Here is a 55,785-nt window from a genome sequence, read left to right on the forward strand (position 1 = left end):
CACCAGCAGGTTGCGGTTGAAGGCGGCGGTGACACCGGCTTCATCGTCATAGGCGGCGATCAGCCGATCGCGGTCCTTGATCCGGTCCATGCCGATCAGCAGCATCGCTTCGTCGCCTAGCAGTCGGCGCATCGCGCGCAGCAGGTCGACGGCGGTGTCCGGCTCGCTGTTGCCGATGGTGGAGCCGGGGAAGAAGCCGAGCCGTGGCAGGCCGTCGATCGCATCGGGCAGGGCCAAAGCGCCGGTGAAGTCGCCGACCAGCGGCAGCACCGGCAGGCCGGGAAAGGCGCTGGCCAGTTCGGCGCTGCTCGCGCGCAGGAAATCGCCGCTGATGTCGATCGGCACATAGGCGGCGGGGGCGATCGCGCGCAGCAGATGCGGCGTCTTGCGCGCGCTGCCGGCGCCGAATTCCACCACTGCCCGGCCGGAGCCGATGGCGGCGGCGAAATCACTGCCATGGCCGGCCAGCAGCGCGGTTTCGGTGCGGGTCGGATAATATTCGGGCAGGTCGGTAATATCCTCGAACAATTCCGATCCGCGCCGGTCGTAGAACCAGATGGGCGGGGTCGCCTTGGGCGATCGGGCAAGGCCGGCCAATATGTCGCGGCGGAATGCCGGGTCGATGGTGCGGGCGGCGGGCATGTCGTGCGTCAGCAGCATGGGGCTTACAGATCCTTGGCCAGCCGCAGTCCCGTGAACTGCCAGCGTTGATGGGGGTGGAAGAAATTGCGGTAACTGGCGCGGACATGGCCGCGCGGGGTGGCGCAGCTGCCGCCCTTCAGCACGAACTGCCCGGACATGAACTTGCCATTATATTCGCCGACTGCGCCGGGGGCGGTGCGAAAGCCGGGATAGGGGCGATAGGCGCTGCCGGTCCATTCCCATACATCGCCGAACATCTGGGTCAGGCTGGTGCCGTCTTCGGCGGCGCGGGGGCGGGGGCAGGCGGTGCCGTCCAGTTGCTCGCCACTGGTCGGCGCGATGTTGAGCGCCGCGCTTTCCCATTCCGCCTCGGTCGGCAGGCGCGCGCCCGCCCAACTGGCATAGGCGTCTGCCTCATACAGGCTGATATGGCAGGCCGGGGCGGCCGGATTGACCGGCTGGCGTCCGTCCAGGCCGAAACGGGTCCAGCCCTTCTCGCCGCGCTGCCAGTAGAGCGGCGCCTCGATCCCTTCCGCCTGGACCCAGGCCCAGCCATCCGACAGCCAGAGCGCCGGGTCACGATAGCCGCCATCCTCGATGAAGCTGACCCATTCGCCATTGGTGATCGGCCGGTGGGCCAGGGCGTGGGGGCGCAGGAAGACCTTGTGGCGCGGCCCCTCGCAATCGAAGGCGAAGCCGGCCTTGCCGTCGTCGCCGATCTCGACCAGCCCCTCGCGTCCCTCGATCCAGTGCAGCGGTCCGGGCACCGGCGCGGGCATCGCCCTGGGCGCATCGAACAGGGCAGGGGCGATGGGATTGAGCGAAAAAAGATGCTGCAGGTCGGTCAGCAGCAATTCCTGATGCTGTTGCTCATGCTGGAGTCCCAGCGTCACCAGCGTGCAGGCGGCCTCCGGCAGATGCGGCATGGCGGCCAGCAGCGCTGCATCGACATGGGCGCGATAGGCGCGCACCTCGTTCAGGCTCGGCCGGGTCAGCATGCCCCGCATCGGCCGGGCATGGCGGGGGCCTTCCGCCTCATAATAGCTGTTGAACAGATAGGCGAAGCTGTCGTCGAAGGGGCGATAGCCCTCGACATGATCGCGCAGGACGAAGGTCTCGAAGAACCAGCTGACATGAGCCAGATGCCATTTGGCGGGCGACGCGTCGGGCATCGACTGCACCGTGGCATCCGCGTCGGACAGGGGCGCCGCCAGCGCCTGCGTCAGGGCGCGGACGGCGCGATAGCGTTCCGCCAGCGCGTCCTGTCCGGGCTGGATCCAGATTTTGGCCATGCACGCCCCTTTCGATACGGTTGCACCGCTCTCGCAAGGGGTAAGCGCATGACCGGGCAGGTCGGTTCCTTGCCGCCCTGGCGCGGCGCAGAATCAGGCGGCGGTGCGCTCCGGCCGGGCACGGCGCAGCTGGTTGCGGCCATTGGCCTTGGCTTCGTACAGCGCCTGGTCGGCCAGGCGCAGCACCTCGTCCATCTCCTCGCCCTTCCAGCGACAGATGCCGGCGGAAAAGGTGATCGGGCGGCCATCGACATCGCCCAGCGGATGCTCGCGAATCTGCTCGGCCAGGCGCGCCAGTGACCAGCTCGCCTCATCCTCGATGCAATGCTGGAAGAAGACGGCAAATTCCTCGCCGCCCCAGCGCGCGACCATGTCGATGCGCCGGATCTGGGCCGACAGGCGGGTGGCGAAATCGCGCAGCACCCGGTCGCCCTCGTCATGGCCCAGCCGGTCATTGACCTGCTTGAAATGATCGATGTCGATGATCGCGATGCAGCCCTGGCGCTTTTCGACCGGCAGCTCGTCGATCTGCGCCAGCAGGCCGCGCCGGTTGGCGATGCCGGTCAGCGGATCTTCATGCGCCGCCACCTGCAATTCGTCCATCTGCGCGCGGGTCGATGTCGCGGCGCGGTGGACGCCGGCATAGAGGGTGCGGATCACGTCGCCGACTTCAGGCAGGACCGGCGCCTCCGGGCTATCGGGGCGCAGCGTATCGGCCAGCGCATGGATCGGACTCAGCAGCGCGCCGATCCCCATCAGCGCCATGATCGTGCCGACCAGCGTGGCGCCAAGCAGCAGCAGGAACTCGGCCAGTGCGATCCGGCCGGTTGCCATGCCCCAGCTGATATAGCCGATCAGCGGCAGATGGGTGGCGACGAAACAGAGTGCGAACAGGCGCAGGCGCAGGCTGCGCGGAAAGATGAAGGATGTTGCCAGATAGAATTGCATCTTGGCCCTCTCACTAATTGCGAATAACCCGCAAATTTGGAGAATTGGCTAAACGCGCTCTGAATGAATAGGGTTAATGTTGCGCTGCAAGGCAAAGCGTGGCCGATGGTAGCCAGGCCGTTGAAATCATACCTGTCTTGACGCGCCCGGCACCCATTTAACATCGCGCGCGCCATTGTCGTTCAGCCGGCGGGCAAGCACGAACAGCAGGTCGGACAGGCGGTTGAGATAGGCCAGCGCCTGCGGATTGAGCGCGACATCGGTGGCGGCGGCCGTGGCGCTGCGCTCGGCCCGGCGCGTGATCGCACGGGCGAGATGGACGGCGGCTGCGGCCGGACTGCCGCCCGGCAGGATGAAGCTGTCGAGCGGAGTGAGATCGGCGTTCATGTCGTCGATCTGCTGCTCCAGTCGCGCGACCTGGCCGGCAATGATGCGCAGCGCCCAGGGCTCGTCCGCGCCATCCGGGATCGGCGTGGCGATGTCGGCACCCAGATCGAACAGGTCGTTCTGGATGGTGGTCAGCCAGGCCGCTTCGGGCCTGTCGCCGATCGCCAGGATGGCGAGGCCGATCGCGCTGTTGGCCTCGTCCACGTCACCCACCGCCTGCATGCGCGGCGCATATTTGGGCAGGCGCGACCCATCGACCAGACCGGTCGTGCCCGCGTCCCCGGTGCGGGTGTAGATCTTGTTGAGCTTGACCATTAGCCCTCAGCCATTGCCCTTCATCATCAGCAACAGGGCGATGATGATGACGGCGCCGGCCTGGAACAGGATGCGGTTCATCATCATCCGGTTCTGCTTCAGGCTGGACGGGCGCGGCGCCCCTTCCGGCAGGTTCAGTTCCTCCTTCGTCGCCTGGAGGAAGGCGATGATGCCGCGGACCAGCGCGAACAGGGTCGCGGCCATGGCAAGGATCAGGGCGATGACGAGCACGGTAGTCATAGGGGGATGCTAGGCCGCTCCGGCGGTGATGCCAACCGGAAAGCGCCCGGCGCGCAGATCATCGGCCAGGCGCTGTGGGGCCATGCGGGCGCTACGCAGTTCGGCGAGCGCGATCGCCCCGTCCCGCTTCGCCAGCCTCTTGCCATCGGCGCCCAGCAGGAGCGGATGGTGGATATAGGCGGGGCTTGGCAAGTCGAGCAGCGCCTGCAGCAGGCGATGGATGTCGGTCGCGGCGCGCAGGTCATTGCCGCGCAGCACATGGGTGACGCCCATCGCCGCATCGTCCAGCGTGCAGGATAGATGATAGCTGGCCGGCGCATCCTTGCGCGCCAGCACGACATCGCCCGCCGCCGCCGGATCGGTTGCTATTTCGGAGGGCGCCGCGTGGGGATCGGGCGGATAGGGCAGGGCGGCCCAGCGAAGTGGCCCCGCCAGTGCGACTGCCGCCTGCATGTCGATCCGCCAGGCATGGGGCGTGCCCGCCGCGATGCGTTGTGTGCGCTCGGCGTTCGGCAGGGCGCGACAGGTGCCGGGATAGACCGGGCCTTCCGGGCCATGCGGCGCGGTCAGGCTCGCCTGGATATCGGCGCGCGTGCAGAAGCAGGGGTAGAGCAGGTCCATCGCGCGCAGTCGGTCGAGCGCCGCGTCATAGTCGACCAGGCGCTGCGACTGGAAGATGATCTCCCCATCCCATGCCACGCCCAGCCAGCGCAGGTCTTCGACAATCCCGTCGACATGTTCGGGCCGGCTGCGGGTGCCGTCGATATCCTCGATCCGCAGGCGAAAGGCGCCACCCGCAGCCCGTGCCAGGTCCATCGCCATCAGCGCCGACCAGCCATGGCCGACATGCAATCGACCGGTGGGGCTTGGCGCGAAACGACTCACAAGATGCTGTGGTGCGGTGGATTGAGTCATACAGGCTCTTGACGGCGGATATTCGTTAATGCTGTCATGCTCTTGTCACGTTGTTGGTCGATCAGCGGCGTCGGCAAGGGGGTAGAGGCGACTATGTACCATCCCGACCTGATACGGCATCCGGAAAACTGCCCGGCGCTGGTTTTGAATGCGGACTATACCCCGCTCAGCTATTATCCCCTGAGCCTGTGGCCCTGGCAGACCGCCATCAAGGCGATTTTTCTGAAGCGGGTGGATATCGTCTCTTCCTATGAGCGGGAAGTCCACAGCCCCAGCCTGCAGATGCGCATCCCCTCGGTCATCGCGCTCAAGCAATATGTGCGGCCCTCGGAGCATCCGGCCTTCACCCGGTTCAACCTGTTCCTGCGCGATCGTTTCAGCTGCCAATATTGTGGCACGACGCAGGATCTGACCTTCGACCATGTCGTGCCGCGGCGCGCGGGTGGCCGCACCACCTGGGAAAATGTCGCGACCGCCTGTTCGCCCTGCAATCTCAAGAAGGGTGGGCGCACCCCGCGCGAAGCGGGCATGCAATTGCATGTCCAGCCGATCCGGCCGACCAGTTGGCAGTTGCAGGAACATGGCCGCGCCTTCCCGCCCGGCTATCTCCACGAAAGCTGGCATGACTGGCTCTATTGGGATGTCGAACTGCTGGCCTGACGCGCGGCGCGTCAGCTCATCGCGGGCAGCCAGTCCAGGTCCATATGCTTGTGCCGGTTGGTATAATGGCCGATCTCTTCCAGCCGGGCCATGTCGACCAGCGTGATCCGGCCATTGGCGCGGCTGATCAGCTTTTCCTGCTCCATCTGCCGGATCATCCGGTTCACATGGACGGATGTCAGGCCGATCGCGTCGCCAATCTCCTCCTGCGTCAGCTTCAGGTCGAAACTGTCGGTGATGCTGTCGTCGGTCACGCGCAGCCGGTCGAACATGTCGAGCAGGAAGGAGGCGACCCGCGCCCTGGCCGATGTGCGGCCGAGCGAGGCAAGCCGGTCGGTCATCGCCACCCGCTCCGCATTGGACAGCAGGAACAGAAGGGCAGCGACGCGGGGATATTCCTCCAGCAGCCGGCGCAGCGCATGCTTGTCGAACGGGCAGACGATGGCGTCCGACAGGGCGACCAGTGATTCCGGTGCCTTGCTGTAGATGGTGCTGGCCGAACCGATGAAATCGCCGGGGAAGTAGACGCGCAATATCTGGCGGCTGCCATCGGGCAGGATGACATAGCTCATGACCCGACCTTCGCGCAGCACGAACAACTCAGTGATCGTCTCGTTGACGCGCTGGATCATGGCCCCGCGCTTGATCTTGCGGGGATTTTCTTCCAGCCGAGCCAATGCTGCTTTTTCTGCGTCGGACAGGGGAACCGTCTTGGCCAGTCTTTCCGCGAAACAGCTCGTCGCCACCAATACACCTTCTTCTTGAAATTGTTGTTACGATGGCAGAACGCCCCAACCTCCTTTTGGCTGCATTTCGGCAAGGCGCACTAAACTCGATCAAGGTTGCGGCGATCCGCGAAAATAGTCTTCCGCTACGCCCGGCTCCGCCCGTTTTTCACGCCGAACGACCGCGCGCGCGCCTTGCACGGCGCGCAATAGACGCTATGAAACCTAACCAATGGACCGCATTCACATTCGCGGCGGCAAGCAACTCAATGGCCGCCTTCCCATCTCCGGCGCTAAGAACGCTGCCCTGACGCTGCTGCCGTGCGCGTTGCTGACCGACGAGCCCGTCGCGCTGCGCAATCTGCCGCGCCTGGCCGACGTCGACAGCTTCGGCCATCTGCTCAACCAGCTTGGCGTGTCGACCATGATCGAGGGCGCTCGTCCGGAGGATTTCGGCCGCGTCATGACGATGCGCGCCGGTCGCGTGACTTCGACCGAGGCGCCCTATGACATCGTGCGCAAGATGCGCGCGTCGATCTTGGTGCTCGGCCCGCTGCTCGCCCGCGCCGGCGAGGCACGGGTGTCGCTGCCCGGCGGCTGCGCGATCGGCAACCGGCCGATCGACCTGCACCTCAAGGCACTGGAAGCCTTTGGCGCGATCATCGAGATCGCGGCCGGCTATGTCCGCGCCAGCCTGCCCGATGGCGGCCTGCCCGGCGGCATCTATACCTTCCCGGTGGTGTCGGTCGGCGCGACCGAAAATGCGCTGATGGCGGCCTCGCTCGCCAAGGGCACCTGCATCCTGGAAAATGCCGCGCGCGAGCCGGAAATCGTCGATCTCTGCAAGTTGCTGATCGCGATGGGCGCCGATATCGAGGGCGTGGGCACCGATAAGCTGGTGATCCACGGCCGCGATCGTCTCCACGGCGCGACCTACAGTGTCATGCCCGACCGTATCGAGGCGGGCAGCTATGCCTGCGCTGCGGCGATCACCGGCGGTTCGCTCGACCTGATCGGCGCCAATGCCGACGATATGCACGCCATCCTGGCTGCGCTGCGCGACGCTGGCGTGCAGGTCGACGAGCATCGCGACGGCATCCGCGTTTCGTCCGACGGCAAGCTCAAGCCGCTGACCCTGTCGACCGCGCCTTTCCCGGCCTTCCCGACCGACATGCAGGCGCAGTTCATGGCGATGCTGACCAAGGCGGAGGGCGCGTCGGTCCTGACCGAGACGATCTTCGAGAATCGCTACATGCATGTGCCTGAACTGGCGCGCATGGGTGCCGACATCAGCGTCAACGGCCGCACCGCCGTGGTGCGTGGCGTCGACAAACTGGTCGGTGCGCCGGTGATGGCGACCGATCTGCGCGCCTCGATGAGCCTGATCCTCGCCGGTCTTGCTGCCGAAGGCGAGACCATCGTCAGCCGCGTCTATCATCTCGATCGCGGTTATGAGCGGCTGGAGGAAAAGCTCTCGGCCGTCGGCGCCGACATCGAGCGGGTCAGCGATGGCTGACGGACGCGGCCTGGCAACGGATCGGGCGGCGCTGCTGGCGCTTTATGATCTCGACGCCGGCGGTTTCCGTACCCTTGACGATATCACCAGCTTCGCCGCGCAACTATGCGGGGCGCCGATCGCGCTCGTCAGCATTGTCGAGGATGTAAGGCAGCGCTTTCTGGCGCGGGTCGGGCTGGATGCGGAGGAGACGCCGCGTGACGTCTCCTTCTGCGCCCTTGCCATGCTGGGCGACAAGATCTTCGTCGTGCCGGATGCGACGCAGGATGCGCGCTTCATCGATAATGCACTGGTCACTGGTGCGCCGCATATCCGTTTCTATGCCGGGGCGCCGCTGGTCGGCGGCGATGGCGAGCCGCTGGGTGCGCTCTGCGTCATCGATACGGTGCCGCGCGATGATCTGACCCCGCTGCAGCGCCAGGGGCTGTCGCTGCTGGCGCGGCAGGTGATGGTGGAACTGGAAGGGCGCCGCCGCGATCGCGACGTGATCGCCCAGCAGCGGCTCGACGCGGCAGCGGTGGCGGACAGCGATCGCATGTTCCGCACCCTGGCCGACACCATGCCGCAAATGGTCTGGTCGACCCTGCCCGACGGCTATCATGATTATTATAATGCGCGCTGGTATGAATATACCGGCGTGCCGGCCGGATCGACCGATGGCGATGCCTGGAACGGCATGTTCCATGTCGATGACCAGCCCAAGGCCTGGGAGAAATGGCGCCATTCGCTGGCGAGCGGTGATCCCTATGAAATCGAATATCGGCTGCGGCATCGCGACGGCCTCTATCGCTGGACGCTGGGCCGCGCCCTGCCGATCCGCGATGCGCAGGGGCAGATCATCCGCTGGATCGGCACCTGCACCGAGATTCACGAACAGAAGCTGATGCTCGAAGAGCGCGAGATGATCGCGCATGAACTCTCGCACCGGATCAAGAATATCTTTTCCGTCATCGCCGGCCTCATCGGCCTGTCGGCGCGCGAGCGTCCGGGCATGCAGGAAGGGGCGGATGACCTGCGCGACCGTATCCTGGCGCTGGGGCGGGCGCATGACTTCGTCCGCACCCATGGCGGCGGCGTCAGCATGGCGGAGGAGCAGGCATCGCTTCATGGCGTGCTGGAGGAGATTTTTGCGCCCTATGGCGGCCGGGAACGACTGCAATTGTCGGGCGACAATCCGCCGATCGATGATCGCTCGGCGACGCCGCTGGCGCTGCTGTTTCATGAACTGGCGACCAATGCCGCCAAATATGGCGCGCTATCGACGCCCGATGGCTTTATCGCGCTGCATGTGGTGACGCAGGATGAGGATATCCGGCTCGACTGGCGCGAAGAGGGCGGACCGAGTGTGGCGCCGATCGCCAGCGAAGGCTTTGGCAGTCGCCTGATCGCGCTCAGCGTCGAGCGTCAGCTGGGTGGTCAGCTCGAACGGCAATGGTGCCCCGAAGGGCTTCGGCTCAGCCTGCGGATACCGCGACGCTCGATGCACCGCGCTGCGGCGGGAAGGGCGTAAAGCCGGCAATTTCCGCCGTGGCGAGGTCGGCTGCTTCGGTGGCCGCCAGGCGCACGGTCTGGGCAATGCTCTGCGCGCGGAAGGGCTTGGTGACGACGCCCAGCGCCGCAACGGACGCCGTGCCGATCTGCGCCGGATTGGCGGTCACATAGATGACCTTGATGCCGAAGCGGCTGGCCAATTCCATGCCGATGGCAGGACCAGTGGGGCCATCACGCAGATTGAGGTCGACCAGGGCGATGTCGCAGGATTCGGCGGCGGCCATCGCCGCCTCGCGGTCGGCCGCGATGCCGCCGACATCGAAGCCGGCATCCTGCACAATCTGTTCGATTTCCAACGCGACGAAAATCTCGTCCTCGACGATCAGAATCTTCTTGCTCATCCCTGCGCCCGCTTATGCTGGTGTCGATAAATGCGGAAAGGGACGAAGAGTTCCCGAAATATGTAAAAATCAGGTGTCGTCGTTTTCGATGCTGGTCCAGGCGGTGTCGAACGCGGTGCCGTTCATCAGCAGGACCGATGCGGGATAGCCGCCTGCCGCTGCCTTCTTCGCCGTTTCGGTGGCGCTGTCGATCGCCGCCTGCTGCGTCGCGAACGGGCCATAATAGCTGTTGTTGAGGTTGATCTTCCACGCGCCGTCATGCGGGACGATGATGTAGCGGGCGTGGGGCAGGTCGGTCATGGTCGCGATGGTCTCCGATGGCAGGTCAGCGCGCGGGCATCCGCCGGGCGCTCGCCAGATGATGGGCATGGGTGATCGCCACCGCAAGGGCATCGGCCGCGTCGGAGCCGACGATCTTGGCGCCGGGCAGCAGCCGCTGGACCATGGCATGGACCTGGTCCTTCGACGCGTTGCCGACGCCGACGACCGATTTCTTGACCAGCCGGGCGGCATATTCGCCCACTTCCATGCCCGAACGCGCGGCATTCAGCAGGATGACGCCGCGCGCCTGACCCAGCTTCAGCGTCGATTGCGGATTGACGTTGACGAACACCTCCTCGACCGCGGCGCCATCGGGCCGATGTTCGAGGATCAGGTCGGTCAGTGCCAGGTCGAGCGCCATCAGCCGCGTCGCCAGCGACATCGCGCTGTCGGTCTTGATCTGGCCGTTGCCGACATGGGTCAGGCGATTGCCGTCGGCGGCAATCAGGCCCCAGCCGGTGGTGCCGAGGCCGGGGTCGAGGCCAAGTATGATCATGGGTGCAGGATCGTCCGCATCGGGCAAGACCGGCGCGCATCGGCGCTGCGCGATCTCGCCCGAAGCGAACGGGAGCCGGGCATCTTAGCCCAGCTTCTCCATCACGGCGTCGGAGACTTCATAATTGCCCCAGACGGTCTGGACGTCGTCATCATCTTCCAGCGTGTCGACCAGCTTCAGCAGCGTTGCGGCATTGGCTTCGTCGACTTCCAGCGTGGTCTGCGGCTTCCAGGCGAGCTTGGCGCCCTCTGCCGGGCCCAGCTTGGCTTCCAGCGCCTTGGCGACTTCGTGCAGCGCGTCCATCGCGGTCCAGATCTCATGCTCGTCTTCGTTCGACGAGACATCGTCCGCACCCGCTTCCAGCGCGGCTTCGAAGACGGCGTCGGCATCGCCGGCGCTGGCGGGATAGGTGATGAGGCCCAGGCGGTCGAAGCCATGGCTCACCGCGCCCGACGCGCCCAGGTTGCCGCCATTCTTGGCAAAGGCGGTGCGGACATTGGTCGCGGTGCGGTTGCGATTGTCGGTCAGTGCCTCGACGATGATGGCGACGCCGCCGGGGCCATAGCCCTCATAGCGGATTTCCTCGTAATTCTCCATGTCGCCGCCGATCGCCTTGTCGATCGCGCGCTGGATATTGTCCTTGGGCATCGACTGGGCCTTGGCGGCGTTGACCGCCAGGCGCAGGCGCGGGTTCATGTCCGGATCGGGCATGCCCATCTTGGCCGCGACGGTGATTTCGCGCGACAGCTTGGAGAACATCGACGAGCGCTTCTTGTCCTGCGCACCCTTGCGATGCATGATGTTCTTGAATTTGGAATGGCCGGCCACGGCCTTCTCCTGACATTTTCTGTGAAACCGAAGCGCGCTCTCTAGCGAGCGCGTCGCCATCCTGCAACGCTAGAGGATGGCGGAGGCGCGGCGATCAGTAGCGGATCGCGGTTCCCGAGGCGGAGACCATTAGCATGGAGCCATTGGCGCCGATCACCTCATAGTCGAGGTCGACGCCGACCACGGCATTGGCGCCGAGCTTGCGGGCATTGCCCTGCATCTCCTCGATCGCTTCGCTGCGGGCGCGTTGCAGCACATCCTCATAGGCGCCCGATCGGCCGCCGACGATGTCGCGCACACTGGCGAACAGGTCGCGGAAGAGGTTGGCGCCGACAATCACTTCGCCGGTGACGATGCCCAGATAATCCTGGGCGGGACGGCCTTCGAGGCGGCTGGTGGTGCTGACGATGATGTCGGTCATAAGGGGCGTCCTCTCATTTTGGTGGCGCCCCTGGCGCGAGGGGGCTGGACCAGATGTAGGTCGACAGCACCCCTCGGCAAGGTCCGGTGGCTTGCACCGGTCGGGAATAAGGCGTGGACCGCCTTATTCCATGCCCAGCGCGGACAGATAGGTCTGCAGGATCGCTTCCATTTCCTGGCGGTCATGCGGCTGCATCTTACGCAGGCGGATGATCTGGCGCATGATCTTGGGGTCGTAACCGGTCGCCTTGGCTTCCAGATAGACGTCCTTGATGTCGTCGCCGATGCCCTTCTTTTCTTCTTCCAGGCGCTCGATGCGCTCGATCAGAAGGCGCAGCTGGTCGGCTGCGATATTGCCCTCGCTCATGGGAATCTCCGTGTCAGTGTGAATCGGTTGGTGGACGCTCCTAGAGCCTGATCGGGCGAGGTGGAAGCGCTTTGCGCGTCCGACGATACCGTGAATCAGGCTCCATTCGGGAAATTCGGACTGCGTTTCGCGCGCCGCGCCGGTCCGGCAGGATCTGCCGAACGCTTAATGGTTGTCCGCGTTCTTCGCCACGCTCTCCTGCATCTTTGCGATCTGCTCGGGCGTCGCCTCGCCCTGATGGTGGGCCTTCCATTCGGCAAAGGGCATGCCGTGGACGATTGCGCGGGCTTCGTCGCGGGTCAGATGGCCGTCCGCCTCTGTAATCCAGTCGGCCAGGCAGTTGCGGCAGAAGCCGGCCGTGCCCATCAGGTCGATATTCTGCACGTCGGTCCGATGCTGCAAATGCGCGATCAGCCGACGGAAGGCGGTTGCAGCGACGGCGTCACTGAGTATGGTAGCGGACACAGGCGGAACCTTTCGCTTAATCTACATCATCCTGTCGTGCAGCACGGATAATCGATAACGACGCCCTGGCAAGCCAGAGGCGATCAATACGGCCAGGAGAAGACATGACACGACTATCGCCCCGCTCGCGCAAGGTTCGCATTCTCGCGACCCTCGGTCCCGCCAGCGAGAGCGCAGAGATGATCCGCGCATTGTTTGTCGCGGGTGCCGACGCCTTTCGAGTCAATATGAGCCATGGCGCGCATGAGGATCATGCCGCCCGCATCGCCACGATCCGCGAGCTGGAAAAGGAATTTTCCCGGCCGACCACGATTCTGGCCGACCTTCAGGGCCCCAAGCTGCGCGTGGGCACGTTCGAGAAGGGGCTGGTGGTGCTGGAAACCGGCGCGTCCTTCGTCCTCGATCGGGACGACACGCCGGGCACCGTCGAGCGCGTGAACCTGCCGCACCCCGAAATCTACGCCGCGCTGGTCCCCGAGACCCGGCTGCTGCTGGATGACGGCAAGCTGGTGCTGCGGGTGAAGGCGGTCACGGACACGCGAATCGACACCATCGTGGAAATCGGCGGCACCCTGTCCAACCGCAAGGGCGTGAATGTGCCCGACGTGGTCGTGCCGGTGCCGGCGCTGACCGACAAGGATCGCCGAGACCTCAGCTTCGCGGTCGATCAGGGCTGCGACTGGATCGCCTTGAGCTTCGTCCAGCGGCCCGAGGATCTGGCCGAAGCGCGCAAGCTGATGGGCGGCCATGGCGCGCTGATGGCCAAGATCGAGAAGCCCTCGGCCGTGCAGCGGCTGGAGGAGATTATCGAGATGGCCGACGGCGTGATGGTCGCGCGTGGCGATCTGGGCGTGGAATTGCCGCCGCAGGCGGTGCCGCCGCTGCAGAAGCAGATCGTTGCCACCGCGCGCCGCATGGGCCGTCCGGTGGTGGTTGCGACCCAGATGCTCGAATCGATGATCAAGGCGCCGACCCCGACCCGCGCCGAAGTGTCGGACGTGGCGACCGCGGTCTATGACGGCGCCGACGCGATCATGTTGTCGGCCGAAACCGCGGCAGGCGACTGGCCGGTCGAGGCAGTGTCGATGATGGACAGCATCGCCCATAGCGTGGAGCGCGATCCGGGCTATTTCGCCCGTCTGCACTTCACTGAGACCCGGCCCGACCCGACCACTGCCGACGCCCTGGCGGAGGCTGCCGCGGGCATCGTGCCGGTCGTCGGCGCCAGCGTCATCACCTGCTTCACCTCGTCGGGCAGCACCGTGCGCCGCGTGGCGCGCGAGCGGCCGTCCGCGCCGATCCTGGCATTGACGCCACGTTCGGACACGGCGCGCAAGCTGGGCCTGACCTGGGGCGTCCATGCGATCCGCACCAAGGATATCGGCAATTTCGAGGAAATGATCGGCAAGGCGCGTCGCATGGCGCTGCGCCACGACATGAGCGCCAAGGGCGGCAAGATCGTGGTGCTGGCCGGCGTGCCCTTCGGGACGCCCGGTTCGACCAATGTGCTGCACGTGGCGACCGTGCGCGGCGACGAGCTGAAGGGGCGCGACGAAACGCCCAGCCTGCCCGCCTGACGGCTTTGGCATGATCGATTCGGCGCGGCCGCCCCATCGGGCGGTCGCGCTTTTTTCATGGCCGCGAATCGATTCGCGTGAAAATGCCGCGCCAACACGTTGAGCGCCCGATCCATGGGATCGGGCGCTCAATAAGACCTTTGGAAGGTCCGGAGGATCGGCGAGCCGATCCGTCCGCGCTTTTAGCCCTGGCGGGCCTTGAAGCGACGGTTGGTCTTGTTGATGACGTAGGTCCGGCCACGACGACGGATCACGCGGTTGTCCCGGTGGCGGCCCTTGAGCGACTTGAGCGAGTTGCGGATCTTCATTGTCAGCCTTCTGGAATCATGTCTGATTGGAAAAATCGAAGCGCAGCCCCTATGGGGGAGGCGGCCGAAAGTCAAGCGCAGGCCACCGCCTTTTGCCACCGTTCATCCTGCATGCAGCCAAGTCATGGCTTCACCCGTTGGAAGGGAATGCTATGTCGGCGGCGTGTTGGACATAGTCCCGTTGGAGTGCAATCGCATGTTGAAACAGATCATCCTCTCCTCCTGCCTTGCCCTGTCGCTCGCCGCCTGCGCGACGGTGCCGTCGGTGGAGGTGACGCGATTCCACAATGGCAGCCCGGCACAGACCGGATCGATCGCGGTACAGGAAATCCCCGGCAATCCGGACGTTGGCCTAGAATTTCGCACCTATGCCGGCGCGGTGAGCCAGGAGCTGCAGCGCGTCGGCTTCACCAATGCGGGCGATGCGGGCAGCGACTATGTCGCGCTGGTCGGCTTCCGCCGCAGCTTCCGCCCGACCGGCACCGCGCGCAATGACAAGCCGGTCAGCGTGGGCGTTGGCGGGGCGCTGGGCAGTGGCGGCTATTCCGGCCTCGGTCTGGGCGTCGGCATCAATCTGTCGGGCAAGCCCAAGGATATCGTCTCCACCGAATTGCAGATCCAGATTCGCCGTCGCAGCGATCAGGCCGCCATCTGGGAAGGCCGCGCCTCGACCGAATCGCGTGAAGGTACGCCCGAGTCGCAGCCGCGCGCCGTCGCGCAAAAGCTCGCCGCCGCCCTCCTCGGGGGCTATCCGGGCGAATCCGGGCGGACTATAACGGTCAAATGACCATCTCCATTTCGAGCGCCTTCGACAGCGGCAACATCCGCGTCCTTTCCATCACCGACAGTCCAGAAGGCGTCCGCGCCGAGCTGGAAATCGTCAAGGACAAGGACAGCGACTTCTATCAATGGTTCCATTTCCGTCTGGCGGGCGCCGCCGGACGCGAAGTGGAACTGGCGATCGTGAACTGCGCGGGCTCGGCCTATCCCGACGGCTGGCCGGGCTACAAGGCGCGGATGAGCGAGGATCGCGAGAATTGGCTTCAGGCCGATACCGACTATGCCGACGGTACGCTGACGATCCGCCTCTCGCCCGACAGCAATGCCGTCTGGCTTGCCTATTTCGCGCCCTATTCGATGGAGCGCCATCATGATCTGGTCGCCTGGGCCGCCTGCCAGCCGGGCGTCGAGCATCGCGAACTGGGCCTGACGCTGGATGGCCAGCCGCTCGACATGCTGAGCGTCGGCGAAGGCCCCAAGAATGTCTGGCTCTATGCCCGCCAGCATCCCGGCGAGAGCATGGCCGAGTGGTGGATGGAAGGCGCGCTGGAGCGGCTGACCGACGACGAGGACGCGGTGGCGCGCTATCTGCGTCAGAAGGCGACTTTCCACATCGTGCCCAACATGAATCCGGACGGCAGCCGGCGCGGTCATCTGCGCACCAATGCGGCGGGCATCAATCTCAACCGCGAATGGCATGAGCCGTCGATGGACAAGAGCCCGGAAGTCTATCTGGTCCGTGCCGCGATGGATGAGACCGGCGTCGATTTCGCCATGGACGTGCATGGCGACGAGGCGATCCCGGCGGTGTTCCTGGCTGGCTTCGAGGGCATCCCCTCGATCACCGACCGGCAACTCTCGCTCTATCATCGCTATCGCGACACGCTGGCGGCCCGCACGCCCGATTTCCAGACGCGCCTCGGCTATCCGGTGGCGGGCGGCGGCAAGGCCAATCTCGCCATGTCGACCAACCAGCTGGCAGAGCGCTTCGGCGCGGTCGCGATGACGCTGGAAATGCCGTTCAAGGATAATGACGATCTGCCCGACGCCGATTTCGGCTGGTCGCCGGCCCGTTCGGCGCAACTGGGCAAGGATTGCCTGGCCGTGCTGGCGGAGATGATCGAGGATATCTGACGAGGCTGGTCGGGGGGGCAATAATGGAGCATGGCGGCGTGACGCGACGGACGATCCTGCACGGCGCCGGTGGCGCCATGGCGCTCGGCACCGTCGGCGCGCCGGCCATCGCCAAATCCCGCCCGTCGCGCGAGCGTCTGGAAGCAGCGCTCGCGCGCATCGCCGACCCGGCGGGGGAGGGCAGGCGCACCTACCTCACCCTCTATGCGGACAGCGCGCGGGCGGCGGCGGATGCGGCCGATGCCCGCGCCGCTTCGCCGCTCTCGCCGATCGACGGCGCGATCGTCAGCATCAAGGATCTGTTCGATGTCGCGGGCGAGCCGACCCGCGCCGGTTCGCTGATCCTGGCCGATGCCCCGCCCGCCACCGTCGATGCGCCGGTCGTTGCCCGGCTGAAGCAGGCCGGCGCGGTGATCGTCGGCAAGACCAACATGGTCGAATTCGCCTTTTCCGGCGTCGGCGTAAATCCCCATTATGGCACGCCGGGCAATCCGGCCGACCGGGGCCGCGTGCCGGGCGGATCGACCAGCGGCGGCGCCGTCGCGGTGGCCGATCAGATGTGCGAGATCGCCATCGGCACCGATACCGGCGGTTCCTGCCGCATTCCCGCCGCGCTGTGCGGCGTCGTCGGCTACAAGCCGACCAAGGCGCGGGTGCCGACCGATGGCGCCTTTCCGCTGTCGCCCACGCTTGATTCGATCGGGCCGATCGCGACCAGCGTCGACGCCTGTTTCCGCACCGATGCGATACTGGCGGGCGAGGCGCCCCGCCGGCTCGACCTCGCGCCGCTCAAGGGGCTGCGCGCCGGGATTCCGCAGGGCCTGCCGCTGGCCGATCTGGACGCGACCGTCGCGGCGCGTTTCGCCGATGCGCTGGCGCGGCTGGGCAAGGCGGGCGTGACACTCAGTGACGAGGTCTTCCCGCAATTCGACGCGATGCAGGCGCTCCAGTCGCCGGTGCCGATCGCCTCGGTCGAGGCCTATGCGATCCACCGCGAGCGAATCGCGAGCCGCGCGCAGGATTTCGATCCGATCGTGCTGGCGCGGATGCAGGCAGGCCGCGACGTGACGCCCGAACGCCATAAGCAGATGCTGGTGGAGCGCGCCGCACTGGTGCGGTCGATGGACGCGCGCCTGGCCGGATTGGACATATTGGTGTTGCCGACCACGCCGATCGTCGCGCCGACTCAGGCCGAGGTGGCGCATGCCGACGACTTCGTCGCCCGCAACCGGCTGCTGCTGCGCAACACCGGCCTCGGCAACAGCTTCGACCTGTGCGCCATTTCCCTGCCGCTGCCGCGCGAGGACGGCCTGCCGGTCGGCCTGATGCTGATGGCGCGGGCAGGGCAGGACCAGCGCCTGTTCGCGATCGCGGCAGCGGTGGAGAAGCTGCTGGCGGTTTAGCCGAACAATTCCTCCAGGAAATTCACCATCGCGCGGAAGCTGCGGCGGTCGGCGTCGGCGCTGTAGGCCAGCCCCTTTTCGGGCATATGGACGCTTTCGTCGGTGAAGGCGTGGCCGGTATGGCCATAGGCATGGATCTGCCAGTCGCAGCCCGCCTCGGTCAGTTCCTTCGCCAGGCCGACGGTCGCCTCGGGCGGCGCGATCGGGTCTTCCCAGCCGTGGCAGACCAGCAGCTTGGCGGTGATCGTGGCGTTGGGGAAGGGCGGTGCCTCATAGACGCCGTGGAAGCTGACGCCGCCGGCAATGTCGGCGCCCGCGCGGGCCAGATCGAGCACGCATTTGCCGCCGAAGCAGAAGCCGATCGCGGCCGTGCGGGCGGCATCGACTGCCGGCATATTCTTGAGCAGCGCGTGGGCGCCCAGCATCCGGTCGCGCAGTAGCACGCGGTCGGCGTTGAGTTCGTTCATGTAGCGTCCGGCATCGGGATCCTCGCGGGTGGTGCGCTTGCCCTGCCCAAAGACGTCGGCGACCAGCACCGCATAGCCCAGCGCCGCGACCTTCTCCGCATAGAGGAAGTCGGCTTCCTTGGTGCCCAGGACATTGGGAACCAGCAGGATGCCCGGCACCGGGCCGGCGGCGGCATCGTCGACCACGGCGACGCTTTCGAACGTGCCGCCCGGACCGTCATGGATGATCGTCTGACGGGTGAGGACCATGAAAGCGTCTCCTGTGGATAAGTCGAAAAGTCAGATGCTGCCGAAGCCGGGGGCTTCGCCACGCGCGGCGGTATTGATGCGGCGGGGGCGCTTCCAGCCGATCTGCGGCCGTTTGCGCAGGCGCAGCGTCGGCCAATGACCGCGATCGCTGCGTTCGGCGAGGCGCATGCCCTGCGCGCGATAGGCGGCGATTACCGCATCGGCCTGTTCATTGAGCAGGCCGGCGAGCACGATCGTGCCACCATCCTCCACCAGCGCGCAGAGCGAAGGCGCCAGTTCGATCAGCGGCCCGGCCAGGATGTTTGCGATCAGCAGGTCATAGGGCGCGCGGCCGACCAGCGCGGGATGATCTACGCCGGCGGCGGTGCAGAGCGCCAACTGGCCGGCCCCCCCGCCCAGGGCAATGCCGTTCGCCACGGCATTTTCCCGGCTGATGTCGACCGCCACCGGATCAATGTCGGAAGCAATCGCATGGGCGCGCGGCCATAATGTCATTGCGGCAAAGGCGAGCAGGCCGGTGCCGGTGCCGATATCGGCGACATTGCGGAACCGCATGCCGACGCTGCGCATCCGGTCGATCATCGCCAGGCAGCCGGCGGTGGTCTCATGCTGGCCGGTGCCAAAGGCGCGACTCGCCTCGATCAGGAAATTGACATGGCCGGGCTGTTCGGGGTCGCTGGCGACATTGCGCACATGGAATCGGCCGGCGGTGACGGGTTCCAGCCCCTGCTGGCTCATCGTCACCCAATCCTCGTCGGGCAGCGCTTCCACCTGCGGCTTGATTCCCGATGCGCTGGGCACCAGGGTCTTGAGCAGCTTGATCGCCGCCGGGCTCGGCTTGCCCTCGAAATAGGCGTCGAGCTGCCACTTATTCTCGTCGTCCGGCTCCGCCTCGCTGGTCATCAGCACCGGCGGATGCTCCATCAGGGCGAAGGCGGCGATGTCCCCGTCCAGCGCCTCCGCTTCGGCGCGGGTGCAGGGCAGGGTGACTTTCCAGCTCTGGGCGGCTGGCGCAGCGACATCATTCATGCCGCCGCCTTTAGACCAGCAGAGGGAAGAGGGGAAGCATCTGGCAATTGTCAGATTGGGCTCAGGCCGGAGCGAAAATAGTGACTTTCGAGAACCTCGGACCGAGTCACGTGCCTCGGTCCGACGGAACGTGCTTGAAGCACGTGAGCACCGGAAGCGCAGAAAGGCGCTATTTGCAGCCCGGCCTCAGCCCAGTCTCAGGCGACCTGGCGGCCGAAGTCGCTAGAGGCATGCCGCAGGCTGGACAGCTTGCCCTCGACGCTCATGAAGCCGCGTTCCAGCTGGTCGATTTCCGATGCGACCACTTCGGTGTCCTGGCGGATCGCCGAAATGGTGGTCGACATCGAGTCGGCCGCCAGCGCGGTCTCGTCGACGGCGGCGGTGATCATCGTCACGGTCTGGGCCTGGGCGTCCATGGCGTGGCGGATGCGCTGGGCACTGGCCTGCACTTCGCCGACGGTGTCGCGGATGCGCTCGTTGGTCTCCACCGACTGGCGGGTCGATGCCTGGATGGCGGCGATCTTGCCGGCAATCTCGTCCGTGGCTCGGGCGGTCTGGTTGGCCAGGCTCTTCACTTCCTGCGCCACCACGGCAAAGCCGCGCCCGGCGTCACCGGCACGGGCGGCCTCGATCGTGGCATTGAGCGCCAGCAGGTTGGTCTGGCCGGCAATGTCGCGGATCAGGCCCAGGATCGATTCGATCGACTTGGCATGGTCCGACAGGGTGGCCGACATGGAAACGGCGTCGCCCGATTGCGACGCGGCGCGCTGTGCCACTTCGGCGGCGCTTTCCACTTCGGTGCGCGCGTCCTCGATCGCGCGGATCAGCCCGGCCGAGGTGCGGGCAGCCTCGCGCATCGCAAGGGCGGATTGTTCGGCGGCGGCGGCGACTTCCGACGCCTTGCCCAGCATGCCGCGGGTCGCGGCGGAGGCATCCTTGGCCTGTTCGCGCAGCGATTCGCCCAGCTGCGACGCGCCGTCGATCTCGCCCATGATGCGCTGTTCGAACAGGACGCCGAACTGCTGGCGCGCATTGCGCTGGCTTTCGGCATCGTCGATCGCGATCACATTGGCCATCAGTCCGGCATCGACCATGCCGACCTGCGCCATGATGTCGACCAGCCGGCGCCGGGTGGCGTCGTCGGCTGCGCGTTCCCAGATGATATCGGTCAGTTTCTCGTTGGCGGCGGCGACGGGCAGCAGCACGCCGCGCACGGAAATGCCGTGCTTGCGGGCGTGGCGGACGCAGGCGGTGGAGGACAGCGCCCAATCGCCGGCGCTGTAATGGCGCAGCTTCTGGCGGACATATTCATGCGCGGCGGTCTCGATCTTCGCCAGCGTCGTGGGCTGCAACCGGTTTCGCAGGCCCGAACTGTCCATATAGGTGGAGAAGAAGGTGCGGGCGGCGACGACCGCATCGTCGGCAACCAGCTGCTCGATTTCGGCCATGCCACGGGCCAGATCACCGCGGGGGTCCACTTCGGCCAGCATCTGGGCGATGGCGTTCCTGGGCGTGGTGGCGGAAGTCATGGATTGCAGAACCCCAAATAGGTGTCAGGACGAACCAGGCGGTGATAGCGCCATTTGGTTAATCACTTCTTATTTGGGCGCGCGCATCGACATGGTCCGCGCGGCTTGCCCTTCGGCGTCTTCGCTCCTAAGGGGAGCGGACTCAAAGGACATAGCAGGGACCTGGGTAGACATGGCGCGAACCACAAGCCGGCCGCTCTCGCCGCATTTGACGATCTGGAAATGGGGGCCGGCAATGGCCGTCTCCATCATTCACCGCGTGACGGGCAATGGCCTGGCCACCGCTGGTGCTCTTGGCCTCATCTGGTGGCTGATGGCCGCCGCGACCGGCCCGGAAGCCTATGCCACCTTCGTCACCTGCGCGACCTCGCCGATCGGCTATCTGGTCATGGCGGGCCTGTCCTGGTTCTTCTTCCAGCATCTCTTCTCGGGTCTGCGTCACTTCGTGCTCGACATGGGTGCGGGCTATGATCTCAAGACCAGCAAGACCTGGTCGATCCTGACCTTCGTGCTGTCGACGATCGCTACCGCCGCCTTCTGGGCCGCGATCTGCCTGGGGAAATTCTGATGGGTACCGGAACCGGAATCGGCCGCGTCCGCGGTCTTGGCTCGGCCAAGCATGGCGCGCACCACTGGCTGGCACAGCGCTACACCGCCATCGGCAATCTGCTGCTGGTGCTGTGGCTGCTCTTCAGCCTGATCGCGCTGCCCGGCCTCGATTATGAGAGCGTGGTCAACTGGATCCACAATCCGCTGGTCGCCGTGCCGCTGATGCTGATGGTCGTCAGCATCTTCATGCATCTGCGCCTGGGCATGCAGGTCATGCTGGAGGACTATGTCCACGACAAGGGCCTGGCCTTCTTCTCGATGCTGCTGCTGAACTTCTATGCCTATGCCGGCGCTGCCGCGGGCGTCTTCGCGATCGCCAAGATCGCCTTCATCGGGGTCGTCAAGTAATGAGCGAAGCCTACAAGATCATCGACCATACCTACGACACCGTCGTCGTGGGTGCCGGCGGCTCGGGCCTGCGCGCCACCATGGGCAGCGCCGAAGCGGGTCTCAAGACCGCCTGCATCACCAAGCTGTTCCCGACCCGCAGCCACACCGTGGCGGCGCAGGGCGGCATTGCCGCCTCGCTCGGCAACAACAGCCCCGACCACTGGACCTGGCACATGTACGACACCGTCAAGGGGTCGGACTGGCTGGGTGACCAGGACGCGATCGAATATATGGTGCGCGAAGCGCCGGCGGCCGTGATCGAGCTGGAACATGCCGGCGTGCCGTTCAGCCGCAACCAGGACGGCACCATCTATCAGCGTCCCTTTGGCGGCCACATGCAGAATATGGGCGCCGGCCCGCCGGTGCAGCGCACCTGCGCCGCCGCCGACCGTACCGGCCACGCCATGCTGCACGCTCTCTATCAGCAGAGCCTGAAGTATGACGCCGACTTCTACATCGAATATTTCGCCATCGACCTGATCATGGAAGATGGCCCGAACGGCAAGGAATGCCGCGGCGTCATCGCCATCTGCATGGAAGATGGCAGCATCCACCGCTTCCGCAGCCATGCCGTCGTGCTGGCGACCGGTGGCTATGGCCGCGCCTATTTCTCGGCCACTTCGGCCCATAGCTGCACCGGCGACGGTGGCGGCATGGTGCTGCGCGCCGGCCTGCCGCTGCAGGATCTGGAGTTCGTCCAGTTCCACCCGACCGGCATCTATGGCGCGGGCGTGCTGATCACCGAAGGCGCGCGCGGCGAAGGCGGCTACCTCACCAATTCCGAAGGCGAGCGTTTCATGGAACGCTATGCCCCGTCGGCGAAGGATCTGGCGTCGCGTGACGTCGTGTCGCGCTCGATGGCGATGGAAATGCGCGAGGGCCGCGGCGTCGGCGAGCACAAGGATCATATCTTCCTGCACCTCGACCATATCGATCCCAAGGTTCTGGCCGAGCGCCTGCCGGGCATCACCGAAAGCGGCAAGATCTTTGCCGGTGTCGACCTGACCCGCCAGCCGCTGCCGGTGACCCCGACGGTCCACTACAATATGGGCGGCATCCCCTGTAATTATCATGGCCAGGTGGTGACCAAGGTCGGCGACGATCCGGAAGTCGTGGTGCCGGGCCTGTTCGCGGTCGGCGAAGCGGCCTGCGTGTCGGTCCATGGCGCGAACCGCCTCGGCTCCAACTCGCTGATCGACCTTGTCGTGTTCGGCCGCGCGACCGGCCTGTTCCTCAAGGACAATCTGAAGCCCAACACCCCGCACAAGCCGCTGCCGGCCAATGCGGCCGATCTGGCGCTGTCGCGCCTCGATCACTATCGCAACGCCAACGGCACCACCTCGACGGCGGACATCCGCATGGACATGCAGCGCACCATGCAGAAGCATGCCGCCGTGTTCCGCGACAGCGAATTGCTGGCCGACGGCGTCGTCAAGATGCAGGCGGTCAACAAGCGCCTGCAGGACGTCAAGATCGCCGACCGTTCGCTGATCTGGAACACCGACCTGATCGAGACGCTGGAACTGGACAATCTCATGAGCCAGGCCATCTGCACGATGGAAGGCGCCGAGGCCCGCAAGGAATCGCGCGGCGCCCATGCGCATGAGGATTTCCCGAACCGCGACGACGAAAACTGGATGAAGCACACCATCAGCTGGTTCGAAGGCTGGGGTGGTTCGGGCGGCAAGGTGACGCTCGATTATCGTCCGGTCCACGACTATACGATGACCGACGAGGCCGAGTATATCAAGCCGAAGGCGCGCGTATACTAAGTCTCTGGCATCATGCCGGAAATCCGAAGAGGGCGGGCCATCTGGTCCGCCCTTTTTCTTTGCCCATTGCCAGCGCGCGATCAGGCTCTAGCTTGGGTGCCGATCGATCAAGGAGGTGCCGGCGATGCGGAAACCTGTTGGACGTCAGGGGATGATCCTGCTGCCCTTGCTGCTGACGGCGGCGGCCCCGCCCCAAGATGTGGACGCCGTGCTGGCGCTGACGCGGACAACGAAAGCGACATATGCGGTCTGCACCTGGAATGTGGTGACGCCCAGCGAGGAAGTGCAGCTCAAGGAATGGGCGGCCGAATATCATCAGGGCGACCGTCACCGGGTCGAAACCCCCCGCGACCGGATCGTCGCCAATTGCGCGACCGGGGAGGCCCAGCATCTCGACGTGCGCACTGGTGAAGTGTCAACTTCGCCGTCACTCGCGGCGGCCGCCTGTGGCGTCGACGCCAATCGCAAGCTGGTCGCCAAGGAATTTCTGGGGCGGGAGACCGGCGGTCGCTATGGCCCCGTATCCCGCATCGCGGTGGCCGATGACGGCAATCTGCGCACCTATGATGTGCTCGACGACGGCGCGATCATCGCGGCGACGATCCATGACGCCAATGGCGACGCGACGGAGCGGCTGACCAGCGCGGTCCTCACCTACAGCCACAGCCTGCCCGAAGCCGATATCTTCTCCACCGCCTCGCTCAGCCGCAGCGTCGTCCCCGACGGTTGCCGCAGCGGCCATGGGGGATGAGGGGAGCGATTAGGTCACGGCAAACGGTAACAGCGCCTCATAAACCGCGATCCCCGGCTTGCCTTCCACTCGGCCACCCTGGCGCAGGATGAAGGCATGGCGGACGATCTCGGCCTGCTGCTCGATGCCATATCGGGCGAAGGGCTTGCCCGGCTCGATCGCATAATCATAACGGCAGAAGGGGTGTCGCATCAGCGGCAGCCAATATTTGCCCGACCGCTGCGCCTGCCAGACATGGGTCATTTCATGGATGAACAGGCCCTGCAGGCTGAGCGGGCTGGCGCAGAAATCGTCGCAGAACAATCCGCCTTCGGGATGAAACCAAAGGTCGCCGTCGGGCGCCATGGTCACGGCGCGCGGCTGGAAGGGCCACCATTTGCGGTTGTGGACGCGCACCCGGTCATAGGCGATCGCGTCGCCGAACATCGTCCGGGCGAGCGCGGCCTCCTCAAGTGTCAGCGGGCGGCTGGTCAATGCGCCTTATGCTCTTCCGTCGCATTGCCCGCGGCAGGCGCCGGTGCTGCGCTGCCGTCGGGCTTGCGGATCACCGCATCGACCAGCAACCGGTCGCCGTTTGACATCAGGAAGGTGAGCTGCATCTTGCCCCGGCTGATCGCGGTATCGTTGACGCCCCAGATCATCAGGTGCTTGCCGCCCGGCGCGAAGGCCACCGTGCCCTTGGCCGGCACGTCGACGCTCTCGATCGGCTGCATCGACATCATGCCGTCCTTGCCGACGCTCTCATGCATCTCGACCTTGAGCGCATAGTCGGTCATCACCCCGCGCAACTGCACCCCGGCATCGCCGCCATGCGCCACGAAATAGCCGGCCGAGGGCGTATCCTTGTTGGGCGACAGCCGGACCCAGGCCTGGTCGACATAGCTGGGCGCAGGGTCGCCGCAGCCGGCAAGGGCCAGCGGCGCGGCGAGGGCGATAAGGGCAAGGGGCGCACGCATGGATCAGGGTTCCGTGACTGTCTCGTTTCCGGTCAATGCCTGACTAATCGCGCCTGATCCTTGTGCCAAGCGAAAGCGCGCCTATATCCCTTGCGCAAACCGGCCTTGCCTTGGCGCTTACGTGAGGTATTGGGCCGTCAACCGCTGAATTTATTTTGGGGTTCAAAGAGGACACAAATGGCAAAAGTTATCGGTATCGACCTTGGCACGACCAACAGCTGTATCGCTGTGATGGACGGCGGCAAGCCCAAGGTGATCGAGAATGCGGAAGGTGCGCGCACCACGCCGTCGATCGTCGCCTTCGCCAAGGATGGCGAGCGCCTGATCGGCCAGCCGGCCAAGCGCCAGGCTGTCACCAATCCGGACAACACGATTTTCGCGGTGAAGCGCCTGATCGGCCGCCGCTTCGACGATCCCATGACCAAGAAGGACATGGAACTCGTCCCCTACGACATCGCGAAGGGCCCGAATGGCGACGCCTGGGTCAAGGCCGGTGGCGAGGAATATAGCCCGTCGCAGATCAGCGCCTTCATCCTGCAGAAGATGAAGGAAACCGCCGAGAGCTATCTCGGCGAAACCGTGACGCAGGCGGTCATCACCGTTCCCGCCTACTTCAACGACGCCCAGCGGCAGGCGACCAAGGACGCCGGCCAGATCGCGGGCCTTGAAGTGCTGCGCATCATCAACGAGCCGACCGCGGCCGCGCTCGCCTATGGCCTCGACAAGCAGGACGGCAAGACCATCGCCGTCTATGACCTTGGCGGCGGCACCTTCGACATCTCGATCCTGGAGATCGGCGATGGCGTGTTCGAAGTGAAGTCGACCAACGGCGACACTTTCCTGGGCGGCGAGGATTTCGACGCCAAGCTGGTGGAATATCTGGCTGCCGACTTCAAGAAGGCGGAAAGCATCGACCTCACCAAGGACAAGCTGGCCCTCCAGCGTCTGAAGGAAGCCGCTGAAAAGGCGAAGATCGAGCTGTCCTCGGCCCAGTCGACCGAAGTCAACCTGCCCTTCATCACCGCGGATCAGAATGGTCCCAAGCATCTGGTGAAGACGATCACCCGCGCCGATCTGGAGCGTCTGGTCGCCGACCTCATCAAGCGCACGATGGAGCCCTGCAAGAAGGCTCTGGCCGACGCCGGCGTGACCGCCAGCGAGATCAGCGAAGTCGTTCTGGTCGGCGGCATGACCCGCATGCCCAAGGTGCGCGAAGCCGTGAAGGAATTCTTCGGCAAGGAACCGCACACCGGCGTGAACCCGGACGAAGTCGTCGCCATGGGCGCCGCCATTCAGGCCGGCGTGCTGCAGGGCGACGTCAAGGACGTGCTGCTGCTCGACGTGACCCCGCTGTCGCTGGGCATCGAGACGCTGGGTGGCGTGTTCACCCGCATGATCGACCGCAACACCACCATCCCTGCCAAGAAGTCGCAGGTCTATTCGACCGCCGACGACAATCAGCAGGCGGTGACCATCCGCGTGTTCCAGGGCGAGCGTGAAATGGCGGCGGACAACAAGCTGCTCGGCCAGTTCGACCTGGTCGGCATCCCGCCGGCGCCGCGCGGCGTGCCGCAGATCGAAGTCACCTTCGACATCGACGCCAACGGCCTGGTCAATGTGTCCGCCAAGGACAAGGGCACCGGCAAGGAACAGCAGATCCGCATCCAGGCCTCGGGTGGCCTCAGCGACTCCGACATCGACCAGATGGTCAAGGATGCCGAGCGCTTCGCCGAAGAGGACAAGAAGCGTCGCGAGGCGGCCGAAGCCAAGAACAACGCCGAAAGCCTGGTACACACGACCGAGGCGCAGCTGGCCGAACATGGCGACAAGGTCGACGCTTCGCTGAAGGGTGAGATCGAAGCCGCGATTGCCGAAACCAAGTCGGCGATCGAAGGCGGCGACGCCGAAGCCATGAAGGCCAAGGCGCAGGAACTCGCGACCGTCGCGATGAAGCTGGGCCAGGCGATCTACGAGAAGGAGCAGGCTGCTGCAGCCTCGCCGGAGGCCGAAGCGCCGAAGGCCGATGACGGCGTCGTCGACGCCGAATTCTCCGAAGTGGACGACAACAAGGCGTAAGCCCCATGAAACGCTCCTCGACTTCGCTTCGGGCGGACAGGCTGGTTTCTGACCAGTGCATCCGTTCGGAGCGAGGCCGGGGACCGTGCGCGCCGAGGGCGAGATGACGACCGAAATCGACTATTACGAACTGCTCGAAGTAGAACGCACAGCCGACGGGGCCGCGATCAAGAGCGCCTATCGCAAGCTGGCGATGAAATATCACCCGGACAAGACCGGGGGCTGCACCGACAGCGAGGCCAAGTTCAAGGCCGTTTCCGAAGCCTATGACTGCCTGAAGGATCCGCAGAAGCGGGCGGCCTATGACCGGTTCGGTCATGCCGCGTTCAAGCAGCAGCAACAGGGCGGCGGTGGCGGCGGATTCCACGGCGGTGCCGGTGGTTTCTCCGACCTTGGCGATATTTTCGAGACGATCTTTGGCCAGGCCGGCTTTGGCGGCGGTGGTGGCGGACGCCAGCAGCAGCGCCGCGGCGCGGACCTGCGTTATGATCTCGAAATCACGCTGGACGAAGCCTATCATGGCAAGAAGACCGAGATCCAGATCGAGGTGTCGGCCGCCTGCGACAGTTGCGAAGGTTCGGGCGCCCAGCCGAGCACCGGGGTCAAGACTTGCGGCACCTGCCATGGCCATGGCCAGGTGCGGGCACAGCAGGGCTTCTTCGTGGTCGAGCGGACCTGCCCCAGCTGTCATGGCGCGGGCCAGGTGATCGAAAGCCCCTGCAAATCCTGTCGCGGCGAAGGTCGGGTCGATCGGCCCAAGACGCTGTCGGTCAATATTCCGGCGGGCGTAGACGAAGGCACCCGCATTCGCCTGTCGGGCGAGGGCGAGGCCGGTGCGCGTGGCGCGCCGGCGGGCGATCTCTACATCTTCCTGCATGTGAAGCGGCACAGCATCTTCGAACGGGATGGCACCACGCTATTCTGTCGCGTGCCGGTCAGCATCACGACGGCGGCGCTGGGCGGGATGATCGAAGTGCCGGGCCTTGATGGCCAGCGGCACGAGATCAAGATTCCGAGCGGCATCCAGTCGGGCAAGCAGATCAAGCAACGCGGCGCCGGCATGCCGGTGCTGAACGGCCGCGGTCAGGGCGACCTGGTCGTCCAGGTCGATGTCGAGACGCCGACCAAGCTGACGGCCAAGCAGCGCGAACTGCTCGAAGCCTTCCGCGAGACCGAGACCGGCGAGGAATGCCCGCAATCGAGCGGCTTCTTCGGCAAGCTCAAGGAATTGTGGGGGGACTGATCCTCCCCGCAGGGCTGGTCAGGGCGTGGCGCTGGTGCGCCGCGCCCACCAGTAGAAGGGCAGGCCGCCCGCCATCAGCAGGAAGCTGGCGCCGCTGGGAACGAGGCCCGCGCCCCATAAAGTCCAGCAGGCATAGGCGAGGCCAATCGCCGCCGCCGGCACGGCAATCCGCAGCCGCAGCGCGGCCAGCGCACAACCCACATAGAGCCACAGGGTCGCCGATGTCGCGAGCAGCGCCATCGCCGTGAACAAGGCCACCAGCCCCTGCAGGCTGTTGGCGACCAGCAGCAGGCTGGCAAGGATGCTCGATAATATCAATCCGCGCACCGGCGTACCGCGCGCATCCGTGCCCGCCAGCCAGGCCGGCAGTTCGCCCGCGCGCGCCATCGCCAGCGGCACCTCACCCTGCAACAGGGTCCAGCCATTGAGCGCGCCAAGGCAACTGATGACGACGAAGGTTGCGATCAGGCTGGCGGGGCCGGCCGACCAATAATGGGTGACATAGGCGCCGAAGGGCGATCCGGTCTGGCTTTCCGCGCCGGGCAGGGTGAGGGCGATGCCGGAGCACACGAACAGGTAGAGAAGGCCGGTGACGGCCGTGCCGATCATCGTCGCGCGCGGCACGGTGCGGGCGGGATCCCTGACCTTGTCGGCCGCGACCGAGGCGGATTCGAAACCGAGCAATGCCCACAGCGTCAGTGCCGCCGCTGCCGTGATGCCGCTGCCGGTAAAGCCCTGGGCCGGGAAGGGCACGATTTCCGCCGTGCCGCGCCCGATCGTCAGCGCCAGCAGCACCAGCACGACCAGGATGGGCACGACCTTGATGATCGTCGTCACCAGTTGGGCGGTGCCGGCGGCATGGGCACCGCGCAGGTTGATCGCAGTGGTTAGCCAGATGAAGCCGATCGAGCAGAGCGCGCCCATGCCCGGCCGGTTCAACGCCGGCAACAGGCTGGACAGGTTGGCGGTGGCGGCGACGGCGATCGTCACGTTGGTGATGATGATCGACAGCCAGTAGATCCAGCCGATCGCGAAGCCGGCCAGCGGGCCATAGGCGCGCGCGCTCATCTGCGCGGCATTGGCGTCGGGCATGGCGACCGTCAGCCGGGCGATCACGAAGGCCAGGATCAAGGAGCCGGCGATGGTGAAAACCCAGGCGGCAACCGCATCCCAGCCGAAGGGGGCGAGCGCAGCGGGCAGCAGGAACACGCCCGATCCGATCATATTGCCCATGACGAGCGCGATGCAGGCGGCGAGCCCCAGCGTCCGCACCGGGCGGTGGGGGATCACATCCTGTGCCGGCGGCGGGCTGTCCATCGCCCCTGTCTATCGGTGAAAACGAGGCAGGGCCAGAGCGGATCGTTGCGCCTTCGTTCGGACTTGCATGGCGGCGCGCTTCGGGTGATCCTTGACCGAGGATAGGGCAGGAGAGGCGGGACATGCGACCGATCGCAACAGGCGCGTTGATGCTTCTGTCCTCGTCGCTCGTCGCGGCCGATGCGGACGATCCGATCATCGTCACTGCCGCCAAGCTGCGCAAGGTCGGTATCGACTATGATGTGCGCGGCCGCGACCTTGTCCGCTGCACGATCACGCGCAGCAGTGGCGAGGATCGGGTCGATCAGGCGATGTGTGAATTTGTGCGCCAGTGCGTGGCCGATGGCCATGGCCGACGGCGCGAGGCGCAGGCCTGCGTCAGCGACCGGATCGCGGCGCTGGTCGATGCGGATATGGAGGCGGAGGATGTGGTCCTCGTTCGTCCCGCGGCGCTGGAACAGGCGCGACAACCGGTGGCTTCGGTCGCGCTGCCCGGTCCGCAGATCAGCCTGCCGCCGGCCGAGCGGGATGCGGACATCCTCGTCACCGGATCGCGCTACCGGATCAGGCCGGGTCTGTGGGAGATCGAGAAGGGGCGGATGTTCAGCCAGATGGTGGGGTGGAAGGTCATCGGTGCCCGACGGCCAGGTGGTGTACCGCCGGCACCGCCGGGCTATCGCTATCAGCTATGCCTCAGTCGCAGTGATGCGGAGACGCTGCAGCAATTTGTCGATGATCATTTCGAGCGCGAGGGGCTCAAGGGCTGCATGCTGGCGCGCATGGAGGTGGAGGAGGGGCGGCTGAGTGTCACCCGGTCCTGTCCGTCGCGCTATGGCAGCACCGACATGCGCCTGAGTGCGATATTGTCCGCCGAGACAATCGAGGGGGTGATGCTCGCGACGACCGAAATGGAGCGGGTTCGCGGCGAGACACGCTATCTGCTCAACGGCCGCCGCATCGGCGAATGCCCGCCCTCCCGGCCCGAAAGCGCGGCAGGGCGGGATTAGGTTTGTTTAGGCCGCCAGGAACATGTCCGGGTCGAGCGCCATCAGCGTGTCGGCGCCGCCCTCGATCTTGCGACGGAGCGAACCGGCGTCGGGCATGATGCGCTCGGCAAAGAAGCGGGCGGTGACCAGCTTGGCTTCCAGGAAGCCGGCATCGCCTTCGCCCGCGTCGAGCAGGCCGGTGGCGGCCTTCGCCATGCGCAGCCACATCAGGCCGGTGGCGACGATGCCCAGGATGTGCATGTAATGATGCGCGCCGGCCCCGGCATTGTCGGGGTTCTTCATCGCGTTCTGCATCAGCCACATGGTCGCCGCTTCGAGCTGGCCCTTGGCCTTTTCGAGCGCATCGGCGAAGCTCGCCAGCTTCTCGTTGGTCTTGGCCTCGGCGATTTCGGTGGCCAGGATCTTGAGGAAGGCCTGGAGCGCGCGACCGCCATTCATCGGCAGCTTGCGGCCGACCAGGTCCATCGCCTGCACGCCATTGGTGCCTTCGTAGATCTGGGCGATGCGGGCGTCGCGGACATACTGCTCGACGCCATTTTCCCAGATATAGCCATGGCCGCCGAACACCTGCTGGCTCGACACCGCAACGTCGAAGCCCTTGTCGGTGCCATAGCCCTTGATCACCGGGGTCAGCAGTTGCAGCAGGTCGTCGGCCGCCTGACGCTCTTCCTCGGTCGCGGCGCTGTGCGACAGGTCATGCTGCAATGCGCCCCACAGGATCAGCGCGCGCAGGCCCTCGGTCAGCGCCTTGCCTTCCATCAGCATGCGGCGGACATCGGGATGGACGAACAGCGTGTCGGCCTTTTCCTCCGGCTCCTTGGGGCCGGTGAGCGCGCGGCCCTGGCGACGGTCCTTGGCGTAATGGACGGCGTTCTGGAACGCGATCTCGCCCTGGCCCAGGCCCTGCAGGCCGACGCCCAGGCGCGCGGCGTTCATCATGATGAACATGGCGGCTAGGCCCTTATTCTCCTCGCCGACCAGCCAGCCCTTGGCGCCGTCATAGTTCATGACACAGGTGGCGTTGCCGTGGATGCCCATCTTATGTTCGAGCGAACCGCAGGACACGGCATTGCGGTCGCCCAGCGAGCCGTCTTCATTGACGATGAACTTGGGCACGACGAACAGCGAGATGCCCTTGCTGCTGTCGGGCGCACCCGGCGTCTTGGCGAGGACGAGGTGGATGATATTCTCCGCCAGGTCATGCTCGCCGGCCGAGATGAAGATCTTGGTGCCGCTGATCGCGAAGCTGCCATCGCCGTTCGGCACGGCCTTGGTCTTGATGAGGCCGAGGTCCGTGCCGGAATGGGGCTCGGTCAGGTTCATCGTGCCGGTCCAGACGCCCGACACCATGTTGGGCAGATAGGTGGCCTTCTGTTCGTCGCTGCCCTTGGCGATCAGCGCGGCGATCGCGCCGGCGGTCAGGCCATGATACATTTCGAACGCCTGGTTGGCCGACAGCACATATTCGGTGACGGCGGTGGCGACGACATTGGGCAGGCCCTGGCCGCCAAATTCGGTCGGCGCGTGCAGCGTGGTCCAGCCGCCCTCGACAAACTGATCATAGGCCGCCTTGAATCCGGTCGGTGTGGTGACGCTGCCGTCGGCATGACGGGTACAGCCTTCCTTGTCGCCCACGGCATTGATCGGGAACAGCACTTCCGACGCGATCTTGCCGCCTTCGGTCAGGATCGCCTCGACCAAATCGGGGGTCGCATTCTCGAAACCGGGCAGATTGGCGTAGCGATCCAGCCCGACGACATGGTCGAGCACGAAGCGGGTGTCGCGGACAGGGGCGTTGTAGCTGGGCATGAATCTTCTCCAGGCGTTTTTGTTCTGCTGCGGGGGAGCCGACGATGCGGCTCCGGCTTATTTCTCGATCGTTCCGATGAAGCTCGCCAGTTCGGCGATGGCGGCATCGATATCGTCCTTCTGGCGGGTCAGAAGGTCGATGCGCGCACGGCACTTGTCGATCGTCACGCGGCGCTGTTCCTCATGACCCTCGTCGGCGTCATAGAGGTCGATCATCTCGCGAATATCGTTGAGGCTGAAGCCCACGCGCTTGCCGCGCAGGATCCAGGCAAGGCGGGCGCGGTCGCGGCGCGAATAGACGCGGGCCAGGCCCTGGCGCTCCGGTGCGATCAGCCCTTCATCCTCATAGAAACGCAGGGCACGGGCGGTGACGCCGAACTCCTCGCTGAGGTCGGTGATGCTGTAGCTCTGCTGGTCACGGTCATCGGGAAGCTCGATGCCGGCAATGCTGGTGCGCGTGTTCATGAGCAAAGACTATGACGGCTTTACGTTTACGTCAAGGTTAGAAGATGCGCAGGACGATCGGCCGTGCCAGGGCCTCGGGGAATAGCATTTCGGGCGATTTGCGACTATGGGCGGCGCCATGATCCGTCTTTCCGGTTTGAAATTGCCCCTCGACCATCCGGCCGAGGCGATGCCCGTCGCCATCTGCGAACGCCTGGGGCTGGAGCCGCAGCAACTGCTTGGCCACAGCGTCGTGCGGCGCGGCAATGATGCGCGCCGCCGCAGCGCGATCCAGCTGGTCTATACGCTCGACATCGACGTGGCCGACGAGGCCGCGGTGCTGGAGCGCTTTGCCAAGGACCATGATGTCCGGCCGACGCCCGACACCAGCTACAAGTTCGTCGCCCATGTGCCCGACGGCTGGCAGGGCAAGCGCCCGGTGGTGATCGGGGCGGGGCCGTGCGGCCTGTTCGCCGGCCTGATCCTGGCGCAGATGGGGTTCAAGCCGATCATCCTGGATCGCGGCAAGGTGGTGCGCGAGCGGACCAAGGACACCTGGGGCCTGTGGCGCCGGGCCGAACTCAACCCCGATTCCAACGTCCAGTTCGGCGAAGGCGGCGCCGGCACCTTCTCCGACGGCAAGCTCTATTGCCGGGTGAAGGATCCCCGCTTCCTGGGCCGCAAGGTGCTGGAGGAATTTGTCGCTGCCGGCGCACCCGACGATATCTTGTGGGAGGCGCACCCCCATATCGGCACTTTCCGCCTGGTCTCGATGGTCGAAGCGATGCGCAAGCAGATCGAGTCGCTCGGCGGCGAATATCGCTGGCAGCACCGCGTCGACGATCTGGTGCTGGAACGGCAGGGCGACGGCACGCAGAAGCTGCGGGGGCTGGTCCTGCATGACGGCAGCGTGATCGAGGCCGACCATGTGGTGATGGCAGTGGGCCACAGTGCCCGCCCGACCTTCGAGATGCTGCACGGCAAGGGCGTGCATATCGAGCCCAAGCCCTTCTCGATCGGCGTGCGGATCGAGCATCCGCAAAGCTGGGTCGACAAGGCGCGCTATGGCAATTGTGCCGGCCATCCCGATCTGGGCGCGGCGGCCTATAGCCTCGCCCATCATTGCGCCAATGGCCGGACCGTCTACAGCTTCTGCATGTGTCCGGGTGGCCGGGTGGTCGCTGCGACCTCCGAAGAAGGGCGCGTCGTCACCAATGGCATGAGCCAGTATAGCCGCGCCGAGTTCAACGCCAATTCGGGGCTGGTCGTCGGCATCGATCCGGCGCGCGACTTTCCCGATGGGCCGCTGGCCGGGATCGAACTGCAGCGCCATTGGGAAAGCCTGGCCTATGTCGCGGGTGGTTCTTCCTACTGGGCGCCGGGGCAGACGGTCGGCGACTTCCTCGCGCGTCGGCCTTCGACCCAGCTGGGGTCGGTCGTGCCCTCCTACAAGCCGGGGGTCACGCCGACCGATCTGTCGCTTTGCCTGCCCGATTATGTGATCGAGGCGTTTCATGAGGCGCTGCCCGCCTTTGGTCGCCAGATCGCCCGTTATGACGATCCCGACGCGGTGATGACCGGCGTGGAAACCCGCACCTCCTCGCCGATCCGCATCACGCGCGGCAAGGATTTTCAGAGCCTCAACGTTGCCGGCCTCTACCCGGCGGGCGAGGGCGCGGGCTATGCCGGCGGCATCCTTTCGGCGGCGATCGACGGCATCAAGGTGGCCGAGGCAGTGGCGGTTCAGATGGTCCAGTCCTGATCTGCGACGGGTTTGACATCGCCCGGTCATGAAGCCGTCACGGCCCTGACCCGTCTTCGTCCCTTCGGCGTCATCGCACCGTCAATCCAGCGTAACGGGCGGGCGTTATTGCGGCGCCATGCTGAACCCGATCGACCGTTGCATGCGCATCTCCCCGGCCGACAAGGCCCGGCTGCGCCTCCTGTTCTTGGCCAAGCATGCCTGCAAGGGCGGCGGCGCCGACAGCGTGGATGGCAATCATGCCGTCTATCATCATGAGATGCGATCGACGCTGGAGGCGATTGGCCTCCATGTCGCGGTCGCCGACAGTTATGATGCGCTGTTCGACAAGCCCGATGTCGACTTCGTCGTCACCCTGCTCAATCGCGGCGGATTTCAGAATAGCGAGATGCTGGCGCCGCTCCTGCTGTCCTGGCGCGGCGTGCCCTTCCTGGGTGCAAGCCCGATCGTCCGTGGCGTGTCCGACGATAAATATCTCTCCAAGCTGATCGCTCGCGCCCATGGCGTGCCGACCATGCCGGCGCGCATCCTGCGTCGGGGCGCCATGCCGGCCGGCCCGGAATTCCAGGCCGAGCGGCTGGTGGTGAAGCCCAACGCCTCGTCGGCCTCCTGGGGCCTCGCGATGGTCGACAACTGGACGGAGGCCCATGCCCATGCCGATCATCTCCATGGCCTGGGCCATGACGTGCTGGTCGAGGCCTGGGCGCCCTTGCTCGACGTGGCCGTGCCGGTCGTCGGCGGCAGCGGTGGCCAGCCCTGGATTCTCCCGCCGATGATGTATGTGCCGGCCGATCCGCATCGCGAACGCAGCTATGAGGAGAAGCGCGGCCTGATCGATGCGGGCGATGATCCGCTGATCCTGGTGGAGGACCATGACCTGCGGACGCGGCTAGAGGATATGACCCGCCGCCTGCTGCCCGAACTCTGGCCGTTCGACTATGGCCGGTTCGAGTATCGCTACGATCCGGCGTCGGGCGAGCTGCTGTTCATGGAAGTGAACCTGTCCTGCAATCTCTGGTCGAAGAAGACGATCTCGCGCTCAGCCGCGTCGATCGGCGTCGATCATCAGAGCCTGGTCGAAACGATCGTCGCGCACAGCCTGGCCCGGCATGGCCTGCTGACCGAAATGCCGGTGCTGGAGGCCGCCTGATGCCCGGCATGGCAACGGCGCTGGTGCTCGCCGGCAAGCGCGACGGCGCGACAGACCCACTCGCACAGGCTGCGGGCGTCACCCATAAATGCCTGATCCCGGTGGTCGGCCAGCCGATGCTGGTCCATGTGATCGAGGCGCTGGCGGCCAGCCCGCGCATCGGCGAAATCCGGGTCGCGATCGAGGATGTGGCGGTGCTCGACGCCCTGCCGCAACTGCGCGGACTACGGAATACCGGACGGCTGGTCGCTATTTCGGCCCGGCCCAATCTGGTCGATTCCGTACTGGCGGCGGCCGATGGTGCGCGCTTCCCGTTGCTCATCACCACTGCCGACAATGTGCTGCTGACGCCCGATGCACTGGCCGAGATGTTGGACGGTTGCGCCGCGCAGGGCGCGAACGCCGCCGTCGCCTTCACCCGCCGCGCGTCCGTGCTGACGGCGCATCCGCAGGGACAGCGCAAATTCTATCGCTTCGCCGACGACGAATTTTCCAACTGCAACACCTATTGGCTGAAGAATGCAAAGGCGCTCGCAGCGGCCGAGACCTTCCGCTCGGGCGGGCAGTTCGTGAAGCATCCGACGCGGATCATCGGCGCCTTCGGCCTCCTCAACCTGATCCGTTTCCGCTTCGGCATCGGCACACTGGGCCAGGCCTTTGCGCGTTTCTCCCGCCGCTTCCGCATGGTGATCGCGCCGGTGATCCTGAGCGACGGCGCGGTCGCGATCGACGTCGACAATGCGCGCAGCCATGGCGTGGCAAGCGAATTGCTGGAGCGGCGGCTGGCGCGGGTCGAGGCGGCCTGACCCTTGTTCACGTTGCGTGCGTTGCCCCCGGCCGACGGCAATGTCCTGCTGGCGGCCTATCATGACGGATTGCGTCGCCACTGGCCGCTGGGCCGGCGAACGGTTGCGCGGCTGATCGCGGCGAGCGGGCGCAGCGGCTGGGCGGCGTCGGAACGGCGCCTGCTGTGCGAAACGGTGCGGGCGCAGGGGCTCAGCATGCGCGATCGCAAGGGGCTGCATCGGCTGCTCAATCCCGGCGCTTTCCCGGCCGAGACCAATCCGCTCAAGAACAAGCAGCTTTTCGCCCGCCATGCCGCTGCGGCGGGATTGCCGGTGCCCGACAGTTTCGCGCTGGAGACAGCTGATATCGCCACTTGGCTGCACGGCCAGAGCGTCATCATCGCCAAGCCCAGCTATCGTTCCAAGGGGCAGGGGGTTGTGCGCTTCGCAAAGAAGGGCGGGCGCTGGGAAGGCACGGAAGGGCCGATCGCCGACGACGCGCTGCGCGCGCGCCTGCTGGCACTGTGGGCGGCCGGCGGTGTGATCCAGCGTTGCCTGGCCACCCATGATGCGCTGGCGGATATGTCGCCCGGCGCACTGCCGACCTTGCGCGTGGTCACCTGCCTGGACGAGGTCGGCACGCCGGAGGCCTGCGCGCTGGCGCTGCGCCTGTCTGCCGGCGGCGGGCGCCCTGTGGATAATTTCAACGCCGGCAATCTGGTGCTGTCGGTCGATGCCGACGGGCATTGCGGCCCGGTATGGCAGGCGGGACCGGATGGCGCGCCGATCCGCTGCGACCGGCATCCGCTGACCGGTGCGCCCATCAGCGGCCGGCCGGTGCCCGATCTGGATGCCGCCGTGGCGCTCGCGCTGCGCGCGCATCTCGCTTTCCGATCGGGCTTTACCGTGATCGGCTGGGATATTGGCCTGACGCCGGACGGCCCGGTGCTGGTCGAAGGCAACTGGAACCCCGGCACCGACATCATGCAACTGGTGAGCGGCCGGGGGCTGGCCGACAGCCGGCTGGGCGCGCTTTACTGCCATCATCTGCGCCATCTGCCGCCGCAGCGCTGGCAGGCGGCCGGCGCGATCGAGCGCGACCCGCGCCGAGCGTGATCATCCTCTATGTCCATGCGCTGGCCGCGACCGGCGTGGTGCGCAATGTCCGTATCCTGGCCGCCGAACTGGCGGCGCGCGGGCTGGATGTCGAACTGGTGACGGCGCTGCCGGGCGGCGAGGGCGTGACCGGCGTGCCGCATCATGCGCTGCTGGCCGGGCCAAACCCGTCGCGCCCGCGCGAAAAGCTGCAGGCGATCGCGGCGCTGCGGCGGCATCTGCGATCGCGGGGGCGGGCGACGCTGATTTCGGCGGGCAATCATGGCCATGGCACGGCCTGGGCGGCGAGCCAGGGGCTGCGCGACGTGCGGCGCATCTATCGCATCAGCAACGACATCATGCGCAATGCGGCGGGGGCGCCATCAGGTGGGCTCGGGCGCCTCAGCCGCACCGCGATGGCGCGGCTGCTGGCGCGCGACGCCGATCATCTGGTGCTGGTGTCGCCGACCTTGGCGGATACGCCTGCTTTTGCCGGCGCGGCGCGGGCGGGCAAGGTGGCGGTGATCCCCAATGGCATCGACGCCGATGCCGCCCGCTTCCTGGCGGACGGGCCGGTGCCGCATCGCTGGATGGGGCGCTCGCCGCCGGTGATCCTGGCGATCGGCCGGCTGGCGCCGCAGAAGAATTTTGCGACGCTGCTTGCCGCCTTCGCGATCCTGCGGCGGCAGCGACCGGCACGGCTAATCATCCTGGGCGAAAGCCGCGACCGCGCCTGCGATAGCCTGCGGGCGCAGGCGAAGGCGCTTGGTATAGCTGATGATCTCGACCTGCCCGGCACGGTCGACAATGTCTTTCCCTGGCTGGCCCATGCCGATGCCTTCATCCTGCCGAGCTGGTGGGAAGGATCACCCAATGTCCTGCTGGAGGCGATGGCCGTGGACGTGCCGATCGTCGCGTCGCGCAGCGCCGGCAACGCCGTCGACCTGCTCGATGATGGACGGTGCGGCCTGCTGGTCGACCCGGCCGATGCGACAGCGCTGGCAGATGCGCTGGAGCGTCAGCTCGATCTCGCCACCGCGATCCGCCCCGGTGACCGGATCGATCATTTCGGTCTGGACGCGCTGTCCGATGCCTGGGGGCGGCTGCTGCGCTAGCCGTTGCGAAACTGCCGTGGCGTTAGTCCGGTCCAGCGCTTGAACGCGCGACCAAAACTGGTCTGTTCGGCATAGCCCAGCCGCTCCGCCGTGGCGCTCGACATTCCTCACCGGCCGGCCGCACCGATGGACGTGCTTCCAGGTCGCCGAAAATTGGGCCAGCGCGGGCTGCTCAGCCATCCATAGCGCTGGCCTATGGCCTACCTGCGAATCGCTATTTGACCCTTTAGCGGCCCCATGCCAGCCCTCGGTCCAGACAGGGGAGAGGCATGCGGACAGAGATCGATCGGCGCGGGTTCATCGCAGCGGGCGCCAGCCTGATGATCGGCACGGCCGCCCGATCCGCCCTGCCGGTGATCCGGCAGTCGCCCAAGGCGCGCATCATCATCGACAATGATTTCGCCGGCGATCCCGACGGTCTGATCGCGCTCGCGCATCAACTGGCGACGAAGGCGGCGCGGCCGGTGCTGGTCACGACATCGGCGCTCGACGCGAAGCTGGCGGCGCTCGGCGGACAGCCGGCCGGCGCAACCGCCGCGGCGGGCAAACAGGCGGCGATCGACCTGATGAAGATCATGGGGGTGACGAACCCTTGCCCGGTGATCGCAGGCAGCGAGCAGTTCGGCGTCGCCGGGGCACAGGCATCGGCGGCGGCACGGGCGATCGTGGCGGAGGCGATGCGGGACGATCCGCTGCCGCTCTTCTTCACCTGTGGCGGGCCACTCACCAATCTCGCCCAGGCGATGCTGCTGGAGCCGGCCATCGCCGATCGCATGACCCTGGTCTGGATCGGCGGCGCCGACTATCCGCAGGGCGGCAGCGAATATAATCTGTCTACCGATCTGGAAGCGGCGCGTGTCGTGATCGAGCGGAGTCGCATGCCGATCTGGCAGATAGCCGCCGGCGCCTATCGCCAGTTGCAGATGTCGGTGGCGGAAATGACGGCAACCTTGCGGCCGATGTCGCCCACGACCGCATGGCTCTATGGCCGCTATGCCGATCTGCCGCCTTTCGTCCAACTGGGCGGCGCCATCACCCTGGGCGACAGTCCGATGGTATTGCTGACGTCCGTGTCTGCGGAGAGCAGCGCCTCCTCGGTCGTCGCCGGACGGCGCCTGCTGGACGATTCCCGCTATGGCGCGGAAATCCCCGGCCGCTCGATCCGCCTCTTCACCCAGCTCGATGCGCGGCTGGCACTGGCCGATTTCCTGGCCCTGATGCGGCCGCGGGCAGGCTAGCGGGCGATCTCGATCCGATCGTCCACAACCCGCACCTCGTAGACATTCATCGGCGCCTTGGCCGGCGGGGTCATCGCGTGGCCGGTTTCCAGATATAGGTGTGCATGCGGTCCATCTGGGCCTGTCGGTCCTTGTTGTGCAGAAGGGACATCAATTTGGCGGCGCATCGACCGCTCGGGCGCGGTGGACGGCGGCTGGTCGACCACCCGGATGATCAACAGCCGCTTTGCCGGCTGAGATCGTCGCGCAGCGCGCTCTCGTCCCGGTCCAGCGCGTCGAGAGTCGCCAGCGCCATGGCGCGATAGGCCGGCAGCAGCTCGGGCGCGTGCGAGGTCAACGCCGTCAGATGATTGCCGATCGTCTGTCGGTCGCCGCGCAGCAGCGGGCCGGACAGGGCATCGATCCCGCGATCCAGGCTGTTGTCGAGCGCGGCCCGGACCAGCGGCGCCAGCAGCGCGCCGGGCTCCACCACGCCGGCCGCAACCAGCGCGTCGGACGCGCCGGCGATCAGCGTTACCAGATGATTGGCTGCATGGCAGAGGGCGGCATGATAGAGGGCGCGATGCGCTTCCGCGACCTCGACCGCCACGCCGCCCAGCAGCGCGACCAGCTTGCGCGCCGCCGCGATAGAAGGCGCATCGGCCCCGGTGATGGCGAAGCGGGCGCCCTGCATCCGCGCGACTTCGGCGGCCGGATCGCCGGTGAAGGTCATCGCCGGATGGACGGCGGCGGTGATCGCGCCCTGCGCTCGCAGCGGGGCAAGCAGCGCCGCGCCGCTGCGCCCGCTGACATGGCAGATGGTGGCAGACAGCGGCATAGTGGCCAGATCCGCGATCACCGCCGGCAGGGCGTCGTCCGCCACCGCCAGCAGGATCAGGTCGCAATTGGATGACAGCGAAGTTGACAGGGCAACGGCCTGCGCACGGCCAATCGCCTCGAGCGCAGCGGCGGCATGATCCGGATTGCGACCCTGCACCAGGATCGGCGCAGCGCTGTGCGGCGCCAGTGCCAGCCCCAGCGCGCGCGCGACCCGGCCGGTGCCGATGAGGCCGATCTGGCGATAGGCGGGATGCTCGGTCATGGCGCGCCTATATCCCGGCCGGTGCGGCTACTCTAGCCCGGATTGGTGGCGGTCACGATCCAGGCGGCGCCGTCGATCAGGATCGCGGTCTCGCCGGGCCGCGCGGCGAAGGCCTGGCGTACCGCCTGGGCGGCGCGATCCCGCACATCGGCAGGCTGATCGGCGAGCGCGCGGGAGAGCGGGCCGACCTCGAACGCCATGGCGAGGGCATCGTCCAGCGCCGCCTCGCGATTTGCGCCCTGGCCGAAGGGGATGACGCCATCGATCGGGGCTAGGTCGATTTCGGCAAAGCCGGCGTCGGTCAGGATGCGCGTTACCCGTGCCTGATCGCCAAAGGAGAAGGGGCCGGGCGCTTCGGGGTCGGGCGGCGCCAGCGGCGGCACGATGTCGCGGATCGCGCCCATCGGCAGGCGCACCCAATCATTGTCCGCCGCCGCCCGCCAGCAGACGAAGGCGATCCGTCCGCCCGGCCGCAGCCAGCGCCGCATATGCGCGAAACTGGCCACCGGATCGTCGAAGAACATCACGCCAAAGCGGGAGAAGAGCAGGTTGAAGCCATGGGTGGTCAATGTCGCACTGCCGGCATCGGCCAGGGCATAGCGGACCGGAAGGTCGGTGGGCTGCTGCGATCGGGCGAGCGCGATCAGCGGCCCGGAAATGTCGAGGCCCAGCACTTCACCGGTCGCGCCGACCTGGCGGGCAAGGGCGATGCTGCTGGTGCCCGCGCCGCATCCGACATCCAGCACGCGCTCGCCTGGCCGGGCGGCGGCAACTGCCATCGCCGCATCGCCAAAGGGGGCGAGCATCGCGTCGAGCCGCTGCCGATGCGTGACCCAGCGTTCGCCGCTCGATCCGTTCCAGTCCGACACCTGATAGACATTGGGCTGCGCCATCTTCTTTCCTTTTTGCGAATCGTTCGCAAAAATCTAGTGGCTGGCGATCAACTTGCAAGAGCGGCTGATTACCAGATGACGCGACAGGCGATCAGGTCGTCAATTTCGCTGTCACTCAAGCCCAATATATCGCCATAGACCAGATGGTTATGCTCGCCGAGCAACGGCGCGCCACGGGTGATGCTGGCATCGCTGGCCATCGATCCGTTGCACGCGGCGGGATTGAGGCGCATGACGCGCGCTCAGGCACTTTCCGACTGAGCCATATCCACAGCGGTGCGCACCATCGTGCGCAGGTCCAGCATGGCCTGTGCGCCGGCTCTGGCGGCTTCGGCCGGCGTCAGGCCGAAACAGGTCTTGCGATGACCCGATATGACGCCGGAAAAGAGCGCGGCCTCCAGCGGCGCGACATCCCGGCCCAGGATCGCGCGGAGCAGGCCGCCGCTGGTGCGGCCGCGCCGATAGCGCAACTGGGGGGCGAAATCGCGCAGGTCACCATCGCGCGCGGCGGCCAGCATCAGTTCGTCGATCGCCGGCAGGATGCGGTCGTTGCGGGGCGGGGGATTGGAATAGCGCGCGAGCAACTGCTCGTCGGTCAATGTCACTGCCTCCGGTACGGTGCCGCCGCCCGATTCCACCGCCTTGCGATAGATCATCTCGAACGCTGCGCGGACCAGTTCGGCGCTCGACCGGAAATTATAGGAGACGACGCCCAGCGTCAGGCCCGCCCGCGCGGCGACGGCGCGATGGGTCAGGGCCGCCATGCCCTCCTGCGCCAGCACATCGGCCGCCGCCTCGGCAATCTGTTCCATCGTGCCGCTGCTAATCGTCTGTTCGGGCAGGGCAAGGTCGGCCTGCTCGCGGGCGAACTGACGCCAATGGCCGGCGCGCACTGGGCGACCGCACAGCCAGTCGTTCCAGCCTGCGCACATGTCGTCCAGCGCGGCGCGGTCGACCGGTCGGCGCCAGCGCATCAGGTGCAGCGTCGCTTCGCCATCGAACAGATAGGCGGTATGGGCGCCATGCCCCCCATGTCCGCAGCGGGTGCAGACCTCTTCCCAGAAACTGCGCCACATCGCTGCCCAGCGATCGCAGACCGGCACATAGCGGAGATCACGCGCGGCGATCAGCTGGCATTCGCGCCAGGCGAAGGCCAGCCGGCGCTGTTCCTCGCACCATTGGTCGATCAGGGCTGCGAGCAACGGCCCGAAGGCGTCACGCGACAGGCGCGCGACCCCCTCCAGTTCCGCCAGCCGCGCCGCGCACCAGCGTTCCGACTCGCACTGGGCCTGTTCGTGGCTGGAAAGAAACAACTGTTCCAGTGATCCGAAGTGATGATAGATTCCGGATACGGGGGTCTGGGCCAGGCGGCTGATCGCGCGGGCCGATGTGTCGCTCGCGCCATCACGTTCCCATAGGTCGAGGACGGCCTCGATAAGCCGCGCCATCGCGCCGATTTCCGATGTTTTTTCCGAATGTGCCGCCGTCGCCATAGCGTCCTTTATGCCATATCCCCCCGAACTGGCAAAGGCTGCGTCGGGGCGATATCCGTGTCTCGCCGCTGTCATATTGCCGCTGTTCCTGTCATCAAACTGAGATACATATGTAACTGCGGCTGCATACATACGTTCTAACTGCCCCTCCGAATTCAACATCATTCGGGGGATACGCATCATGAAATGTTCGTCTGTCCTGCGCCGTCGCGCACTCATTCTGGCCGGCACCATGCTGATGGGGGCGGGGCTGATGGGGGCGGGCTTCGTGGCTCAGGCCCATGCGGAGGAAGCACCGCTTGACGAAGGAGATGCCGGCCTTGGTTCGATTGTCGTCACCGCGCAGAAGACCGAGACCAATTTGCAGAAGACGCCGATCGCCATTTCGGTGCTGGGCAGCGATGATCTCAAGGCGCGCAGCGTGGTGAGCCTGAAGGATCTGGGCGACGGCGCTGTGCCCTCGCTGCGCATCGCCCCCTTTGCGTCGCGCAATTCGGCGCTGACCGTCGGTATTCGCGGCATCGTGCCGTTCGACGCCAACCAGCCCAGCCGCGACGCGGGCGTGGGCATCTATATTGACGGCGTCTATCTCGGCCGTTCGCAGGGGCTGGGCACGGCTTTGTTCGACATCGAACGGATCGAGGTGCTGAAGGGGCCGCAGGGCACGTTGTTCGGCCGAAACTCGACCGGCGGCGCGCTCAGCATCGTCAGCAAGAAGCCGAGCGGCGAGTTTCACCTCAGCCAGACCATGGGCGTCATGAATTATGACGGCTACAAGGTCGAAACCCATCTCGACCTGCCCAGCTTCGCCAATGTCAGCGTCAAGCTGGACGCGCTCGTCACCAAGCGCGGCGGCACCACCGACAATCCGATGGCGGGCGAGGAGGATTATAACCAGCTCGACCAGCGCGGCATGCACGGCGCGATCCTGTGGGAACCGAGCAGCCGCTTCTCCGCCCAATATGATTTCGACACCTCCTATGACGCCAGCACGCCCTATTATTTCCAGATGCTGGGCAAGTCGGATCGTCTGCCGGTCGCGGACATGGTCGAGGTCCAGCCCGATCGCGCCAGGACCGCCGATATCGGCGTGCCGATCCAGAAGAGCATCGGCAAGACCCATGGCCATGCGCTGCACATGGACTGGCAGGTCGCCGATGGCATCAACCTGCGCTCCATCACTTCCTATCGCGAACTGAGCCAGAGCCAATATGACAATGGCGGCGCGCATCAGGGCGCCTTTGCGCCCTATGCCAAGTTCGCGCGCTACAGCCTGGCGGGTCTCGAACAGAATCAGTTCAGCCAGGAAGTGCAGTTGGTGGGCTCGCTCTCGCGCGTTGATTTCGTCGCCGGCGCCTATTATTATCATGAAAAGGGCGAGGATTGGGCCTGGGCGCCCTATACCATGCAGTGGGGGGCAACTGCGGCTGACGCGCCGACCCGCCTGCCGACGCTGGAAGCCGGCCAGGTCACGCCCTATCCCGACCGTGCCAGCGACGCCAAGGCAGACAGCTTCGCCCTCTATGGCCAGGCGACCTGGACCCCGGCGATCCTGGACGATGCACTGCACCTGACCGGCGGCGCGCGCTATACCCGTGACAAAAAGAGCGGCGACCTGTTCAAGGTCAATGGCGTCGACAAGGATTTCCGCTTCGACATTTCCAGCAGCCGGATCGACCCGACCGTCACGCTGGCGTTCGACGCGACCGACAATATCCATCTCTATGGCAAATGGGGGACCGCCTATCGCGCCGGCGGCGCCAATTCCCGCTCCGTCACCTATCGCGCCTATAAGCCCGAGGAGGTCGAAACCTCCGAAATCGGCTTCAAGGGCGAGTTCCTCGACCATCATGTCCGGCTGAACCTGGCCGCCTACAAGACGATCTACAAGAATCAGCAGATCGACTTCAACGCGGTGCTGTCCGAAGTGCCGGGCGGTCCGACCCGCACCACGATCGAGACCGTCAATGTCGATGGCCATGGCACGATCAAGGGCTTCGAGGCAGATCTGGTGGTGATGCCGGTCGAGGGGCTGACGCTGACGGCGGCCTATGCCTATACCAAGGGCGATCTGGCACAGGCGGCCAATCCCTTTGCCGGCAATGCGCTGCAAACCGTGTTCGTGGTCTATACGCCCAAGAACGCCTTCAGCGGCGCGATCGACTATAGCCTGCCGCTCGACTGGGCGACGCTGCGCGCCCATGTCGATGCCAATGGCGGCGATGGCTATCATTCCCAGTCCAGCGACGCGGCGCTGACCGACTCTTCCTTCCTGGTGAATGCCCGCCTGTCGCTCGCCGACATCACGCTCAAGGGCGACGCCAAGCTCCAGATTTCGGCCTGGTCGCGCAACCTGTTCAACGAACAGCACACATTCTTCCAGACCGGCTCCTCGTCGCTGCAACTGGGCATTTTCAACGAACCGCGCACCTATGGCCTGGAAGCCACGGTGCGCTTCTAAAATAGAGGGAGAGAGACGAATATGCGCAAGATGATGATCCGCGCCGCGCTGGCGGCGCTGCCCCTGACGATGCCCGTTGCAGCCTTCGCCGGCACCATCGCCGATCCGGTGGTGGAGCGGGTGGCCCCCGACAAGCTGGCTATCCGCTGGCAGGATGCCGATCCGGTCGATCTGTTGCAGGCCGATCGCCCCGATGCCCCCATTGCCAGCGCCACGCTGCTTTCGGCCAGGGACAAGGACGGTGTGCAGGAGGTGCAGGTGGCGCCGGGCACCCGCCCCTATTTCCTGCTGCGCGACAGCAAGAGCGGCGCGGTGACGCGCGTGGCCGAGCGTGTGCTGGTGATGGAGCAATCCTCCAACTTCCGCGATCTGGGCGGCTATCCGGCGGCCGGTGGCAAGCATGTCCGTTGGGGCCAGATCTACCGTTCGGGTGGCCAGGCGATGCTGACCCCGGCCGACGTGGCGCAGGTGAAGGCGCTGGGCGTCGCCAATCTGGTCGACCTGCGCTCGGACGAGGAACGGCTGTTCGCGCCGACCAAGCTAGACGGCATCCCCTATAATGCTGTTGGCTATTCGATGGCTGCGATGATGCAGGGCATGAAGTTCGACCCCAAGAATATGGACATGGCCAAGCAGGCCGCGGCCTATGCCGGCACCTATGGCAATATGGCGACCCAGCTGAAGCCGCAACTGCGTATCGTCTTTGCCCGCCTGCTGTCGAAGGACGGGCCGCTGCTGTACAATTGCTCGGCCGGGCAGGACCGCACCGGCTTTGTCAGCGCGATGATCCTGTCGGCGCTCGGCGTGCCGCGCGATGTCATCTATCGCGACTATGTGCTCTCGACGCCGTCGCGCCGCCCGCAATATGAAGTGCCGCCGATGAGCGATGCCGTCGCGCAGAGCAGCCCGATCGCCGGCATGTTCGCACAGATGCAGAAGGGCGGAGCGATGGCCAAGGCCAATCCGCTGGTGCTGCCCGACGGCACGCCCTTCCTGACCTATGCCTTTGCCGAGATCGACAAGCGCTGGGGGTCGGTGGACGCCTATCTGGCTCAGGAAATCGGCCTGACGCCGGTGGACATTGCGGCGCTGCGTACCACCTATCTGGAATAGGCACCGCTTATTCCGGATCGGCATGAAGGGCGCGGCGAGATTCATTATCCCGCCGCGCCCGCTAGGCGCTAGGAGGCTGGAAAAGGGTGCGCTATCCTTGTCCCGCTTTCTGGAGGCCATATGATTTTCCGTTCGATCGACCCGGCCAGCGACACGCTCCTGTGGGAAGGGGAGGCGGCCGATGCCGCGACCTGCGCGGCGGCCGTCGCCCGCGCCCGCGCTGCCTTTCCGGCCTGGGCTGCGCTGCCGCAATCCGCGCGCGAGGATCATGTGCGGCGCTACAAGGCGCTGCTGTCGGACCGCAGCGACGCCTTTGCCAAGGCGATCGCGCGCGAGACCGGCAAGCCGCTATGGGAGGCGAAGACCGAAATCGCCTCGATGATCGGCAAGGTCGACATCTCGATCGCGGCGCAGGCCGAACGCGCCGGATCGCGCGAGCAGGCGACCCCGTTCGGCCGGGCGGTGCTGCGCCACAAGCCGCATGGCGTGATGGCGGTGCTCGGCCCCTATAATTTCCCCGGCCATCTGCCCAACGGCCATATCGTGCCGGCCTTGCTGGCGGGCGACGTGGTCATCTTCAAGCCATCGGAACTGACCCCGCTGGTGGGCGAACTGATGGCGCAGGCGTTTCGCGACGCCGGCCTGCCCGATGGCGTCTTCACCCTGTTGCAGGGGGGGCGGGACACTGGCGCCGCGCTGATCGCGCAGGATATCGACGGTCTGCTGTTCACCGGATCGGCGGCGGCGGGCGCACATTTCTCCCGCGTGATGGCCGATCGGCCGGGCGTGATCCTGGCGCTGGAACTGGGCGGCAATAATCCGCTGGTCGCCTGGGACGGCGATGCGCAGGCGGTCGCCTCGATCATCGTCCAGTCGGCCTTCATCACCGCGGGCCAGCGCTGTTCCTGCGCGCGCCGGCTGATCGTGCCGCAGGGCGCGGCGGGCGACGCGATCCTCGACGCGACGGTGGCGCTCGCCCGGCGGCTGACGATCGGTGCCTGGGACAGCCAGCCTGAGCCTTATATGGGCGCGCTGATCTCGGCTGAGGCGGCAGCTCATGCCAGGGCGCGCCATGCCGCGCTGCTGGCGCTGGGCGGGGGCGAATTGTTGCCGCTGGAGCAGCCGGCAGACCTCGGCGCGGCCTTCCTGACGCCGGGCATCATCGACATGACCGGGGTGAGCGCCCCCGACGAGGAGATTTTCGCGCCGCTGTTGCAGGTGACCCGCGTCGCCGATTTCGACGCCGCGATCGCCGCCGCCAACGCGACCCGCTATGGCCTGGCGGCTGGGTTGGTGTCCGCCGATGATGCGCTGTGGGACCGGTTCCTGCTGGAAAGCCGCGCGGGCGTCGTCAACCGCAACCGGCCGACCACCGGTGCCAGCGGGGCGATGCCGTTCGGCGGTCTGGGTGCATCGGGCAACCACCGCCCCAGCGCCTATTATGCCGCCGATTATTGCGCCTATCCGGTCGCCAGTTTCGAGGCGGCGCAGGTGCTGGATCTGACTGCCGATATCAAGGGGCTGGCGGGCTGATACATGCGCCCGGTCGGGAATTACTAGATGACGCAAGACAATATCGGCTTGGCACGGATGATGACATGACAGCGATTGCCATTCTGCTATGGCTTTGGATATGTCGTCCTATCGCCTGATTCCGAGCGCCGTCGAAAAGCCTTGGGGACGCAGGGATTTGCCTGCGCGCTTTGGGTTGAATGCCGATCGTCGCGTGGGCGAGATCTGGTTCACGACGGACGCCGAGATGTCCCAGCCGCTGCTGGTTAAATATCTCTTCACCAGCGAGAAGTTGTCGGTGCAGGTCCATCCTGACGACGTCCAGGCACAGGCCATGGGTCTGGCCGGCGGCAAGTCGGAATGCTGGTATGTGCTGGCAACCGAAGGGGACGCCCGGCTGGGTATCGGCCTGATCCGACCGGTCGATACCGATGCGTTGAGAGCGGCCGCGCTGGATGGCTCGATTGAGCAGCTGATCGACTGGAAGCCGGTGAAGCCGGGCGATTTCTACTATATCCCGGCGGGCACGATTCACGCCATCGGCGGCGGTATTACCCTCGTTGAAGTGCAGCAGAATAACGACGTGACCTATCGCCTGTTTGATTATGGGCGCCCCCGCGAACTGCATCTAGATGCCGGCATGGCCGTCAGTGAGCCTGTGCCCTATGACCGGCTGGCGCAGCATGTGACCAGCGATAGCGCCACAATGCTGGTGGAGGAAACCGGCGCCCCCTTCACGCTCGAAAATCTGGTGCGTGAGGCTGGCGAACGGGTTCGGCAGGATCAGGGGCCGTTCTGGTTCATCCCGTTGCAGGGGAGCGGGCTGATCGACGGCCAGCCCTGGATGGCGGGTGAATGCTGGCTAGTCGAAGATCGGGCGGACATCGGAGTCGAACAGCGGTTGCACGCCCTGCTGGCGCGACCTGTCGCCTGAGCGGCGCACCCATTCCACAATCTGGAACGCGTTGGCGCTCGATCCGCCGGGCGGCTTAACGCACTGGCGCGTCCGGATTCGCGGTGAAGCATCTGAAAACGTCTAATGATCCACATAATGGAACCATGGTCCGTTATGTCAACGACTTGTCGATGGTTTAGCTCGCTTCGTCGCAAATAGAGCGCCATCTCTACGTGTCCATATATAGATATAAAGACCCAATATATGGGATATCAAAGGGTTGTCGCGGCGGGGTCTGGTCGCGATCGACCTCAAACCCGTGCCCAAACGGGGGGGCACGCATAGGGAGGATGTTTAAGTGAGGTTTTCCAATTATCGCGCCTTGTTGTCGACGTCGGCCGTCGCCGCCGTCCTGCTGGGCGCCATGCCGGCCGCGGCACAAGACCAGCAGCAGTCCGAACAGCCTCAGCAGGCGCCCGAAGCGAGCAGCGAGGATATCGTCGTCACCGGTATCCGTTCCAGCCTTCAGGGTGCGCTCAACGCCAAGCGCAATGCCGCCCAGGTTCTGGACGCGATTTCGGCCGAGGATATCGGCAAGTTCCCGGACAAGAATGTCGGTGAAGCGCTGCAGCGCGTGACCGGCGTCCAGCTGACTCGTTCCGACGGCGAAGGCTCCGGCATCACCATCCGTGGCGCCGATCCGTCACTGAACCGCGTCGAGATCAACGGCGTCACCGCCCTGTCCACCACCGTGGGCGGCGGCCGCGATGTCGATTTCCGCGATCTGCCCTCCGAATTCGTCAACCGCCTGGAAGTGGTGAAGTCGGCGACCGCCGACATGACCGAAGGCGGCGTCGGCGGCACCGTGCGCGTCATCACGCGCCGGCCGTTCGACAATGGCGGCAAGCCCTATCTGGCCGGTTCCGCCCAGGCCATCTATGCCGATATCGGCGACCATATGGACCCGCGCCTGGCGCTGATCGGCAGCGACACCTTCGCCAATGGCACGATCGGCGTGTTGGTGTCGGGCACGTTCGAGAACCGCAATGTCGAAAGCCATCAGGCGCGCACCACCGGCTGGGTCCAGCTCAAGGACGCAAATGGCGCCGTCTATGACCTCAATAATGACGGCGCCGGCGATTTCTTCCCTGACATTCCGCGCTATGTCATCAACCGCCTGGAAACCCGCCGCTATGCGCTGAACGGCATCCTGGAATGGCGCCCGAGCGACGATTTCAAGGCCTATGTCGAAAGCAACTGGACCAAGTCGATCCAGTCGGTGACATCGCAATATCTGCAGACCGGCACCAGCGGCGGCATCGTCGACACGGAAAACACCATCATCGGCCCGGACAATACGGTCGAATATCTGGTGATGACCAACAATACGTCCAAGGCGCAGACCAGCCAGCTGGGCGTGTCCTATCGCAACATTCTGGGCGACATCAAGCGCACCACCTATAATGTCGCGCTGGGCGCCGACTGGACGACCGGCAACCTGACGCTGACGCCGAAAATCTCGCTGTCCAAGGCCAAGGCCTATAATAACGAGATCAATGCGACCGCGGCCGTCACCGGCATGTCCAGCCTGATCGTCGACTATAGCAACGGCCAGAATGCGCCGCAGATCATCCTGCCCAATGATCCGACCACCACGGCCGGCATCAACCAGCTGACTGTGCTGCGTCGTCCGCGCTATGACGACCAGACCGAGAAGATGGCCAAGCTGGACGCCGAGTACAAGACCGACGGCGGCCTGTTCACCTCGTTCAAGATTGGTGGCCAGTATCGCGACCTGACGGTCAAGAGCCGCTTCTACACCCGCACAACGACGCTCAATGGCTTCAGCGATCCGGCGGTGCAGGCACAGATCGACAGCATCGTCAGCGGCAATGCGGCGCTCGGCACATCGCCCTTCTTCCATACCGGCAATCTGGGCTTCACCGGCGATTATAGCGGCTGGCTCAACATGACCCAGGGCGTGGCCGATGCAGTCGGCATTCCCGATCCGTTCGCGGAAGGCGGCTGCCCGGCCAATGCCGACGGCACCTGCCAGGTCTATACCGACACCTGGAAGGTCGGCGAACGCAACCTGGCCGGCTATGGCCAGGCCAGCTTCGCCTTCGACGTCGGGGCCGTGCCCGTCAGCGGCGTGATCGGCGCCCGCGTTGTCAATACCAAGGTCAACACTTCGGGCTATCTCAGCACCGGCGGCGTGATCTCGCCCGTATCCTATGACAGCAACAGCACCGAATTCCTGCCCTCGATCAACATGAAGGCGGAACTCATCCCCAACAAGCTGATGGCGCGTGCGACCGCGACCGAAGTGATGGCCCGTCCGCTGCCGCAGCAGCTGGCCCCGCGCTTCACCATCGACGTGGTCGGCCTGTCGGGTTCGCGCGGCAATCCGGATCTGCAGCCGTTCCGCGCCCGCCAATATGATGCGGGCCTGGAATATTATATCAACCGCACCAGCTTCGCGTCGGTCACCTATTTCCGCAAGGAAATCAGCTCGTTCATCCAGAACACGACCGAGCCCTATACCGATGCCAGCGGCGTGACCTACACCATCACCGTGCCCACCAACGGCACGCAGAAGGTGACGATCAACGGCGTGGAAGCCGGCGCGCAGATCGCGTTCGACTTCATCGACGTGCCGGTGCTCAAGCAGATGGGCGTGGTCGCCAACTATACCTATTCCAAGGATAGCGGCTATGAAGGGAAGGATTATTTCACCGGCGATTCCCTGCCCTTCCAGGGCCTGTCGCGCCATGCCTACAATATCTCGGCCTATTATGAAGACGACGTCGTCAGCCTGCGGGGCGCCTATAACTGGCGGTCCAAATATCTGATCACGGCGCAGGGCCGCGGCAACAATCCCGAGTTCGGCGAAGCCTATGGCCAGCTCGACGCGTCGCTCAACGTCACGCTGATGCCGGGCATCTCGATGTTCCTGGAAGGCGTCAACCTGCTCGACGCGACGCGCAAGGAAAATGCCAACAGCGTCGAACGCCGCACCATCATCGAGACGGTCGGCCGCCGCGTCTATGGCGGTATCCGCTTCAAGCTCTGATTGGCGCTCATGGCCTGGCCTCCCCCAGGTCATGAGACAGGCTGCGGGTCGGGACATGCCCGACCCGCAGCATCATGTTTTCAAGATCAAGCGGGACAGGTCGCCATGTTCTCTCGCCGCACCCTTCTTGCATCGCTGGCCCTCGCGCCGATCGCCGGCCCCTTGAACGCTGCGGCGCGGGAGCCGCTCTGGCGCGACGATTTCCGTCATGGCCTCAAGCAATGGCAGCTCGAGGCGGTGGGCGACGCGCGCGTGACCGCGCAGGACGGGCTGCTCGACATCGTCGCGCCCAGGGGGCTGACGCTCTGGTTCCGCAAGCAACTAAGCGGCCCGGTCGCGATCCGCTACGGCGTGCGCGCCGTGTCGGACGGCGGCCCCTATGACGAGGTGAGCGACGTCAACGCCTTCTGGATGGCACGCGACCCGGCGGCGCCCGGCGGATCGGCGCTCGGCCGCACCCGCAGCGGCACGTTCGAGGATTATGACAGCCTTCGCACCTATTATGTCGGCATTGGCGGCAACCGGAACAGCACCACGCGGATGCGCCGCTATGTGGGTGAGCCGGGCCATCGCCCGCTGCTGCCGGAACATGACCGCACCGACAAGGCGGCGATGCTGGTGCCCAATCAGTGGTTTTCGATCGGCCTGATCGCCAACGGATCTCATGTCGCGGTGGAGCGGGACGGGGCGACCCTGTTCACGCTCGACGATCCCGATCCCTATCGCAGCGGCCATTTCGGCCTGCGCACGACGCAGAGCCATCTCCAGGTCCGCAACTTCACCATCACCAAGATCTGAACAACATAAAAGGGAGAGCAAAGTGGATATCAGGGCGGGGATCAGCCGGCGCGACAGCCTGAAGGCGGGATTGATGGCGAGCGCGATCGCGCTGCTGCCGGGCGCGGCGCAGGCGGCGACCAGTGCGCGTGGTGGTGCCATGCCGGAAACCCCGGTCCGCTGGATCGACGATGCCGCCCCGCCGCTCTCGCTTGGCCAGACCTTCGGCGTGCCATGGCCGCGCGGCGTGCTGCGCGCGGGCAAGCCGCTGTCGGTGCAGGGCGCCGATGGCACCGCTCTGCCCTCGCAGCACTGGACGCTGGCCACCTGGCCCGACGGGTCGATCAAATGGACCGCCCATGCCCTGCCCGCCGGCACTGGCCAGCCCGGCGCGCTGCGCGTGGTGCCGGGCAAGCCGGCCGCGCCACAGGCGCCGATACTGGTGCGCGAACTCGCCGACCGGATCGAGATTCAGGTCGGGGCGCTGCGCTGGAGCATCGGCCGCTCGGGCAATGCGATCATCCAGTCGGCGCAGCAGGGCAATCGCACCGTCGTTGGTCCCCTGACCCTGGTCGCCAGCGTGGACAGCGTGCCCGAAGGTGGCACCCGCACGCCCTTCACCGGCCGCATCACCAGTGCCACCGTCGAGCAGAAGGGGCCGGTCCGCGCCGTCGTCAAGCTGACGGGCATACATGAAGGGCAGGGGCGGCAGATATTGCCCTTCACCCTGCGCCTCTATGCCCATGCCGGCGGCGACCATCTGCGCATCGTCCACAGCTTCATCTTCGATGGCGATCCGGCGAAGGACTTCATCAGCGGCATCGGCCTCACCGCGGCCGTGCCGATGGCGGGCGCCCCACATGACCGCCATGTCCGCCTCGCCACCGCCGACGATGGCCTGTTCAGCGAAGCGGTGCGGCCGCTTACCGGCCTGCGCCGCGATCCGGGCAAGGTGGTGCGCGCCGCGCAGATCGCCGGCAAGGCGGTGCCGATGGACGCGATGGCGCCCGGCGTCGCCAAGCTGCTCGATCGCATCCCGACCTGGGGCGATTTCGACCTGACCCAATTGTCGGCCGACGGTTTCGCCATCGCCAAGCGGACGCAGGATGGCCATGCCTGGGTCGATTCCGTCGCTGGCAGCCGGTCGCAGGGCCTGGGCTATATCGGCTCGCCTCAGGGCGGCGCGGCGATCGCCACCCGCTATTTCTGGCAGCGCCATCCGTCCCAGATCAGCATTCGGGACGCCGAAAGCGACATGGCGACGCTGACCGCCTGGCTCTGGTCGCCCGATGCCAAGCCGATGGACATGCGTTCCTATCGCGGTGTCCTGGGGATGGAGGGTTATGACGCCCAGAATGAAGGGCTCGACATCACCTATGAGGATTATGAGCCCGGCTGGGATGCCGCGACCGGCGTTGCCCGCACCAGCGAACTGACGCTCTGGGCCTGCGCCGCCACCCCGTCGGCCGATACGCTGGCCGCCATGGCACAGGCGAACGCCGTGCCGCCGCAGCTGATGGTGACGCCCGACCGCATCCATGAAGCCGGCGTGTTCGGCATCTGGAGCCTGCCGGACCGCTCGACGCCGATGAAGGCGCGGATCGAGGACCAGAACAGCAACCTCGTCGACTTCTATGTTGGTGAGGTCGATCGCCGCCGCTGGTATGGTTTCTGGAACCATGGCGACATCATGCACACCTATGATTTCGACCGGCATGTCTGGCGCTACGACATTGGCGGCTTCGCCTGGGACAATAGCGAGCTGTCGCCCGACCTGTGGTTCTGGACCAGCGTGCTGCGTACCGGCAATGCCGCCGCCTTCCGCTTTGCCGAGGCGCTGACCCGCCATACCGGCGAGGTCGACGTCTATCATCTCGGCCGGTTCAAGGGGCTGGGCACCCGCCATGGCGTCCAGCACTGGAGCGACAGCAGCAAGCAGCCGCGCGTCAGCAATGCCATGTATCGCCGCATCTTCTATTATCTGACCGCCGACGAGCGGGCCGGCGACCTGATGCGCGATCTGGTCACGTCCGACCTGGCGCTGGAGCATGTCGAGATCGGCC

Annotated in this window: 56 protein-coding genes (2 of these 56 running past the window's edge); 27 read left to right on the forward strand and 29 right to left on the reverse strand. The window is 65.8% G+C overall.

The genetic code is table 11. The features are described from left to right. The 6 genes from egtD to gluQRS all read right to left on the reverse strand — a co-directional run. A protein-coding gene (gene egtD, locus ACUCV3_RS12460) for an L-histidine N(alpha)-methyltransferase (RefSeq protein ID WP_279727651.1) crosses the window boundary here: on the reverse strand, positions 1-660 show its 5' portion. It extends 297 nt beyond the left edge of the window; 660 of the gene's 957 nt are visible here — the first part of the coding sequence; its start codon is at positions 658-660; the stop codon falls past the left edge of the window. A 5-nt stretch (positions 661-665) separates the two neighbouring features. Further along, entirely contained in the window at positions 666-1,934 is a 1,269-nt protein-coding gene (egtB, locus tag ACUCV3_RS12465) for an ergothioneine biosynthesis protein EgtB (protein WP_279727652.1), read from the reverse strand. A 93-nt stretch (positions 1,935-2,027) separates the two neighbouring features. Beyond that, on the reverse strand, positions 2,028-2,882 hold the full coding sequence (locus ACUCV3_RS12470; RefSeq protein ID WP_004210153.1) for a GGDEF domain-containing protein: 855 nt from the start codon (positions 2,880-2,882) through the stop codon (positions 2,028-2,030). 126 nt (positions 2,883-3,008) lie between these two features. Next, complete coding sequence (locus tag ACUCV3_RS12475) at positions 3,009-3,584, reverse strand: cob(I)yrinic acid a,c-diamide adenosyltransferase (RefSeq protein ID WP_279727653.1); 576 nt, start codon at positions 3,582-3,584, stop codon at positions 3,009-3,011. 6 nt (positions 3,585-3,590) lie between these two features. After that, positions 3,591-3,824: a twin transmembrane helix small protein gene (locus ACUCV3_RS12480; protein WP_004210155.1), complete on the reverse strand. Its 234-nt coding sequence runs from the start codon at positions 3,822-3,824 to the stop codon at positions 3,591-3,593. A 9-nt stretch (positions 3,825-3,833) separates the two neighbouring features. Further along, positions 3,834-4,739, reverse strand: a complete 906-nt coding sequence (gene gluQRS, locus ACUCV3_RS12485; protein WP_482240663.1) for a tRNA glutamyl-Q(34) synthetase GluQRS — start codon at positions 4,737-4,739, stop codon at positions 3,834-3,836. A gap of 93 nt (positions 4,740-4,832) precedes the next feature. On the opposite strand from gluQRS, the gene ACUCV3_RS12490 reads away from it, so the two are divergent. Beyond that, complete coding sequence (locus tag ACUCV3_RS12490; RefSeq protein WP_482240677.1) at positions 4,833-5,399, forward strand: HNH endonuclease; 567 nt, start codon at positions 4,833-4,835, stop codon at positions 5,397-5,399. A gap of 11 nt (positions 5,400-5,410) precedes the next feature. Here ACUCV3_RS12490 and ACUCV3_RS12495 read toward each other — a convergent pair whose 3' ends face one another. Beyond that, positions 5,411-6,148 (reverse strand): Crp/Fnr family transcriptional regulator, encoded by a 738-nt coding sequence (locus tag ACUCV3_RS12495; protein ID WP_004210159.1) that lies wholly within the window; start codon positions 6,146-6,148, stop codon positions 5,411-5,413. A 208-nt stretch (positions 6,149-6,356) separates the two neighbouring features. On the opposite strand from ACUCV3_RS12495, the gene murA reads away from it, so the two are divergent. Next, positions 6,357-7,640: a UDP-N-acetylglucosamine 1-carboxyvinyltransferase gene (gene murA, locus ACUCV3_RS12500; protein ID WP_004210161.1), complete on the forward strand. Its 1,284-nt coding sequence runs from the start codon at positions 6,357-6,359 to the stop codon at positions 7,638-7,640. Continuing rightward, the gene (locus ACUCV3_RS12505) at positions 7,633-9,150 is read left to right on the forward strand and encodes a PAS domain-containing protein (protein WP_279727656.1); all 1,518 of its coding nucleotides are present in this window, start codon (positions 7,633-7,635) and stop codon (positions 9,148-9,150) included. The genes murA and ACUCV3_RS12505 overlap by 8 nt, the downstream gene beginning before the upstream one ends. On the opposite strand, the gene ACUCV3_RS12510 is transcribed toward ACUCV3_RS12505, so the two are convergent. From ACUCV3_RS12510 to ACUCV3_RS12540, 7 genes are all read right to left on the reverse strand, one after another. Then, positions 9,095-9,532, reverse strand: coding sequence for a response regulator (locus ACUCV3_RS12510; protein WP_037515798.1), 438 nt, complete (start codon positions 9,530-9,532; stop codon positions 9,095-9,097). The genes ACUCV3_RS12505 and ACUCV3_RS12510 overlap by 56 nt on opposite strands. A gap of 69 nt (positions 9,533-9,601) precedes the next feature. Then, positions 9,602-9,832, reverse strand: a complete 231-nt coding sequence (locus tag ACUCV3_RS12515) for a DUF2188 domain-containing protein (protein WP_004210167.1) — start codon at positions 9,830-9,832, stop codon at positions 9,602-9,604. A gap of 25 nt (positions 9,833-9,857) precedes the next feature. Continuing rightward, a complete protein-coding gene (gene ruvC, locus ACUCV3_RS12520; RefSeq protein ID WP_004210168.1) occupies positions 9,858-10,349 on the reverse strand; it encodes a crossover junction endodeoxyribonuclease RuvC in 492 nt (163 codons plus the stop codon). An 84-nt stretch (positions 10,350-10,433) separates the two neighbouring features. Next, entirely contained in the window at positions 10,434-11,177 is a 744-nt protein-coding gene (locus ACUCV3_RS12525; RefSeq protein WP_004210169.1) for a YebC/PmpR family DNA-binding transcriptional regulator, read from the reverse strand. 94 nt (positions 11,178-11,271) lie between these two features. Next, positions 11,272-11,598, reverse strand: a complete 327-nt coding sequence (locus tag ACUCV3_RS12530; protein ID WP_004210170.1) for a heavy metal-binding domain-containing protein — start codon at positions 11,596-11,598, stop codon at positions 11,272-11,274. Between the two features lie 123 nt (positions 11,599-11,721). Continuing rightward, a complete protein-coding gene (locus ACUCV3_RS12535) occupies positions 11,722-11,964 on the reverse strand; it encodes a DUF2312 domain-containing protein (RefSeq protein WP_004210171.1) in 243 nt (80 codons plus the stop codon). A gap of 165 nt (positions 11,965-12,129) precedes the next feature. Beyond that, a complete protein-coding gene (locus ACUCV3_RS12540) occupies positions 12,130-12,429 on the reverse strand; it encodes a DUF1244 domain-containing protein (RefSeq protein WP_278394791.1) in 300 nt (99 codons plus the stop codon). Between the two features lie 104 nt (positions 12,430-12,533). On the opposite strand from ACUCV3_RS12540, the gene pyk reads away from it, so the two are divergent. Further along, a complete protein-coding gene (gene pyk, locus ACUCV3_RS12545) occupies positions 12,534-14,006 on the forward strand; it encodes a pyruvate kinase (RefSeq protein ID WP_279727657.1) in 1,473 nt (490 codons plus the stop codon). 182 nt (positions 14,007-14,188) lie between these two features. Here the strand turns inward: pyk and ykgO are convergent, their stop codons facing one another. Continuing rightward, positions 14,189-14,314: a type B 50S ribosomal protein L36 gene (gene ykgO, locus ACUCV3_RS12550; protein WP_004210176.1), complete on the reverse strand. Its 126-nt coding sequence runs from the start codon at positions 14,312-14,314 to the stop codon at positions 14,189-14,191. Positions 14,315-14,510: 196 nt separating this feature from the next. On the opposite strand from ykgO, the gene ACUCV3_RS12555 reads away from it, so the two are divergent. From ACUCV3_RS12555 to ACUCV3_RS12565, 3 genes are read left to right on the forward strand one after another with little or no spacing between them, the layout of a single operon-like run. Then, positions 14,511-15,101: a DUF4136 domain-containing protein gene (locus ACUCV3_RS12555; RefSeq protein ID WP_004210178.1), complete on the forward strand. Its 591-nt coding sequence runs from the start codon at positions 14,511-14,513 to the stop codon at positions 15,099-15,101. Continuing rightward, the gene (locus ACUCV3_RS12560; RefSeq protein WP_017499327.1) at positions 15,098-16,228 is read left to right on the forward strand and encodes a M14 family metallopeptidase; all 1,131 of its coding nucleotides are present in this window, start codon (positions 15,098-15,100) and stop codon (positions 16,226-16,228) included. Before ACUCV3_RS12555 ends, ACUCV3_RS12560 begins: the two co-directional genes overlap by 4 nt. 38 nt (positions 16,229-16,266) lie before the next feature. After that, positions 16,267-17,631 (forward strand): amidase, encoded by a 1,365-nt coding sequence (locus tag ACUCV3_RS12565; RefSeq protein ID WP_482240664.1) that lies wholly within the window; start codon positions 16,267-16,269, stop codon positions 17,629-17,631. Here the strand turns inward: ACUCV3_RS12565 and ACUCV3_RS12570 are convergent. The 3 genes from ACUCV3_RS12570 to ACUCV3_RS12580 all read right to left on the reverse strand — a co-directional run bounded on the left by ACUCV3_RS12570 (position 17,628) and on the right by ACUCV3_RS12580 (position 20,866). Continuing rightward, the gene (locus ACUCV3_RS12570; protein WP_037506276.1) at positions 17,628-18,347 is read right to left on the reverse strand and encodes a dienelactone hydrolase family protein; all 720 of its coding nucleotides are present in this window, start codon (positions 18,345-18,347) and stop codon (positions 17,628-17,630) included. The genes ACUCV3_RS12565 and ACUCV3_RS12570 overlap by 4 nt on opposite strands. A 30-nt stretch (positions 18,348-18,377) precedes the next feature. After that, on the reverse strand, positions 18,378-19,376 hold the full coding sequence (locus ACUCV3_RS12575; protein ID WP_037515821.1) for a 50S ribosomal protein L11 methyltransferase: 999 nt from the start codon (positions 19,374-19,376) through the stop codon (positions 18,378-18,380). 197 nt (positions 19,377-19,573) lie between these two features. Further along, positions 19,574-20,866: a methyl-accepting chemotaxis protein gene (locus tag ACUCV3_RS12580; protein ID WP_004210187.1), complete on the reverse strand. Its 1,293-nt coding sequence runs from the start codon at positions 20,864-20,866 to the stop codon at positions 19,574-19,576. Between the two features lie 274 nt (positions 20,867-21,140). On the opposite strand from ACUCV3_RS12580, the gene sdhC reads away from it, so the two are divergent. The 4 genes from sdhC (at position 21,141) to ACUCV3_RS12600 (ending at position 24,427) form a co-directional block, all read left to right on the forward strand. Beyond that, entirely contained in the window at positions 21,141-21,473 is a 333-nt protein-coding gene (gene sdhC / locus ACUCV3_RS12585) for a succinate dehydrogenase, cytochrome b556 subunit (RefSeq protein WP_004210189.1), read from the forward strand. Continuing rightward, entirely contained in the window at positions 21,473-21,862 is a 390-nt protein-coding gene (gene sdhD / locus ACUCV3_RS12590) for a succinate dehydrogenase, hydrophobic membrane anchor protein (RefSeq protein ID WP_004210192.1), read from the forward strand. Before sdhC ends, sdhD begins: the two co-directional genes overlap by 1 nt. Further along, positions 21,862-23,676 carry a succinate dehydrogenase flavoprotein subunit gene (gene sdhA, locus ACUCV3_RS12595; protein ID WP_010339302.1) on the forward strand — a complete coding sequence of 605 codons (1,815 nt, stop codon included), beginning with the start codon at positions 21,862-21,864 and terminating at the stop codon, positions 23,674-23,676. Before sdhD ends, sdhA begins: the two co-directional genes overlap by 1 nt. A 124-nt stretch (positions 23,677-23,800) precedes the next feature. Further along, complete coding sequence (locus tag ACUCV3_RS12600) at positions 23,801-24,427, forward strand: hypothetical protein (protein WP_279727683.1); 627 nt, start codon at positions 23,801-23,803, stop codon at positions 24,425-24,427. 9 nt (positions 24,428-24,436) lie between these two features. On the opposite strand, the gene ACUCV3_RS12605 is transcribed toward ACUCV3_RS12600, so the two are convergent. Together ACUCV3_RS12605 and ACUCV3_RS12610 are read right to left on the reverse strand one after the other, a co-directional pair. Continuing rightward, a complete protein-coding gene (locus tag ACUCV3_RS12605; RefSeq protein ID WP_048936365.1) occupies positions 24,437-24,901 on the reverse strand; it encodes a hypothetical protein in 465 nt (154 codons plus the stop codon). Then, on the reverse strand, positions 24,898-25,383 hold the full coding sequence (locus ACUCV3_RS12610; RefSeq protein ID WP_037515827.1) for a copper chaperone PCu(A)C: 486 nt from the start codon (positions 25,381-25,383) through the stop codon (positions 24,898-24,900). Before ACUCV3_RS12610 ends, ACUCV3_RS12605 begins: the two co-directional genes overlap by 4 nt. A gap of 177 nt (positions 25,384-25,560) precedes the next feature. Between ACUCV3_RS12610 and dnaK the strand changes: the two genes are divergently transcribed. Continuing rightward, on the forward strand, positions 25,561-27,459 hold the full coding sequence (gene dnaK, locus ACUCV3_RS12615) for a molecular chaperone DnaK (RefSeq protein WP_004210200.1): 1,899 nt from the start codon (positions 25,561-25,563) through the stop codon (positions 27,457-27,459). Between the two features lie 103 nt (positions 27,460-27,562). Continuing rightward, the gene (dnaJ, locus tag ACUCV3_RS12620) at positions 27,563-28,702 is read left to right on the forward strand and encodes a molecular chaperone DnaJ (protein WP_482240665.1); all 1,140 of its coding nucleotides are present in this window, start codon (positions 27,563-27,565) and stop codon (positions 28,700-28,702) included. Positions 28,703-28,720: 18 nt separating this feature from the next. Here the strand turns inward: dnaJ and ACUCV3_RS12625 are convergent, their stop codons facing one another. After that, positions 28,721-30,019: an APC family permease gene (locus tag ACUCV3_RS12625; protein WP_279727687.1), complete on the reverse strand. Its 1,299-nt coding sequence runs from the start codon at positions 30,017-30,019 to the stop codon at positions 28,721-28,723. 122 nt (positions 30,020-30,141) lie between these two features. Here ACUCV3_RS12625 and ACUCV3_RS12630 point away from each other — a divergent pair, with 122 nt between their 5' ends. Next, complete coding sequence (locus ACUCV3_RS12630) at positions 30,142-31,026, forward strand: DUF3617 domain-containing protein (RefSeq protein ID WP_279727688.1); 885 nt, start codon at positions 30,142-30,144, stop codon at positions 31,024-31,026. A gap of 6 nt (positions 31,027-31,032) precedes the next feature. Here ACUCV3_RS12630 and ACUCV3_RS12635 read toward each other — a convergent pair whose 3' ends face one another. Together ACUCV3_RS12635 and ACUCV3_RS12640 are read right to left on the reverse strand one after the other, a co-directional pair. Beyond that, on the reverse strand, positions 31,033-32,835 hold the full coding sequence (locus tag ACUCV3_RS12635) for an acyl-CoA dehydrogenase C-terminal domain-containing protein (protein WP_037506263.1): 1,803 nt from the start codon (positions 32,833-32,835) through the stop codon (positions 31,033-31,035). Between the two features lie 57 nt (positions 32,836-32,892). After that, the gene (locus ACUCV3_RS12640; RefSeq protein WP_004210206.1) at positions 32,893-33,300 is read right to left on the reverse strand and encodes a MerR family transcriptional regulator; all 408 of its coding nucleotides are present in this window, start codon (positions 33,298-33,300) and stop codon (positions 32,893-32,895) included. 118 nt (positions 33,301-33,418) lie between these two features. Between ACUCV3_RS12640 and ACUCV3_RS12645 the strand changes: the two genes are divergently transcribed. The 5 genes from ACUCV3_RS12645 (at position 33,419) to ACUCV3_RS12665 (ending at position 39,186) form a co-directional block, all read left to right on the forward strand. Then, a complete protein-coding gene (locus ACUCV3_RS12645; protein WP_313039253.1) occupies positions 33,419-35,041 on the forward strand; it encodes an NAD(P)/FAD-dependent oxidoreductase in 1,623 nt (540 codons plus the stop codon). A gap of 118 nt (positions 35,042-35,159) precedes the next feature. Further along, entirely contained in the window at positions 35,160-36,191 is a 1,032-nt protein-coding gene (locus ACUCV3_RS12650; protein ID WP_279727690.1) for a D-alanine--D-alanine ligase family protein, read from the forward strand. After that, complete coding sequence (locus ACUCV3_RS12655; RefSeq protein ID WP_482240666.1) at positions 36,191-36,997, forward strand: NTP transferase domain-containing protein; 807 nt, start codon at positions 36,191-36,193, stop codon at positions 36,995-36,997. Before ACUCV3_RS12650 ends, ACUCV3_RS12655 begins: the two co-directional genes overlap by 1 nt. 3 nt (positions 36,998-37,000) lie before the next feature. Beyond that, positions 37,001-38,092: a sugar-transfer associated ATP-grasp domain-containing protein gene (locus ACUCV3_RS12660; protein WP_482240667.1), complete on the forward strand. Its 1,092-nt coding sequence runs from the start codon at positions 37,001-37,003 to the stop codon at positions 38,090-38,092. Beyond that, positions 38,089-39,186, forward strand: coding sequence for a glycosyltransferase (locus ACUCV3_RS12665; RefSeq protein ID WP_279727693.1), 1,098 nt, complete (start codon positions 38,089-38,091; stop codon positions 39,184-39,186). The genes ACUCV3_RS12660 and ACUCV3_RS12665 overlap by 4 nt, the downstream gene beginning before the upstream one ends. Here the strand turns inward: ACUCV3_RS12665 and ACUCV3_RS12670 are convergent. Next, complete coding sequence (locus ACUCV3_RS12670) at positions 39,183-39,290, reverse strand: helix-turn-helix domain-containing protein (protein ID WP_234415651.1); 108 nt, start codon at positions 39,288-39,290, stop codon at positions 39,183-39,185. The genes ACUCV3_RS12665 and ACUCV3_RS12670 overlap by 4 nt on opposite strands. A gap of 165 nt (positions 39,291-39,455) precedes the next feature. Between ACUCV3_RS12670 and ACUCV3_RS12675 the strand changes: the two genes are divergently transcribed. Continuing rightward, on the forward strand, positions 39,456-40,424 hold the full coding sequence (locus ACUCV3_RS12675) for a nucleoside hydrolase (protein ID WP_048936372.1): 969 nt from the start codon (positions 39,456-39,458) through the stop codon (positions 40,422-40,424). Here the strand turns inward: ACUCV3_RS12675 and ACUCV3_RS12680 are convergent. The 5 genes from ACUCV3_RS12680 to ACUCV3_RS12700 all read right to left on the reverse strand — a co-directional run bounded on the left by ACUCV3_RS12680 (position 40,421) and on the right by ACUCV3_RS12700 (position 43,891). Then, entirely contained in the window at positions 40,421-40,642 is a 222-nt protein-coding gene (locus ACUCV3_RS12680) for a Rieske (2Fe-2S) protein (RefSeq protein ID WP_048936373.1), read from the reverse strand. The two genes, ACUCV3_RS12675 and ACUCV3_RS12680, sit on opposite strands and share 4 nt — an antisense overlap. Next, entirely contained in the window at positions 40,639-41,505 is an 867-nt protein-coding gene (locus tag ACUCV3_RS12685; RefSeq protein ID WP_048936374.1) for a Rossmann-like and DUF2520 domain-containing protein, read from the reverse strand. The genes ACUCV3_RS12680 and ACUCV3_RS12685 overlap by 4 nt, the downstream gene beginning before the upstream one ends. A gap of 32 nt (positions 41,506-41,537) precedes the next feature. Beyond that, positions 41,538-42,398 (reverse strand): class I SAM-dependent methyltransferase, encoded by an 861-nt coding sequence (locus ACUCV3_RS12690; protein WP_279727696.1) that lies wholly within the window; start codon positions 42,396-42,398, stop codon positions 41,538-41,540. A 68-nt stretch (positions 42,399-42,466) separates the two neighbouring features. Beyond that, a complete protein-coding gene (locus ACUCV3_RS12695; protein ID WP_010339321.1) occupies positions 42,467-42,631 on the reverse strand; it encodes a hypothetical protein in 165 nt (54 codons plus the stop codon). A gap of 9 nt (positions 42,632-42,640) precedes the next feature. After that, the gene (locus ACUCV3_RS12700; protein ID WP_482240668.1) at positions 42,641-43,891 is read right to left on the reverse strand and encodes a TetR/AcrR family transcriptional regulator; all 1,251 of its coding nucleotides are present in this window, start codon (positions 43,889-43,891) and stop codon (positions 42,641-42,643) included. A gap of 181 nt (positions 43,892-44,072) precedes the next feature. On the opposite strand from ACUCV3_RS12700, the gene ACUCV3_RS12705 reads away from it, so the two are divergent. The 7 genes from ACUCV3_RS12705 to ACUCV3_RS12735 all read left to right on the forward strand — a co-directional run. Next, the gene (locus tag ACUCV3_RS12705; RefSeq protein ID WP_279727699.1) at positions 44,073-46,352 is read left to right on the forward strand and encodes a TonB-dependent receptor; all 2,280 of its coding nucleotides are present in this window, start codon (positions 44,073-44,075) and stop codon (positions 46,350-46,352) included. A gap of 21 nt (positions 46,353-46,373) precedes the next feature. Further along, positions 46,374-47,465 (forward strand): tyrosine-protein phosphatase, encoded by a 1,092-nt coding sequence (locus tag ACUCV3_RS12710; protein ID WP_482240669.1) that lies wholly within the window; start codon positions 46,374-46,376, stop codon positions 47,463-47,465. A gap of 120 nt (positions 47,466-47,585) precedes the next feature. After that, complete coding sequence (astD, locus tag ACUCV3_RS12715; protein ID WP_279727703.1) at positions 47,586-48,998, forward strand: succinylglutamate-semialdehyde dehydrogenase; 1,413 nt, start codon at positions 47,586-47,588, stop codon at positions 48,996-48,998. Positions 48,999-49,098: 100 nt separating this feature from the next. After that, a complete protein-coding gene (locus ACUCV3_RS12720; RefSeq protein WP_279727705.1) occupies positions 49,099-49,911 on the forward strand; it encodes a class I mannose-6-phosphate isomerase in 813 nt (270 codons plus the stop codon). 319 nt (positions 49,912-50,230) lie between these two features. Then, positions 50,231-52,945, forward strand: a complete 2,715-nt coding sequence (locus ACUCV3_RS12725; protein ID WP_482240670.1) for a TonB-dependent receptor — start codon at positions 50,231-50,233, stop codon at positions 52,943-52,945. Between the two features lie 105 nt (positions 52,946-53,050). Continuing rightward, on the forward strand, positions 53,051-53,743 hold the full coding sequence (locus tag ACUCV3_RS12730; RefSeq protein ID WP_279727708.1) for a DUF6250 domain-containing protein: 693 nt from the start codon (positions 53,051-53,053) through the stop codon (positions 53,741-53,743). Positions 53,744-53,765: 22 nt separating this feature from the next. After that, positions 53,766-55,785, forward strand: the 5' portion of a protein-coding gene (locus ACUCV3_RS12735) for an exo-rhamnogalacturonan lyase family protein (protein ID WP_279727709.1). 689 nt of this gene lie beyond the right edge of the window; only the first 2,020 of its 2,709 coding nucleotides appear in the window; its start codon is at positions 53,766-53,768; its stop codon lies off the right edge, out of view.

Source organism: Sphingobium sp. VMM, from assembly GCF_056790315.1.

Excerpts from the sequence above, each read along its gene's own strand:
- egtB (WP_279727652.1), bottom strand. The coding sequence starts at position 1,934 with ATGGCCAAAATCTGGATCCAGCCCGGACAGGACGCGCTGGCGGAACGC.
- ACUCV3_RS12470 (WP_004210153.1), bottom strand. The coding sequence starts at position 2,882 with ATGCAATTCTATCTGGCAACATCCTTCATCTTTCCGCGCAGCCTGCGC.
- ACUCV3_RS12475 (WP_279727653.1), bottom strand. The coding sequence starts at position 3,584 with ATGGTCAAGCTCAACAAGATCTACACCCGCACCGGGGACGCGGGCACG.
- ACUCV3_RS12480 (WP_004210155.1), bottom strand. The coding sequence starts at position 3,824 with ATGACTACCGTGCTCGTCATCGCCCTGATCCTTGCCATGGCCGCGACC.
- gluQRS (WP_482240663.1), bottom strand. The coding sequence starts at position 4,739 with ATGACTCAATCCACCGCACCACAGCATCTTGTGAGTCGTTTCGCGCCA.
- ACUCV3_RS12490 (WP_482240677.1), top strand. The coding sequence starts at position 4,833 with ATGTACCATCCCGACCTGATACGGCATCCGGAAAACTGCCCGGCGCTG.
- murA (WP_004210161.1), top strand. The coding sequence starts at position 6,357 with ATGGACCGCATTCACATTCGCGGCGGCAAGCAACTCAATGGCCGCCTT.
- ACUCV3_RS12505 (WP_279727656.1), top strand. The coding sequence starts at position 7,633 with ATGGCTGACGGACGCGGCCTGGCAACGGATCGGGCGGCGCTGCTGGCG.
- ACUCV3_RS12510 (WP_037515798.1), bottom strand. The coding sequence starts at position 9,532 with ATGAGCAAGAAGATTCTGATCGTCGAGGACGAGATTTTCGTCGCGTTG.
- ACUCV3_RS12515 (WP_004210167.1), bottom strand. The coding sequence starts at position 9,832 with ATGACCGACCTGCCCCACGCCCGCTACATCATCGTCCCGCATGACGGC.
- ruvC (WP_004210168.1), bottom strand. The coding sequence starts at position 10,349 with ATGATCATACTTGGCCTCGACCCCGGCCTCGGCACCACCGGCTGGGGC.
- ACUCV3_RS12530 (WP_004210170.1), bottom strand. The coding sequence starts at position 11,598 with ATGACCGACATCATCGTCAGCACCACCAGCCGCCTCGAAGGCCGTCCC.
- ACUCV3_RS12535 (WP_004210171.1), bottom strand. The coding sequence starts at position 11,964 with ATGAGCGAGGGCAATATCGCAGCCGACCAGCTGCGCCTTCTGATCGAG.
- pyk (WP_279727657.1), top strand. The coding sequence starts at position 12,534 with ATGACACGACTATCGCCCCGCTCGCGCAAGGTTCGCATTCTCGCGACC.
- ykgO (WP_004210176.1), bottom strand. The coding sequence starts at position 14,314 with ATGAAGATCCGCAACTCGCTCAAGTCGCTCAAGGGCCGCCACCGGGAC.
- ACUCV3_RS12555 (WP_004210178.1), top strand. The coding sequence starts at position 14,511 with ATGTTGAAACAGATCATCCTCTCCTCCTGCCTTGCCCTGTCGCTCGCC.
- ACUCV3_RS12560 (WP_017499327.1), top strand. The coding sequence starts at position 15,098 with ATGACCATCTCCATTTCGAGCGCCTTCGACAGCGGCAACATCCGCGTC.
- ACUCV3_RS12570 (WP_037506276.1), bottom strand. The coding sequence starts at position 18,347 with ATGGTCCTCACCCGTCAGACGATCATCCATGACGGTCCGGGCGGCACG.
- ACUCV3_RS12575 (WP_037515821.1), bottom strand. The coding sequence starts at position 19,376 with ATGAATGATGTCGCTGCGCCAGCCGCCCAGAGCTGGAAAGTCACCCTG.
- ACUCV3_RS12580 (WP_004210187.1), bottom strand. The coding sequence starts at position 20,866 with ATGCTGGCCGAAGTGGACCCCCGCGGTGATCTGGCCCGTGGCATGGCC.
- sdhC (WP_004210189.1), top strand. The coding sequence starts at position 21,141 with ATGGCCGTCTCCATCATTCACCGCGTGACGGGCAATGGCCTGGCCACC.
- sdhD (WP_004210192.1), top strand. The coding sequence starts at position 21,473 with ATGGGTACCGGAACCGGAATCGGCCGCGTCCGCGGTCTTGGCTCGGCC.
- sdhA (WP_010339302.1), top strand. The coding sequence starts at position 21,862 with ATGAGCGAAGCCTACAAGATCATCGACCATACCTACGACACCGTCGTC.
- ACUCV3_RS12600 (WP_279727683.1), top strand. The coding sequence starts at position 23,801 with ATGCGGAAACCTGTTGGACGTCAGGGGATGATCCTGCTGCCCTTGCTG.
- ACUCV3_RS12610 (WP_037515827.1), bottom strand. The coding sequence starts at position 25,383 with ATGCGTGCGCCCCTTGCCCTTATCGCCCTCGCCGCGCCGCTGGCCCTT.
- dnaK (WP_004210200.1), top strand. The coding sequence starts at position 25,561 with ATGGCAAAAGTTATCGGTATCGACCTTGGCACGACCAACAGCTGTATC.
- dnaJ (WP_482240665.1), top strand. The coding sequence starts at position 27,563 with ATGACGACCGAAATCGACTATTACGAACTGCTCGAAGTAGAACGCACA.
- ACUCV3_RS12625 (WP_279727687.1), bottom strand. The coding sequence starts at position 30,019 with ATGGACAGCCCGCCGCCGGCACAGGATGTGATCCCCCACCGCCCGGTG.
- ACUCV3_RS12630 (WP_279727688.1), top strand. The coding sequence starts at position 30,142 with ATGCGACCGATCGCAACAGGCGCGTTGATGCTTCTGTCCTCGTCGCTC.
- ACUCV3_RS12635 (WP_037506263.1), bottom strand. The coding sequence starts at position 32,835 with ATGCCCAGCTACAACGCCCCTGTCCGCGACACCCGCTTCGTGCTCGAC.
- ACUCV3_RS12640 (WP_004210206.1), bottom strand. The coding sequence starts at position 33,300 with ATGAACACGCGCACCAGCATTGCCGGCATCGAGCTTCCCGATGACCGT.
- ACUCV3_RS12645 (WP_313039253.1), top strand. The coding sequence starts at position 33,419 with ATGATCCGTCTTTCCGGTTTGAAATTGCCCCTCGACCATCCGGCCGAG.
- ACUCV3_RS12650 (WP_279727690.1), top strand. The coding sequence starts at position 35,160 with ATGCTGAACCCGATCGACCGTTGCATGCGCATCTCCCCGGCCGACAAG.
- ACUCV3_RS12655 (WP_482240666.1), top strand. The coding sequence starts at position 36,191 with ATGCCCGGCATGGCAACGGCGCTGGTGCTCGCCGGCAAGCGCGACGGC.
- ACUCV3_RS12670 (WP_234415651.1), bottom strand. The coding sequence starts at position 39,290 with ATGTCGAGCGCCACGGCGGAGCGGCTGGGCTATGCCGAACAGACCAGT.
- ACUCV3_RS12675 (WP_048936372.1), top strand. The coding sequence starts at position 39,456 with ATGCGGACAGAGATCGATCGGCGCGGGTTCATCGCAGCGGGCGCCAGC.
- ACUCV3_RS12685 (WP_048936374.1), bottom strand. The coding sequence starts at position 41,505 with ATGACCGAGCATCCCGCCTATCGCCAGATCGGCCTCATCGGCACCGGC.
- ACUCV3_RS12690 (WP_279727696.1), bottom strand. The coding sequence starts at position 42,398 with ATGGCGCAGCCCAATGTCTATCAGGTGTCGGACTGGAACGGATCGAGC.
- ACUCV3_RS12695 (WP_010339321.1), bottom strand. The coding sequence starts at position 42,631 with ATGCGCCTCAATCCCGCCGCGTGCAACGGATCGATGGCCAGCGATGCC.
- ACUCV3_RS12700 (WP_482240668.1), bottom strand. The coding sequence starts at position 43,891 with ATGGCGACGGCGGCACATTCGGAAAAAACATCGGAAATCGGCGCGATG.
- ACUCV3_RS12705 (WP_279727699.1), top strand. The coding sequence starts at position 44,073 with ATGAAATGTTCGTCTGTCCTGCGCCGTCGCGCACTCATTCTGGCCGGC.
- ACUCV3_RS12710 (WP_482240669.1), top strand. The coding sequence starts at position 46,374 with ATGCGCAAGATGATGATCCGCGCCGCGCTGGCGGCGCTGCCCCTGACG.
- astD (WP_279727703.1), top strand. The coding sequence starts at position 47,586 with ATGATTTTCCGTTCGATCGACCCGGCCAGCGACACGCTCCTGTGGGAA.
- ACUCV3_RS12720 (WP_279727705.1), top strand. The coding sequence starts at position 49,099 with ATGTCGTCCTATCGCCTGATTCCGAGCGCCGTCGAAAAGCCTTGGGGA.
- ACUCV3_RS12730 (WP_279727708.1), top strand. The coding sequence starts at position 53,051 with ATGTTCTCTCGCCGCACCCTTCTTGCATCGCTGGCCCTCGCGCCGATC.